The 56,078-nt window shown below is 66.1% G+C and carries 51 protein-coding genes (1 of these 51 running past the window's edge); 33 read left to right on the top strand and 18 right to left on the bottom strand.

Annotated elements, in window-relative coordinates; genetic code table 11:
* Positions 1-123, bottom strand: partial view of a TetR/AcrR family transcriptional regulator gene (locus AB4Y36_RS37200; protein WP_342950258.1) — the 5' end (the start) only. 606 nt of this gene lie to the left of the window's left edge; only the first 123 of its 729 coding nucleotides appear in the window; its start codon is at positions 121-123; the stop codon falls past the left edge of the window.
* Between the two features lie 97 nt (positions 124-220).
* Here AB4Y36_RS37200 and AB4Y36_RS37195 point away from each other — a divergent pair, with 97 nt between their 5' ends.
* Positions 221-1,786, top strand: coding sequence for an MDR family MFS transporter (locus AB4Y36_RS37195; protein WP_368685605.1), 1,566 nt, complete (start codon positions 221-223; stop codon positions 1,784-1,786).
* 259 nt (positions 1,787-2,045) lie between these two features.
* Positions 2,046-3,350 (top strand): MFS family transporter, encoded by a 1,305-nt coding sequence (locus AB4Y36_RS37190; protein WP_342950256.1) that lies wholly within the window; start codon positions 2,046-2,048, stop codon positions 3,348-3,350.
* An 18-nt stretch (positions 3,351-3,368) separates the two neighbouring features.
* Here the strand turns inward: AB4Y36_RS37190 and AB4Y36_RS37185 are convergent, their stop codons facing one another.
* The gene (locus AB4Y36_RS37185) at positions 3,369-4,787 is read right to left on the bottom strand and encodes a PLP-dependent aminotransferase family protein (protein ID WP_368685604.1); all 1,419 of its coding nucleotides are present in this window, start codon (positions 4,785-4,787) and stop codon (positions 3,369-3,371) included.
* Positions 4,788-4,910: 123 nt separating this feature from the next.
* Between AB4Y36_RS37185 and AB4Y36_RS37180 the strand changes: the two genes are divergently transcribed.
* The 4 genes from AB4Y36_RS37180 (at position 4,911) to kch (ending at position 8,654) form a co-directional block, all read left to right on the top strand.
* Positions 4,911-5,834, top strand: a complete 924-nt coding sequence (locus tag AB4Y36_RS37180; RefSeq protein ID WP_368685603.1) for a DMT family transporter — start codon at positions 4,911-4,913, stop codon at positions 5,832-5,834.
* 97 nt (positions 5,835-5,931) lie between these two features.
* Positions 5,932-6,468 (top strand): GNAT family N-acetyltransferase, encoded by a 537-nt coding sequence (locus AB4Y36_RS37175; RefSeq protein WP_069268736.1) that lies wholly within the window; start codon positions 5,932-5,934, stop codon positions 6,466-6,468.
* 123 nt (positions 6,469-6,591) lie between these two features.
* The gene (locus AB4Y36_RS37170; RefSeq protein ID WP_254319528.1) at positions 6,592-7,476 is read left to right on the top strand and encodes a mechanosensitive ion channel family protein; all 885 of its coding nucleotides are present in this window, start codon (positions 6,592-6,594) and stop codon (positions 7,474-7,476) included.
* Entirely contained in the window at positions 7,473-8,654 is a 1,182-nt protein-coding gene (gene kch / locus AB4Y36_RS37165) for a voltage-gated potassium channel protein (RefSeq protein WP_342950253.1), read from the top strand. Before AB4Y36_RS37170 ends, kch begins: the two co-directional genes overlap by 4 nt.
* 18 nt (positions 8,655-8,672) lie before the next feature.
* Here kch and AB4Y36_RS37160 read toward each other — a convergent pair whose 3' ends face one another.
* Positions 8,673-9,254, bottom strand: a complete 582-nt coding sequence (locus AB4Y36_RS37160; RefSeq protein WP_368685602.1) for a putative glycolipid-binding domain-containing protein — start codon at positions 9,252-9,254, stop codon at positions 8,673-8,675.
* Between the two features lie 196 nt (positions 9,255-9,450).
* On the opposite strand from AB4Y36_RS37160, the gene AB4Y36_RS37155 reads away from it, so the two are divergent.
* The 7 genes from AB4Y36_RS37155 (at position 9,451) to AB4Y36_RS37125 (ending at position 15,036) form a co-directional block, all read left to right on the top strand.
* Positions 9,451-10,398, top strand: coding sequence for an urea transporter (locus AB4Y36_RS37155; protein ID WP_368685601.1), 948 nt, complete (start codon positions 9,451-9,453; stop codon positions 10,396-10,398).
* Positions 10,399-10,408: 10 nt separating this feature from the next.
* A complete protein-coding gene (locus tag AB4Y36_RS37150; RefSeq protein ID WP_069268732.1) occupies positions 10,409-10,918 on the top strand; it encodes a class II aldolase/adducin family protein in 510 nt (169 codons plus the stop codon).
* A 44-nt stretch (positions 10,919-10,962) separates the two neighbouring features.
* Positions 10,963-11,151, top strand: coding sequence for a 4-oxalocrotonate tautomerase (locus AB4Y36_RS37145; RefSeq protein ID WP_028205614.1), 189 nt, complete (start codon positions 10,963-10,965; stop codon positions 11,149-11,151).
* Between the two features lie 407 nt (positions 11,152-11,558).
* A complete protein-coding gene (locus tag AB4Y36_RS37140) occupies positions 11,559-12,998 on the top strand; it encodes a cytochrome ubiquinol oxidase subunit I (RefSeq protein WP_368619145.1) in 1,440 nt (479 codons plus the stop codon).
* Between the two features lie 37 nt (positions 12,999-13,035).
* Positions 13,036-14,040 carry a cytochrome d ubiquinol oxidase subunit II gene (cydB, locus tag AB4Y36_RS37135; protein ID WP_368685600.1) on the top strand — a complete coding sequence of 335 codons (1,005 nt, stop codon included), beginning with the start codon at positions 13,036-13,038 and terminating at the stop codon, positions 14,038-14,040.
* Positions 14,015-14,170 carry a hypothetical protein gene (locus AB4Y36_RS37130; protein ID WP_321927253.1) on the top strand — a complete coding sequence of 52 codons (156 nt, stop codon included), beginning with the start codon at positions 14,015-14,017 and terminating at the stop codon, positions 14,168-14,170. The genes cydB and AB4Y36_RS37130 overlap by 26 nt, the downstream gene beginning before the upstream one ends.
* A gap of 86 nt (positions 14,171-14,256) precedes the next feature.
* The gene (locus AB4Y36_RS37125; RefSeq protein WP_141710897.1) at positions 14,257-15,036 is read left to right on the top strand and encodes a hypothetical protein; all 780 of its coding nucleotides are present in this window, start codon (positions 14,257-14,259) and stop codon (positions 15,034-15,036) included.
* Positions 15,037-15,043: 7 nt separating this feature from the next.
* Here AB4Y36_RS37125 and AB4Y36_RS37120 read toward each other — a convergent pair whose 3' ends face one another.
* Together AB4Y36_RS37120 and AB4Y36_RS37115 are read right to left on the bottom strand one after the other, a co-directional pair.
* On the bottom strand, positions 15,044-15,748 hold the full coding sequence (locus AB4Y36_RS37120; protein ID WP_368685599.1) for an isoprenylcysteine carboxylmethyltransferase family protein: 705 nt from the start codon (positions 15,746-15,748) through the stop codon (positions 15,044-15,046).
* Between the two features lie 46 nt (positions 15,749-15,794).
* Entirely contained in the window at positions 15,795-16,661 is an 867-nt protein-coding gene (locus tag AB4Y36_RS37115; protein WP_368606184.1) for an arylamine N-acetyltransferase, read from the bottom strand.
* 321 nt (positions 16,662-16,982) lie between these two features.
* On the opposite strand from AB4Y36_RS37115, the gene AB4Y36_RS37110 reads away from it, so the two are divergent.
* The 6 genes from AB4Y36_RS37110 (at position 16,983) to AB4Y36_RS37085 (ending at position 24,909) form a co-directional block, all read left to right on the top strand.
* The gene (locus AB4Y36_RS37110; RefSeq protein ID WP_342950245.1) at positions 16,983-18,497 is read left to right on the top strand and encodes a carbohydrate porin; all 1,515 of its coding nucleotides are present in this window, start codon (positions 16,983-16,985) and stop codon (positions 18,495-18,497) included.
* A 94-nt stretch (positions 18,498-18,591) separates the two neighbouring features.
* Positions 18,592-19,752: a hypothetical protein gene (locus AB4Y36_RS37105; RefSeq protein ID WP_368685598.1), complete on the top strand. Its 1,161-nt coding sequence runs from the start codon at positions 18,592-18,594 to the stop codon at positions 19,750-19,752.
* A 2-nt stretch (positions 19,753-19,754) separates the two neighbouring features.
* Positions 19,755-21,062, top strand: coding sequence for an iron uptake transporter deferrochelatase/peroxidase subunit (gene efeB / locus AB4Y36_RS37100; protein ID WP_368685597.1), 1,308 nt, complete (start codon positions 19,755-19,757; stop codon positions 21,060-21,062).
* Between the two features lie 105 nt (positions 21,063-21,167).
* A complete protein-coding gene (locus AB4Y36_RS37095; RefSeq protein ID WP_368685610.1) occupies positions 21,168-22,124 on the top strand; it encodes an iron ABC transporter substrate-binding protein in 957 nt (318 codons plus the stop codon).
* A 54-nt stretch (positions 22,125-22,178) separates the two neighbouring features.
* Positions 22,179-23,822: an iron ABC transporter permease gene (locus AB4Y36_RS37090; RefSeq protein ID WP_342950265.1), complete on the top strand. Its 1,644-nt coding sequence runs from the start codon at positions 22,179-22,181 to the stop codon at positions 23,820-23,822.
* Between the two features lie 37 nt (positions 23,823-23,859).
* Complete coding sequence (locus AB4Y36_RS37085) at positions 23,860-24,909, top strand: ABC transporter ATP-binding protein (protein WP_368685596.1); 1,050 nt, start codon at positions 23,860-23,862, stop codon at positions 24,907-24,909.
* Here AB4Y36_RS37085 and AB4Y36_RS37080 read toward each other — a convergent pair.
* Complete coding sequence (locus tag AB4Y36_RS37080) at positions 24,897-25,766, bottom strand: LysR family transcriptional regulator (RefSeq protein WP_069268722.1); 870 nt, start codon at positions 25,764-25,766, stop codon at positions 24,897-24,899. The two genes, AB4Y36_RS37085 and AB4Y36_RS37080, sit on opposite strands and share 13 nt — an antisense overlap.
* Positions 25,767-25,901: 135 nt before the next feature.
* Between AB4Y36_RS37080 and AB4Y36_RS37075 the strand changes: the two genes are divergently transcribed.
* Positions 25,902-26,828, top strand: a complete 927-nt coding sequence (locus AB4Y36_RS37075; protein ID WP_368685595.1) for a DMT family transporter — start codon at positions 25,902-25,904, stop codon at positions 26,826-26,828.
* A 21-nt stretch (positions 26,829-26,849) separates the two neighbouring features.
* On the opposite strand, the gene AB4Y36_RS37070 is transcribed toward AB4Y36_RS37075, so the two are convergent.
* Entirely contained in the window at positions 26,850-28,151 is a 1,302-nt protein-coding gene (locus AB4Y36_RS37070; RefSeq protein WP_368685594.1) for an MFS transporter, read from the bottom strand.
* Positions 28,152-28,368: 217 nt separating this feature from the next.
* Between AB4Y36_RS37070 and AB4Y36_RS37065 the strand changes: the two genes are divergently transcribed.
* The 8 genes from AB4Y36_RS37065 to mdcH are packed head-to-tail and all read left to right on the top strand — an operon-like array spanning position 28,369 to position 35,371.
* On the top strand, positions 28,369-29,160 hold the full coding sequence (locus tag AB4Y36_RS37065; protein ID WP_368685593.1) for a GntR family transcriptional regulator: 792 nt from the start codon (positions 28,369-28,371) through the stop codon (positions 29,158-29,160).
* Entirely contained in the window at positions 29,144-30,817 is a 1,674-nt protein-coding gene (mdcA, locus tag AB4Y36_RS37060) for a malonate decarboxylase subunit alpha (RefSeq protein ID WP_069268719.1), read from the top strand. Before AB4Y36_RS37065 ends, mdcA begins: the two co-directional genes overlap by 17 nt.
* A 5-nt stretch (positions 30,818-30,822) precedes the next feature.
* Positions 30,823-31,779 carry a triphosphoribosyl-dephospho-CoA synthase gene (locus tag AB4Y36_RS37055; RefSeq protein ID WP_342950238.1) on the top strand — a complete coding sequence of 319 codons (957 nt, stop codon included), beginning with the start codon at positions 30,823-30,825 and terminating at the stop codon, positions 31,777-31,779.
* Complete coding sequence (locus tag AB4Y36_RS37050) at positions 31,767-32,069, top strand: malonate decarboxylase subunit delta (RefSeq protein WP_042265098.1); 303 nt, start codon at positions 31,767-31,769, stop codon at positions 32,067-32,069. Before AB4Y36_RS37055 ends, AB4Y36_RS37050 begins: the two co-directional genes overlap by 13 nt.
* Positions 32,066-32,947, top strand: coding sequence for a biotin-independent malonate decarboxylase subunit beta (locus AB4Y36_RS37045; RefSeq protein ID WP_069268717.1), 882 nt, complete (start codon positions 32,066-32,068; stop codon positions 32,945-32,947). Before AB4Y36_RS37050 ends, AB4Y36_RS37045 begins: the two co-directional genes overlap by 4 nt.
* A complete protein-coding gene (mdcE, locus tag AB4Y36_RS37040) occupies positions 32,944-33,759 on the top strand; it encodes a biotin-independent malonate decarboxylase subunit gamma (RefSeq protein WP_368685592.1) in 816 nt (271 codons plus the stop codon). Before AB4Y36_RS37045 ends, mdcE begins: the two co-directional genes overlap by 4 nt.
* A complete protein-coding gene (locus tag AB4Y36_RS37035; protein ID WP_368685591.1) occupies positions 33,759-34,436 on the top strand; it encodes a malonate decarboxylase holo-ACP synthase in 678 nt (225 codons plus the stop codon). The genes mdcE and AB4Y36_RS37035 overlap by 1 nt, the downstream gene beginning before the upstream one ends.
* Positions 34,433-35,371 (top strand): malonate decarboxylase subunit epsilon, encoded by a 939-nt coding sequence (gene mdcH / locus AB4Y36_RS37030; protein WP_368685590.1) that lies wholly within the window; start codon positions 34,433-34,435, stop codon positions 35,369-35,371. The genes AB4Y36_RS37035 and mdcH overlap by 4 nt, the downstream gene beginning before the upstream one ends.
* A gap of 134 nt (positions 35,372-35,505) precedes the next feature.
* Here the strand turns inward: mdcH and AB4Y36_RS37025 are convergent, their stop codons facing one another.
* Complete coding sequence (locus tag AB4Y36_RS37025) at positions 35,506-36,102, bottom strand: alpha-ketoglutarate-dependent dioxygenase AlkB (RefSeq protein WP_368685589.1); 597 nt, start codon at positions 36,100-36,102, stop codon at positions 35,506-35,508.
* 115 nt (positions 36,103-36,217) lie between these two features.
* Positions 36,218-36,553, bottom strand: coding sequence for a hypothetical protein (locus AB4Y36_RS37020; RefSeq protein WP_368685588.1), 336 nt, complete (start codon positions 36,551-36,553; stop codon positions 36,218-36,220).
* Positions 36,554-36,998: 445 nt separating this feature from the next.
* Here AB4Y36_RS37020 and AB4Y36_RS37015 point away from each other — a divergent pair, with 445 nt between their 5' ends.
* On the top strand, positions 36,999-38,156 hold the full coding sequence (locus AB4Y36_RS37015; protein ID WP_368606197.1) for a metallophosphoesterase: 1,158 nt from the start codon (positions 36,999-37,001) through the stop codon (positions 38,154-38,156).
* A gap of 102 nt (positions 38,157-38,258) precedes the next feature.
* Positions 38,259-39,350, top strand: a complete 1,092-nt coding sequence (locus tag AB4Y36_RS37010; RefSeq protein WP_069268711.1) for an AI-2E family transporter — start codon at positions 38,259-38,261, stop codon at positions 39,348-39,350.
* A gap of 30 nt (positions 39,351-39,380) precedes the next feature.
* Here the strand turns inward: AB4Y36_RS37010 and AB4Y36_RS37005 are convergent, their stop codons facing one another.
* From AB4Y36_RS37005 to AB4Y36_RS36980, 6 genes are all read right to left on the bottom strand, one after another.
* Positions 39,381-40,820 carry a heavy metal sensor histidine kinase gene (locus AB4Y36_RS37005; protein WP_069268710.1) on the bottom strand — a complete coding sequence of 480 codons (1,440 nt, stop codon included), beginning with the start codon at positions 40,818-40,820 and terminating at the stop codon, positions 39,381-39,383.
* Positions 40,817-41,506: a heavy metal response regulator transcription factor gene (locus AB4Y36_RS37000; RefSeq protein WP_042265081.1), complete on the bottom strand. Its 690-nt coding sequence runs from the start codon at positions 41,504-41,506 to the stop codon at positions 40,817-40,819. Before AB4Y36_RS37000 ends, AB4Y36_RS37005 begins: the two co-directional genes overlap by 4 nt.
* A gap of 148 nt (positions 41,507-41,654) precedes the next feature.
* Positions 41,655-43,160 carry an efflux transporter outer membrane subunit gene (locus tag AB4Y36_RS36995; protein WP_368685609.1) on the bottom strand — a complete coding sequence of 502 codons (1,506 nt, stop codon included), beginning with the start codon at positions 43,158-43,160 and terminating at the stop codon, positions 41,655-41,657.
* A gap of 2 nt (positions 43,161-43,162) precedes the next feature.
* Positions 43,163-44,410: an efflux RND transporter periplasmic adaptor subunit gene (locus AB4Y36_RS36990; protein ID WP_083245631.1), complete on the bottom strand. Its 1,248-nt coding sequence runs from the start codon at positions 44,408-44,410 to the stop codon at positions 43,163-43,165.
* An 18-nt stretch (positions 44,411-44,428) separates the two neighbouring features.
* Complete coding sequence (locus tag AB4Y36_RS36985; protein ID WP_368685587.1) at positions 44,429-47,638, bottom strand: efflux RND transporter permease subunit; 3,210 nt, start codon at positions 47,636-47,638, stop codon at positions 44,429-44,431.
* A 253-nt stretch (positions 47,639-47,891) separates the two neighbouring features.
* Positions 47,892-48,935 (bottom strand): LysR family transcriptional regulator, encoded by a 1,044-nt coding sequence (locus AB4Y36_RS36980; RefSeq protein ID WP_342950228.1) that lies wholly within the window; start codon positions 48,933-48,935, stop codon positions 47,892-47,894.
* A gap of 229 nt (positions 48,936-49,164) precedes the next feature.
* Here AB4Y36_RS36980 and AB4Y36_RS36975 point away from each other — a divergent pair, with 229 nt between their 5' ends.
* Together AB4Y36_RS36975 and AB4Y36_RS36970 are read left to right on the top strand one after the other, a co-directional pair.
* Positions 49,165-49,872 carry an MgtC/SapB family protein gene (locus AB4Y36_RS36975; protein ID WP_069268708.1) on the top strand — a complete coding sequence of 236 codons (708 nt, stop codon included), beginning with the start codon at positions 49,165-49,167 and terminating at the stop codon, positions 49,870-49,872.
* Positions 49,873-50,058: 186 nt separating this feature from the next.
* Positions 50,059-50,310 carry a GlsB/YeaQ/YmgE family stress response membrane protein gene (locus AB4Y36_RS36970; RefSeq protein WP_042265070.1) on the top strand — a complete coding sequence of 84 codons (252 nt, stop codon included), beginning with the start codon at positions 50,059-50,061 and terminating at the stop codon, positions 50,308-50,310.
* 90 nt (positions 50,311-50,400) lie between these two features.
* On the opposite strand, the gene AB4Y36_RS36965 is transcribed toward AB4Y36_RS36970, so the two are convergent.
* The 3 genes from AB4Y36_RS36965 to AB4Y36_RS36955 form a co-directional block, all read right to left on the bottom strand.
* Positions 50,401-51,927 carry an acetyl-CoA hydrolase/transferase family protein gene (locus AB4Y36_RS36965; protein ID WP_368685586.1) on the bottom strand — a complete coding sequence of 509 codons (1,527 nt, stop codon included), beginning with the start codon at positions 51,925-51,927 and terminating at the stop codon, positions 50,401-50,403.
* 196 nt (positions 51,928-52,123) lie between these two features.
* Positions 52,124-52,345 (bottom strand): hypothetical protein, encoded by a 222-nt coding sequence (locus AB4Y36_RS36960; protein ID WP_028205643.1) that lies wholly within the window; start codon positions 52,343-52,345, stop codon positions 52,124-52,126.
* Between the two features lie 130 nt (positions 52,346-52,475).
* Entirely contained in the window at positions 52,476-54,695 is a 2,220-nt protein-coding gene (locus AB4Y36_RS36955) for an FUSC family protein (protein WP_368685585.1), read from the bottom strand.
* 167 nt (positions 54,696-54,862) lie between these two features.
* Here AB4Y36_RS36955 and AB4Y36_RS36950 point away from each other — a divergent pair, with 167 nt between their 5' ends.
* A complete protein-coding gene (locus AB4Y36_RS36950) occupies positions 54,863-55,876 on the top strand; it encodes a LysR family transcriptional regulator (protein WP_069268705.1) in 1,014 nt (337 codons plus the stop codon).
* Positions 55,877-56,078 lie beyond the last annotated feature (202 nt).

Here is a 56,078-nt window from a genome sequence, read left to right as displayed (position 1 = left end):
TTCGATCAGACGCGCGCGCTGTTCCGCCCCGCCCACGCCGCCACTCGGCCGGCCGGGACGGCGCGCGGCGGCCCGGCCTGGCGTGCCGCCTGCGCTGTCGAAGGAAGGTTCTGGCGCGTTCATAGGTGTCCTGCCCGGTAACAAAATGAATTTTGACCAACTGGAATAATTGTCCTAATATTAACCTCCGAATTAATTAATTTCAAGATAGACGGACACGATGAAACCCAGCACGAAACACCCTGTGCCCGCTACGGCGGGGGTCGGCACTCACGCGAATGCAGCGGTGCTGGCGTCGGGCCCGGCTGCCGATACCGGCGGCCATCCACCGATCCGGCTGCTGTTTCCGGCGCTCCTGCTCGTGATGCTGCTGGCCGCGCTCGACCAGACCATCGTCTCGACGGCGCTGCCCACCATCGTCGGCGAGCTGGGCGGGCTCGACCGGCTCTCGTGGGTCGTCACGGCCTACCTGCTCACCTCGACGATCGTCGTGCCGCTCTACGGCAAGTTCGGCGACCTGTTCGGGCGCAAGATCGTGCTGCAGGCCGCCATCGTGATCTTCCTGATCGGTTCGGCACTTTGCGGCGTGGCGCAGAACATGGAGCAGCTGATCGTGCTGCGCGCCTTGCAGGGCATTGGCGGCGGGGGCCTGATGGTCGTGACGATGGCCGCGATCGGCGACGTCATCCCGCCCGCGCAGCGCGGCAAGTATCAGGGCATGTTCGGCGGTGTATTCGGCATCGCGACGGTAATCGGGCCGCTGCTCGGCGGCTTTCTCGTCGAGCATCTGTCGTGGCGCTGGATTTTCTACATCAACCTGCCGCTCGGCGCGATCGCGCTCGTGGTGATCGGCGCGGTGTTCAAGCCGCGCGCCGCGCACGTGAAGCATGTGATCGACTACATGGGCGCGGGCTGGCTCGCCGCCGCCCTCACCTGCCTGATCCTCTTCACGAGCGAGGGCGGCTCGCTGCTGCCGTGGACGTCCCCTACGCTCTGGCTCACGCTGCTGCTCGGCATCGTCGCTGTCGCGGGCTTCATCCACGAGGAAAAGCACGCCGCCGAGCCCATCCTGCCGCTCGAACTCTTCCGCCAGCGCACCTTCGTGCTCGCGAGCCTGATCGGCTTCATCGTGGGCGTGTCGCTGTTCGGCTCGGTTACGTTCCTGCCGCTCTATCTGCAGGTGGTGAAGGGCTCGACGCCCTCGCAGGCCGGCATGCAGATGCTGCCGATGATGGGCGGCGTGCTCGTGATGTCGATCATCACGGGCCGCATCATCAGCAAGATCGGCAAGTACCGCATATTCCCGATCGTGGGCACGGCGCTCGTGGCCGTGGCGATGATGCTGCTCGCGCGCCTGCAGATCGACACGCCGATTCACCTCATGTATGTCTACATGGGCCTGCTCGGCTGCGGCCTCGGCATGGTGATGCAGGTGCTGATCCTCGCCGTGCAGAACGCGGTGGCATTTCGCCATATGGGCGTGGCCACATCGGGCGCGACGCTGTTCCGCTCGATCGGTGGTTCGGTCGGCGTGGCCGCGTTCGGCGCCGTGTTCTCCCACGGGCTGCACGCGCGGCTCGAAAAGGTGCTCACGGCCGACGTGGAACTGCCGCAGCCGCTCACACCCGACGTGATCCACCATCTGCCGCCCACGCTGCACGCGCAGTATCTCGATGCGTTCGCCGGGGCGTTGCACACGGTTTATCTCTCGGCTGCGGTCGTGGTGGTGTTCTCATTCGCGCTGTCGTGGCTGCTGCGTGACGTGCCGCTGCGCAAGCAGCATTGAGCGCGGTTCCCCCGCTTTTTCCCCTCCAGCCAGCGTCTCCCCGCTGGCTTTTTTTGCCCTGAGAACCGGCATTAGTCGGCCTGACGGAGCCCATTCAGGCCCCGTTCACACCGACATTACATTTTCCACACATTTAATTACAGTTAGCTAAAATCGCGGGCATCGCGCGCCGGGACCCGGCGGCGCGCGATGCAACTCTTGCGACGGCCGCATGACGGCCGTTCGCCATAAAACACACAAACCAGGAGAAGACCCGCCCATGGACGTCCAGACCGACCCAACCACGCTATCCGCGCAAGACACGAGGCGACGCGTATTCGCCATCGTCGGCGCCTCGTCGGGCAATCTCGTCGAGTGGTTCGACTTCTATATCTACTCGTTCTGCGCGCTGTATTTCGCGCCCGCGTTCTTCCCGAGCGGCAACACCACCACGCAGCTGCTCAACACCGCCGGCGTGTTCGCCGCGGGCTTCCTCATGCGCCCGATCGGCGGCTGGCTGTTCGGCCGCATCGCCGACCGCCACGGCCGCCGCAGCGCGATGATGATCTCGGTGCTCATGATGTGCGGCGGCTCGCTCGTGATCGCCATGCTGCCCACCTACGCGCAGATCGGCGCGTTCGCCCCGTTCCTGCTCCTCGTCGCACGGCTCTTCCAGGGGCTTTCGGTGGGCGGCGAGTACGGCACGAGCGCGACCTACATGAGCGAGGTCGCGCTCAAGGGCCGACGCGGCTTCTTCGCGTCGTTCCAGTACGTCACGCTGATCGGCGGCCAACTCTGCGCGCTCCTCGTGCTCGTGATCCTGCAGCAGACGCTTTCCACCGAAGAACTGAAGGCCTGGGGCTGGCGCGTTCCGTTCGTGGTCGGCGCATTCGCCGCGCTGATCTCGCTCTATCTGCGCAAATCGCTCGACGAAACCTCGACGAGCGAGTCGCGCCACAAACGCGACGCAGGCACGATTCGCGGCGTCTGGCAACACAAGGGCGCGTTCTTGACGGTGGTGGGCTTCACCGCAGGCGGCTCGCTGATCTTCTACACGTTCACGACCTACATGCAGAAGTACCTCGTGAACACGGCCGGCATGCACGCGAAAACCGCGAGCAACGTGATGACCTGCGCGCTCTTCGTCTACATGCTGATGCAGCCGGTGTTCGGTGCGCTGTCCGACAAGATCGGCCGCCGCACGTCGATGATCCTGTTCGGCGCTCTCGCAGTGATCGGCACAGTGCCGCTCATGCATGCGCTCAAAGACGTGGCGAGCCCCGTGGCCGCGTTCGCGCTGATCACGGTGGCGCTCGCGATCGTCAGCTTCTACACGTCGATCAGCGGCCTCATCAAGGCGGAGATGTTCCCGCCCGAAGTGCGCGCGATGGGCGTGGGCCTCTCGTACGCGGTAGCGAACGCGCTGTTCGGCGGCTCGGCCGAATACGTCGCGCTGTGGTTCAAGTCGGCAGGCAGCGAGTCCACGTTCTACTGGTACGTGACCGCGCTGTGCGCGATTTCGCTGATCGTCTCGTGGCGCATGCGCGATCCGTCGAAGGAAGGCTATCTGCGTCACGAACCGTGATGCTCGGGCGCAGCCGCTTCATGCCGGCTGCGCCACCCGCTCCATCGCACGCTGCAATGTTTCGTAGACCTTGGGACGATTGCACTGCGAAACATTGAAACGCAGAAAATCGCTCGCGCTGCGCGACACGCTGAACACGTTGCCCGGCGCGAGCACCACGCCGTCCACCAGCGCCTCGCGCGCGATCTGCGCCGCGTCGAGTCCGTCCGGCAACTGCGCCCATACGAATAGGCCCGCCTGCGGCCGCGTCCATGCGCTCAGGCCCAGCGCCGAAAGCCGCTGCAGCGTTTCGCCCATGGCGTCGGCGAGCTTCGCGCGCAAGCCGTCCAGGTGCCGCCGATACGTGCCGTCCACGAGCAGGCGGTGCACGAGTTCCGCCACCATCTCGCCATTGCCGAACGAGACCGCGAGCTTGAGATCCACGAGCGGCTCGATCCAGTCGGCGCGCGCCGCGATGAAACCGCAGCGCGCCGCGGCAGACATCGTCTTCGAAAAGCTGCCGATCGTCACGACGCGCGCGAGCCCGTCGAAGGCCGCGAGGCGAGGCGCGGGCTCGATTTCGAAGTCGGCGAAGATGTCGTCCTCGACGATCAGAAGGTCGTGCTCCTCCGCGAGCTTGAGCAGGCGATGCGCGACCGCGGGCGCGAGCGTCGCGCCGGTGGGGTTGTGGACCGCCGAGTTCGTCACGTAAAGGCGCGGGCGCGATTCAGCCAGCGTGCGCTCGAACGCGGCGAGATCCGGGCCCGTCGGCGTGTACGGCACCCCGACCACGCGCACGCGATGCGCGCGCAGCAGCGCCTGGAAATTGAAGTAGCACGGGTCGTCCACGAGCACGGCGTCGCCCGGCTCCAGCAGAAAGCGGCACAGCAGGTCGAGCGCCTGGGTGCCGCCGTCAGTCAGCACTATCTGCTCGGGCGCGGCCTCCACGCCGTGCTGGCCGAGCCGCCATGCCAGCTGCTGGCGCAGCGCCGGCAGGCCGAGCGGCGACGCGTAATCGGTGAGCGGCGCGCGCGGGTCGCGTGCAAGGGCGCGCAGCGCGCGCCGCACGGCGTCCTGCGGCAGCCACGAGGCGGGCAACCAGCCGCAGCCGGGACGCAGCGCGTCGGCCTCGGTCTGCAGCGACTGGCGCGTGAGCCAGAGCGGATCGATCTCGCGGTCGAGCTGCGGCCCGAGCGCGGCGAGCGCGAGCGGCGGCGCGTGCCCGGCCACGAAAAATCCGGCGCCGCGCCGCGCGACGAGCACGCCTTCGGCGACGAGGCGCTCGTAGGCCTCCACCACCGTCGAATTCGACACGCCAAGCTGCCCGCTCATCGCCCGGATGGACGGCACGCGCGCGCCCGCAGCCAGCGAGCGCGCGGCAATGCGCTCGCGCAGCGCCTGCATCACCTGCTCGACGCGCGTCATGGGCAGGGCTTGCGTCCTCGCTCTGTCTTTCATCTGTACTGCTCCGCGTTCAATACAGTTTGAACAAATTGTACTGATCTGTAGCTTACCTTCCCGCGGCGCGGCGCGCATCATCAGCGGACCGATCACCGATGCTCCTCTTGCCCAAGCCCATCCATGCGCAAAACGCTCGATTCCACCACCGATGGCTGGCTCTGCGGCCTCGCAGGCCTCCTCATCTTCAGCGGCTCGCTGCCCGCCACGCGGCTCGCCGTGCTCGGCTTTGCCCCCGTGTTCCTCACCAGCGTGCGTGCGACCATCGCGGGCATGATCAGCGTGCTGCTGCTTCTTGCGCTGCGCGCCGCACGGCCCGCGCGCGCCGAGGTCTGGCCGCTCGTCATCGTCGCGCTCGGCGTGGTGGTGGGCTTTCCGCTCCTCACCGCGCTCGCGCTCCAGCACGTGAGTTCGGCGCACGCCATCGTGTTCGTCGGCTTGCTGCCGCTCGCCACGGCCGTGTTCGGCGTGTTGCGTGCGGGCGAGCGTCCGCAGCCGGCCTTCTGGATCTTTTCCGCGGCGGGCAGCGCCGCCGTGGTGGCGTTCGCGCTGCGTCATGGCATCGACGCCTCGCCGCTCGGCGACGCGCTCATGCTCGGCGCGATCGTCGTATGCGGGCTCGGCTATGCGGAAGGCGCGCGGCTCTCGCGGCGCCTGGGCGGCTGGCAGGTGATCTGCTGGGCGCTCGTGATCTCGCTGCCCGTGATGGCGCCGCTCGCGTGGTGGCTGCGGCCCGCGTCGTTCGCCGCGGTGGGCGCGGCCTCGTGGTGGGGGCTCGCCTATGTGTCGCTCTTCAGCATGCTGATCGGCTTCGTGTTCTGGTATCGCGGGCTCGCGCTCGGCGGCATTGCAGGCGTCGGGCAGTTGCAGTTGCTGCAGCCGTTCTTCGGCTTCGTGCTCGCGGCGCTGCTGCTGCACGAAGCCGTGCCGCCCGCGATGATCGCCGTCACCGCCGTGGTGATCGCGTGCGTGGCCGGCGCACGGCGCTTCGGGCGCGCAGGCGGCGCTTCCGCTGTCGCGAATCGCGCGGGCACGCAGCGCGTCTAGACCGGGCTTTTTTGGCACGCTTCAAAAGCGCGCCTGCGCAAGGCATAGTGAGGAACGCAAACCTCCTTCTCCTTTGCCTTCGCGCTCGCTCCAACCGATGAACCCACACCCCGACGCGCACGTGCGCGACGCCACCGCCGACGACTTTCCCGCCATCGCCGCGATCTACGCACACCACGTGCTGCACGGCACGGCGTCGTTCGAGGAGACGCCGCCCACGCTCGACGAACTCCTGCGTCGCCACGCCGCCGTGCGCGAACATGGCCTGCCCTGGCTCGTCGCCGAGATCGACGGCCAGGTGGCGGGCTACTGCTACGCCACGCCCTACCGGCCGCGTCCGGCGTACCGCTTCACGGTCGAAGATTCGATCTATATCGACGAGGCGTTTCGCGGCCGCGGACTCGGCCACACGCTGCTCAACGCGCTGATCGAGCGCTGCGAGGCGGGCCCGTGGCGGCAGATGATCGCCGTGGTCGCCGACCCGCGCGGCGGCTCGCTCAAATTGCACGAGCGCCTGGGCTTCTCGCTGACCGGCACGCTGCGTGGTGTCGGCTTCAAGCACGGCGAGTGGCGCGACACCGCGCTCATGCAGCGCACGCTCGGGCCGGGCGCGGACACACCGCCCAAGGGCTGACGCCCGGCGCTCAAACGCATGGCGGCACGCCACACGCGCGCCGCCAGCGAAACGCCGCTCGTACAATACGTCCTTTCGCAACGGAGCCGGACCCACGGCTCCGCAGACAAGGACTGATTCGCCATGCAACCCCTCCTCGAACACCTGCACCCGTCCAACTGGGGCTTCCTGTGGGACGCGCTCTCCGCGCTCGCGCTGCGCTTGTGCGCGGCCTTCGCGATCCTCTGGTTCGGTTGGTGGCTCTCCCGGCGCGTGGGCAACTGGATCAAGCGGCGCGGCGGCGGCATCGATCCCACGCTGCGCCCCATCGTGCGCGACACCGCCGTGTGGGGCGTGCGCCTCGTTGCCGTGATCGGCGCGCTTTCGCAAATCGGCATCCAGACCGCCAGCATCGTCGCGGTGCTCGGCGCGGCCGGCCTCGCCATCGGTCTCGCGCTGCAAGGCACGCTGCAGAACATCGCGGCCGGCATCATGCTGTTGCTGCTGCGGCCGTTCAAGGTGGGCGACTATATCGATGGCAGCGCCGGCGCCAGCGTCGCGGGCACCGTCGAGGAAGTGAACCTCTTCACTACACGCCTCACGAAACCGGACGGCATCTGCGAATACGTACCGAACAGCGCGCTGTGGAGCAATTCGATCCGCAACTACAGCCGCAATCCCACGCGTCGGCTCGACCTCGAAGTGGAAGTGTCGGTGCGCGACGACGTGAACCGCGCCATCGACGCATTGCGCACGCTCGCCGCCGCCGACCCGCGCGTGCTGGCCTCGCCCGCGCCGCAAGTAATGGTGACGCGTTTCGACGACAGCACCGCCGTGCTCAACGTGCGCGTGTGGTCGAACATCGACACCTTCTGGGAGATGCGCTGGGAGCTGTCGCGCAAGGTCCGCCAGGTGCTCAATGACGCGCACTGCTCGCTGCCCCTGCGCACGCGCGAGCTGCACATCGTGCAGACGCAACCGGCGGAGCCCGAGCAACCGACACAGCCGACGCAACACGCGCAGCAATGAGCGCGTACGCGCGCCGCCCGCGCGGCTACGCCAGAGGGCTCGTGCCGCACGGCTACCTGGCCGTGCTGCTGGTGATCGACGGCCTGCTGCTGGTGCGCCCGGTCGCGCAGAAAGCGCTCGAACACGCGCGCGGCAACTGGTTCGACGACTGGATCACGCTCATCAACGCGTTCGGCGTGCTCGCGCTGCCCCAGGCGCTCGTCGCGACCGGCCTCACGATGATGTCGTTCGGCATCGCGCTGCGGGCGCGCGTGGCTTGGGTGCTTTCACTGGTGCTGCTCGCCGGCGCGGCCAGCATCTGTCTGTGGGGCGACTATCGCAGCCACGCGCTCGCCGGCTTCTCACTCGCGCTTGCCTGCGCGCTGATCTACTACTGGCGCCATTTCGATCGCGCGAGCGTCGCCGCGGGCTCGCTGTTCGCATTCCTGAGCATTGGCTCATTGATCGTCTATGCGGTGTTCGGCTCGCTGTATCTCGGCGACGATTTCGACCCGCCTATCCGCAACCTCGTCACGGCGTTCTACTTCTCGATCGTGTCGATGTCCACGGTCGGCTACGGCGATATCGTGCCGCGCTCGGACACCGCGCGGCTCTTTACGGCTTCGATCATCGTGCTCGGCATCACCGTGTTCGCGACGTCGATCAGCGCTGTGATCGGGCCCGTGATCGGCGGCCATTTGAAACGCATCGTGAAGGGAGGCATTTCCAACGTGACCCGCAAGAACCACTATTTGATCGTCGGTGCGTCGCCGCTCGCACATAGCGTGTACGCAGGGCTCCTCAAGCGCGGCTACGCGGCGACCGTGATCGTCGCGCCCAATATTCCGCACAACTATCCACCGGAGGCCGATCTCATCGTCGGCGATGCGAGCGACACCGCCACGCTGCACAACGCGGGCGCGGAAACCGCGCTCGCCGCGCTCGCGCTGCGCTCGGACGACGCCGAGAATGCCTTCGTGATTCTCGCCATCAAGGAGATCGCGCCGAAGGTGCGCACCGTGGCGCTCGTCAACGACAGCCGCAACCTGCAGCGGCTGCGCCTGTTGCAGCCGGATATGGTGTTTTCGCCGCAACTGCTCGCGGGCGAACTGCTCGCTCGCACGCTGAACAACGAAACCATCGACAACACGCTGGTCGAACAACTGCTGTTCGGCAAGAGTCCAGGCGGCGCGGTGTAAGCGTGGTGTCGCCGCGTGCTATCGGGCCGGCGGCGGCAGACGCCGGAACAGCGTCGGATAGTCGATCACGAGCCCATCTTCATCCACGCGCAGGTTCGCCGTGAAGTCGCGAAAGATGCCTTCGTAGCGATACTCGCGGTCGCGCTCGATGCACACATAGGCCTGCTCGACAGGCTTGGGCTCCAGTTCGGGCGCGGCGATGTACACCACACGGATCGGCTGGCGCTCGCCGCGCGCGAGGCCCAGACGCCGGATCGGCAGCGTGTTCGTGTACGGCGTCGCGGCGATGTCGATGTCGATGCAGCCGTCGAGCGCTTCCAGTGCGCGCCCCTCGCCGTCGGTCCAGTGGCCCTTGCCGTCGCTGTGGAGCACGAGCGAGCCGCCGCCCATCACGCGAAGCGCCGCCCAGCGCACGCGCCACTGCGCGTCGCACTCGATGGCGTAGCACAGGCCATAGGACTTGCCGTAGCGCTCGCCGATGACCACGCTTTCCGCGCGGATCGTGTCGCCTTTTTCGCCAAACTTCGGGCCGCAATGCGCATCGAACGCCAGATGCTCGATACCCTCGCCCGTCTCGGATGCCCAACGCACTTCACGCATCGTTCGCCTCCCGTGCAGACTGTCTCTGGATAATCACGACAACCGCCTTGCGCGTATCGTAACCCGTCAACAAATAGCGACTATCAACCCACGCGCATGCGCGAGGCGGTCCGCATCGCCTATGCTCGCACTCTGGCCGGCCGTGCGCCTCTCAGCGGGGCCGCACCGGCCCGTACCCGCCCGCCACGCCTTCGCCATGTCCGCCCGATTTTGCGCCGCTTCCGGCGCCACTGCCCGTACCGCCGATACCGCCGCCGTCGGTGCGCTTTTGCGCAGCCTCGGCCAGATCGTGCTGCAGGCGCATGCGGGAACGGGCGCGTGCCTGCTCGCAGCGCTCGCGCTCACCGACTGGCGGCTGGCTTTCGCCGCCCTGCTCGGCGCCGCGGCGGCCAACGTCTGCTCGGTCGTGGCGGGCCATGCGAACGCGGCGATCCGCGACGGCCTCGCCGGCTTCAACGGCGCGCTTGCCGCGCTCGCGGCGTTCACCTTCGTCGGCGATGCGGGCACGGCGGCCGCGCTTGCCCTCATCGCGGGCGGTGCGAGCGCGTGGATCGCCGGGCCATTGGACCGCCACCTCGCGCGCGCCCGGCTCGGGCTGTATTCCGTCCCCTGCCTCATCGCGACCTGGATCTGGCTGCCGCTGCACCCGGGCAGCGCTCCCGTCGCCAGCGCAATCGCCGCAGCCCCGCTGGCCCCGCGCGGCACACCGCTCGCCGCGGCCGCACACGCCGCCGCCGGCGTGTTGAGCGGCCTCGCGCAGACCACCTTTGCCTCGGGCGCAGCGGCGGGCCTGTGCGTGCTCGCTGGCCTCTCCTGGTCGTCGCGGCGCGCGGCCGCCTATGCGCTCGGCGGCGCGGCGCTCGCGAGCACGCTCGAACTCGCGTGCGGCGCGAGCCCGGACGCCTTCGGCGCGGGCCTCGCCGGCTTCAACGGCGCGCTTGCCGCGCTCGCGGTCTGCGCGCTCGGCACACGCGCCGCGATCTATGCGACCATGCTCGCCGCAGCCCTGCATCTGGCCGCCGTGCGCTGCGGACTGCCAGCGCTGACCGCGCCGTTCGTGCTGGCAAGCTGGAGTGTGCACGCGGCAGCGCGACGCCTGCGCCCTGCGCCATCGACGCCGCCTGAAGAACCCATCGTCCGCTGAAGGAATCGCCATGTCTTTCGCCCATCGTCCGACGAGCACCTGCGCCGAGACCGCGCCGCGCTCCACCGCCGAGCAGCAACTGCGCGTCGATCTCGCCGCCGCTTACCGCCTCATCGCACTCAACGGCTGGGACGACCTGATCTACACGCATGTTTCCGCCGCCATACCAGGCGAGGCGGGCCGCTTTCTCATCAATCCGTTCGGCCTCGCCTTCGACGAAGTGCGCGCCTCGAACACGGCAAGCCTCGGCGCGCAGCCGGCCATGCTGCTGCGCAATCACGGCACGCTCACCACCGGCCGCACAGTGGCCGAAGCCTACGTGCTGATGGCGACGCTCATCAAGGCCTGCGAAATCCAGCTGCAGGCGCAGGCCGGCGGCGTGCCGCTCGTCGTGCCGCCGCCCGGGGTGGCCGAACGCACGGCCGAGCAGTTGCGCGACGGCGGCGCGATCGAAGGCGTGCTCGAATGGCCCGCGCTGTTGCGCAAGCTCGATCGCATCGATTCGTCATACCGCGACTGATCGCGCCCATCCGTCGCGTCACTCACTTTCTCAAGGAGACCCGCATGCCGACATTCCACATCGAAATGTTCGAAGGACGCAGCGTCGAACAAAAACGCCAGCTCGCCGCCGCCCTGACCGAGACCACCTGCAAGGTGCTCGGCGTCGAGCCACAATCCGTCGACATCATCTTCCACGACGTGAAGCCGGAAAACTGGGCGACGGCCGGCAAGCTGTGGAGCGATCCGCGCTGACGCCACTTCTATCGCATTCCTGATCTTTTCCGCCTGGCGCCGTACGCGTCGCTCACGCCGCCAGGCGCGCCTGACCTCTCCCCCGCACGAATCCCGAAGCCGCACGCCGAGGCACGTTGCCGCACCCGATGCGGCAGCGCGGTGTATTGACGCATCGCGACGCTCTGCGCACATCCCCGCTGCGCAACGAGTGTTTAATCTAAATTGATCTGTATCAATGCGTTAGCGCAGGTTTTCGTCCCTTTGATATTGACGACTGCGACACGCTGGCGCACGTCGCAGCGCAGCAAAACCTTCGCCGTTCCCCTACGCTTACGTCCATCGCACGAGAAGCGCAGCGCCCCCACTGCCTCGCCGTGCGACGTTTCTTCCGCGCTTTTCCCGGTAAGCAAGCAACAGACACGTACATGCACACGTCACTTTCCGCCTTCGACCTGGCCCGGCTGCAGTTCGCCTTCACCGTTTCGTTTCACATCGTCTTTCCGGCGCTCTCCATCGGCCTCGCGAGCTTCATCGCCGTGCTCGAAGCCTGCTGGCTCAAAACGCGCCAGCCGTTCTACAAGGACCTCTGCCTGTTCTGGTCGAAGGTCTTCGCCGTGGCCTTCGGCATGGGCGTCGTCTCAGGCGTCGTCATGAGCTATGAGTTCGGCACCAACTGGTCCGGCTTCTCGTCGTTCGCGGGCCCCATCACCGGGCCGCTGCTGATGTACGAAGTCATGACCGCGTTCTTTCTCGAAGCGGGCTTCCTCGGCATCATGCTGTTCGGCTGGAACCGCGTGAGCCCGCGTGCCCACTTCGGCGCGACGCTGATGGTCGCCATCGGCACGCTCATCTCCACGTTCTGGATCCTCGCCTCGAATAGCTGGATGCAGACGCCGCAAGGCTTCAAGATCGTCGATGGCCATGTCGTACCGGTGGACTGGTTCAAGATCATCTTCAATCCGTCGTTCCCGTACCGCCTTGCGCACATGGCGATCGCCGCGTTCATCGTGGCCGCGCTCGTGGTGGCCGCCAGCGGCGCGTGGCATCTGCTCAAGGGACGCCGCGACCCCGCCATCAAGAAGATGTTCTCGATGGCGCTCGGTCTGCTGCTCGTGCTCGCGCCGGTGCAAGCCTTCGTGGGCGATGCGCACGGCCTGAATACGCGCGAATATCAGCCCGCCAAGATCGCCGCGATCGAAGGCATCTGGGACACCGAACCAGGCGGCACCGCGCTCAATCTGTTCGGCATTCCCGACATGCAGGCCGAGACGACACGCTACGCCGTTTCCATTCCGCACCTGGGCAGCCTGATCCTCACGCATAGCTGGGACGGCGAGATCAAGGGACTCAAGTCCTTCCCCGCCGACGAGCGGCCCAATTCGCCGCTGCTGTTCTGGAGCTTCCGCGTCATGGTCGGTTTAGGCATCCTGATGATCCTGCTCGGCGTGATCGGCTGGGTGCTGCGCCGCCGCGGCACGCTCTACGAATCGCGCTGGTTCCAGCGCTTCGTGCTCGCCATGGGACCGACGGGCTTCATCACGCTGCTCGCGGGCTGGGTTACGACCGAAGCCGGCCGTCAGCCCTGGGTGGTCTACGGCGTAATGCGCACGGCGCAGGCAGTGTCGCCGCTCACCGCCCAGCAGGTGGGCATTTCGCTGATGGCGTTCGTGGCGGTGTACTTCCTCGTATTCGGCACGGGAATTTACTATCTGCTCAAACTTCTGCGCAAAGGTCCCGCGCTGCCCGACCCGAAGCCGCATGCGCCCCGCGAGCCACGTGAACCGCGCGTGGCCCACCCTGCGCTCAGCGCGAGTCAGACCGCGCGCCGCCCCATGTGCGCCGCCGATCAGCTGATCGACGCCTGAGGCTCCCCGCATTCATCGTTACGAGGCTAGCAAGCAAATGGATGTCACCGTCATCTGGGCCGCGATCATCGCGCTCGGCGTTCTTCTCTACGTGGTGCTGGACGGCTTCGATCTCGGCATCGGCATCGTGTTTCCGCTCTTTCCCGACGAGGATGAGCGCGATCTCATGATGAACACGGTCGCCCCCGTGTGGGACGGCAACGAGACCTGGCTCGTGCTCGGCGGCGCGGGGCTCTTCGCCGTGTTCCCCGTGGTGTACTCGACCGTGCTCTCCGCGCTCTACCTGCCGCTCGTGTTCATGCTCGCGTGCCTGATCTTCCGCGGCGTGTCGTTCGAGATCCGCGCCAAGGCCAATCGCACGAAGCACTTGTGGGACCTCGCGTTCATCGGCGGCTCGACGGGCGCGGCGTTTTTCCAGGGCATCGCGCTCGGCGCATTCCTGCAAGGCATTCCAATGGACGGCGGCCAGTTCGCCGGCGACGCTTTCGGCTGGCTCACGCCCTTCAGCCTGCTCTCCGGTTTCGGGCTCGTCGCGACCTATGCACTGCTCGGCTGCTGCTGGCTCGTCGCGAAGACCGAGGGCGACCTGCAGCGCCGCCTGCGCAAGCTCGTCTGGCCGCTCACGGTCATGCTGCTCGGCTTCATCGCGCTCGTGAGCCTGTGGACGCCGCTGCAGGACCCGGCCATCGCTGAACGCTGGTTCCGTTCGGGCCTCTTCTGGCGTCTCGCGCCGGTGCCGCTGCTCGTGCTCGCCTGCGCCGCGTGGATGCGTTGGGCCGTGCATGCGCGCCATCACAAGACGCCCTTCATCGCAGCTATCGGTCTCGTGCTGCTCGGCTATGCGGGCCTGCTCGTGAGCCTGTGGCCGTATGCGATTCCGCAGGGCCTCACGCTGTGGGAAGCGGCCGCGCCGCGCGAGAGCCAGATGTTCACGCTTGCGGGCGCAGCGTTCATTCTGCCGGTCATCCTCGCGTACACGATGCTCGGCTACTGGGTCTTTAGAGGCAAGGTGCGTCATGGCGACACCCATCACTACCACTAACACGGTGCGCCGCGCGCTGCCCGGCTGGCTCTGGTTCGTACTCCTCTGGTGTGCGGGCGTGGGCGCGGCCGTCTCGCTCGGGTTCGCGTTCAAGGTCTTCATGAACCTCACGCTGTTCGCCGTGAAGTGAGTTGCACGCGCGGATTCGCACGAGCGCCCTCGATTTCGCGGCGCCGCGTTAGACTGTAGGCTCTCTGTTACCCGTGCGAAAACCTCATGCAACAGATGACCTTCATGGAATGCGTCAAGCGCGCATGGGCGAGCGCCTGGCAGGCCGCCGTGCAAATGCCGGTTCTCCTTGCGGGAACGTTTGTGATCTACGCGGCGCTCGGCTGGTTCGGGCTTGCCGGGCGGCCCGTACCGGCGGAAGGCGCAACGCCTTCCGCCGGACTCATTGCGCTCGGCAATCTCGCCTCGCTCCTGAATTCGCTTCTCTACCTCTGGTTCACGCTCAAGATCTCGCGCTTCGTGCTGCTAGGCGAGCGCAGCGCGCCGCTCATGCCGGCCGGGGCCAGGCCGTTCCTGCGTATTTTCGCGGTCGGCCTCATTCTGGCGGTCGCGCTCGGTGCCTTCGCGCTCTTGCTGTGGGTCGTGCTGCGGCCTCAATACCAGGGCGGCGCCGCGTTCCTCTTTCTGGTGGTCATTGCGATCTGGATGTTCGTGGCGGTGCGCCTCTCGCTGCTCTTTCCGGCGCTCGCCGTCGGCAGCAAGATCGCCTTCAGCGCCGCCTGGCGCGACAGCCGCGGGCATTTTTGGAGCCTCTTTGGCGTCACCTTCGTCGCCGCGCTGCCCATTGCGGTGTGCGGCCTGATCGTGCTGATCGGTATGGGCCTCGCGGGCGTCACGCCTGAAATCGTGCGGCAGCCGGGGTGGCTCACCGCGCTCGCCATTGGCCAAAGCATCGGCAATATCGTGTTTGCGCTGCTCACCACCACGGCACTTGCCTGGCTTTATCGGCGTTACGCGCAAGCCTTGACTTCGCCCTCGACGAGCTAATCTCTCACTACCAGATGCCCGGCACGAAGCGATAACGCACACGCGCCAGATACTCGCGGTAGCCGGGCAGATTTTCCGCCAGCGTTTGCTCTTCGCGCACCGCGCGATAGCCGATCCCCACGACCATCACGGGCACGCACGCAAGCCCCCACCACGAACCGAGCATGAGCGGCGTGCCGACGAGAAAGAGCAACGCGAAGCCATACATCGGGTGGCGCACATAGGCATACGGTCCGGTATCGCTGACTGTGTGCCCGCGTTCGCTCTGGATCTTCACCACGGGCGCCGCAAAGCGGTTCGCCGCGAACACGGCGCGCGTCGCGTAGATATCGACGAAGATGAAGATGGCGCCGAGCACGCTGAGCCATAGCGGCACGCGCGACCAGCCCATGCGCACGGCGTCGATTCCCATCAGGCAGAGCCACGCGCAAAAGCCCACCGAAACGCACAGCATGAACACGCGGTCCCACGGCTGTTGCGTGCGCTGCGCGAACGGCGCGAGCCGCTCGACCAGGAGACCCGGATCTTCGCGCCCGAGCCACAGGCCGATCCACACGCCGCACAACGCCCACTCGATGAGCCAGAGCCACGCCGCCGTCCACGCCAGCGTGCCCGCCGAAACGAACAACAGCACGCCCATCAATCCGAACCAGGCTACGACTTGCACGAACAGCTTCGCCATTAGCGCTTTCGTCATTTTCAGCTCAGTCATGATGCCCTCCTTGCGCGCGGGGACGCTGACTCGCGTTCGCTCGCGCCTACTGCGTGGCGCTGTGCGACGTCATGCGCGCATATAGCGCGTCGGCATCGATACGCTGCCCCGCGTCGCCGCCCGCGAGATCGATGCCGAAGCGTTCGCGCAGACAGTGCGCGAGTTCCGCTCCATTGGCGAGGTTACGCTCCTCGCTCACCTGGCCTTGCGCATCGCGCTCGGTAAAACGCTCGTTGAACAGGATCGCGCGGCCGCCTTCGCGCGCGATGCACGCGATCAGACTGAACGTGAAGAACGACTCGGGCGACGCCGACGTGTACCAGTTCGCCACTTCGTAATCGACCCACTCGGCAGGCGTCAATTCGAAGCGATAGAGATCGAACCACTTCTCGCCATCGTGCAATTGCAGCTTGCGCTCGTTCGCCGACAACGTCACGAGCCGCGCCGGTTCGTGCGGCGTCGGCTGTTCCGCATCGGTCGAGAACGAGAGCGGCGCGCGCAGCGTCGCGGCACCGAAGCCGCCGTCGACGAGCCAGGTATCGCCCTGCGCCTCCACGCGCAGCAGCATATGCGTGCGCGGCGTGCGCGCGCCGGGCTCACGACCGTACAGCACACGTGCGGCGAGCGGGGTGACCGTAAAACCCAGTTGCATGAGCACGTGCGCGAGCAAGGTGTTGTGCTCGAAGCAGTAGCCGCCGCGCCGCTTCGTCACGAGCTTCGCGACGATGTCCGGGAGCTTGATCGATACGTGCCGTCCCGCCAGCGGATCGAGATTCTCGAAAGGAATGGCAAGCGGGTGCAGACGCTGCAGTTCGCGCAGCACGGCGAGTGTCGCGGTGCGTGGACCGTCGTAGCCGATGCGGGCGAAGTACGCGTCGAGATCGAGTTCGTAGCCTGGGGAAATGTCGGTCATGGAGCCAGCTTGTCTTGAAGTTTGTGCGGCAAAACATGCGTACACACACGCGATGATAAGCGACTTCATTCGCCTGACTGATTCATCGAACGCTAACGATCTGTAATCTGCAAATACACAAATGAAAGCACTTCGCAAGAATGCCTGTGATCCTGCGTAAAACAGGCGTAAGACAGTTGCGAATCATTCTCGTTTTTGTTGACGCTCGCATTTACTGTTAGTACGATGGCGCCGTCTGGAGATGTCGGGTATTCAGCGGCTTGCGAATAACAAATGCCAACGCGATCGATCAAGCAAACATTTCAATAAGTAAGGAATACGATGGAATTGACCCGAACCGTCCGCGTGCCTGCGCTCGCCTGCTCGCGCAGCGCAGCGCCGGGCCGCCCGGCGCGTCGGCGCGCACCGGCGTGGCGCGCCATTGCCGTGCTTGCCGCGAGCGTGACTTTCGCGAGCGGAGCCGCACGCGCCCAGAGCAACGCGAACCCCGACGCCGCGCCAGAAGCGCCGGAAGCCGACCTCGCCATTCAAGCGCAGCCGTCGAACTTCTGGACGGGCTTCTGGACGCGCCAGAACATGCTCGGCGACATGGGCGGCCTGCGGCCGTGGCTCGGCAAATACGGGGTGACGTTCCAGCTCACGGAGACGAGCGAGTACCTCGCGAACCTGCGCGGCGGCCTCAAGACCGGCGGCGCGTACGACGGCCTCACAACGGCAACGGTTCAGGTCGACACGAGCAAGGCGCTCGGCATTCCGGGCGGCCTCTTCAACGTGAGTGCCCTGCAGATCCACGGCACCAACCTGAGCACGTCGAACCTCGGCACGCTGAACACGGCGAGCGGCATCGAAGCGACGCCGACCACGCGCCTGTGGGAGCTGTGGTACCAGCAATCGTTCTTCAACAAGCGCCTCGACGTGAAGATCGGTCAGCAGAGTCTCGACCAGGAATTCATCGTGAGCCAGTACGGGGCGCTCTTCATCAACACGATGTTCGGCTGGCCGGCGCTGCCTTCGTACGACATGCCCTCGGGCGGTCCCGCCTATCCGCTCGCCGGTCTCGGCGTGCGCGTGCGCGGGCAGATCACACCTTCGTTGACGGCACTCGCAGGCGTGTTCTCAGGCGACCCGCTCGGCAACGATCCGAACAACCTTAGTGGTACGAACTTCAATCTGCGCAACGGCACGTTGTGGATCGGCGAGCTGCAGTACGCCATCAACCAGCCGTCCGAAGGCGAGCTGGTCAGTGCGGACAATCACGGCCTGCCCGGCACCTACAAGGTTGGCTTCTGGTACAACACCAACTCGTTTGCCGACCAGCGTTTCGACAACACGGGCCTTTCGCTCGCGAATCCGGCTTCGACCGGCATCCCGGCGCAGCACCAGGGCAACTACAGCTTCTATGCGGTGGCCGACCAGATGATCTGGCGTCCCGATCCGGACGAGCCGCGCAGCATCGGCGTATTCGCGCGCGTGATGGGCGCGCCCGGCGACCGCAATCTCGTGAGCCTCGCGGCCAACGTCGGCATCGTCATGAAGGCGCCGTTCAAGGGCCGCGATAACGACAGCGTGGGCCTTGCCGCCACCTACATCAAGGTCGGCAACAACGTGCACAACCTCGACCTCGACCAGCAGATGTTCACCGGCGGTCCGTACGGCGTGCGCACGCAGGAAACCGCGCTCGAAGCCACCTATCAGTATCAGGTCACGCCGTGGTGGATTCTCCAGGCTGACGCGCAATACACGTTCAACGCAGGCGCCGGCCAGAATCCGCAGGATCCGACCGCGCCGCTGCGCAATACGTTCGTGATCGGCGTGCGGACCAACATCACGTTCTAAGCCCACGCAAGCGCAACCGACCCATGTTCAACCCCAAGTCCTCGCGTTTTCCTGCCGGCGTGCGCGCCGGCCGCGCGAGGCACGGAGATTCAGTATGAAACACGCTACGCGCACGCTCCTGCAATGCACGGCCCACGCGGTCCGCTCCGCGCTCGCGCTTGCCGCCGCGGCGGCGCTCGCCGGCGCGCCGCTCGCCGCTCACGCCGACCCGCAGGGCCTGCTCGAGACCGTCAAGCATCACACCACGCTCATCAACACCGTGCCCGACAATGGCGACCAGAACCCGTATGCGATCTTCGTCGCGCCGGTTTCCTCCGGCGCGGTGAAAGAAGGCGACGTGCTGGTCGACAACTTCAACAACGCGGCCAACCTGCAGGGCACCGGCAGCACGATCATCGACTATCGCCCCGACACGAAGCAGATGTCGCTGTTCGCGACGATTCCGCGCGATCTCAAGGAGTGCCCGGGCGGCGTCGGCCTTTCGACCGCGATGACGATGCTCAAGTCGGGCTGGGTCATCGTGGGTAGCACGCCGAGCAACGACGGCACGACCGGCACCAAGGGCGCGGGCTGCATGATCGTGCTCGACAGCAGCGGCAAGATTGCCAAGGTCATCAGCAGTCCCAACATCAATGACCCGTGGGGCAACATGGCCGTGGTCGACAACGGCGACCACGCCACGCTGTTCGTGAGCAACGCGGGCTTCGGCGTGGGCGGCGCGGACGGCAATCCGCCCGTGTTCAAGCAGGCCACGGTGCTGCGCCTCGACCTCGACATCCCGAGCGGCCAGGCGCCGGTCCTGAAGAGCGAAACCGTGGTCGCGAGCGGCTTCGGCGCGCAGGCGGACAAGGGCGTTTTCCTCGTTGGCCCGACCGGCCTCGCGCTTTCGGCGGACAACAAGCTGCTCTACGTGTCCGACGCGATCGGCAACCGTATCAACGTGATCGAAGACCCGCTCACGCGCGACACGAGCGCGGGCGTCGGCCGCCAGCTCACCGCCGACGGCCTGCTGCACCGTCCGCTCGCCATGATCACCACGCCGCAGGGCCACCTGCTCGTGACGAATGCCTTGAACGGCCAGGTCGTCGAGATCGACCCGGCCGCGGCAAAGCAGATGTACGCGCGCTGGATCGATACGGACAAGGCGCAAACGCCTCCGGGCAACGGCGACCTGTTCGGCATCGCGCTGACCCCGGCAGGCGACGGCTTCTACTACGTGGAAGACGACGTAAACACTCTCGTGCTGGCTAAATAATCATGTCCTCCGACGATACCCCTAACCAACCATCGCGCCCCGCGCGTCGCGGCTTCCTGAAAGCCGGCGCCGCGCTCGGCGCGAGCCTCGGCGCAGGCGCGGCCACGAGCGGCCTCGCCCAGGCCGCCGAGGCAAAGCATCACGCGATGCCCGCCGACCCGATGCTCGCCGTCGAGCCGTTCTACGGCGAGCACCAGGGCGGCATCGTGACGCCGCAGCAGGCGCACACGTATGTCGCGGCCTTCGACCTCACGACGACCTCGCGCGACGACGTCATCAACCTGCTGCGCAAGTGGACCGAGTCTGCGGCGCGCATGAGCCAGGCGCAGCCCGCTGCCGCGCTCGACTACACCGGCGACGACCACCCCGCGGCCGACTCCGGCGACGTGCTGGGCCTCGGCCCGGCGGGCCTCACGGTCACCTTCGGCTTCGGCCCCGGTCTCTTCACGTCGCAGGACAAGGATCGCTACGGTCTCGCGCACAAGCGCCCCGCCGCGCTCGTCGACCTGCCCCGCTTCAACGGCGACCAGCTGATCGCGCAAAAAACCGGCGGCGATCTCTTCGTGCAGGCGTGCGCCAACGATGCGCAAGTCGCTTTCCACGCGGTGCGCCAGCTCGCGCGCCAAGGCTATGGAATCCTGACGATGCGCTGGGGCCAGGCGGGCTTTCTCTCGGGCCCGCGCGCGCAAACACCGCGCAACCTCATGGGCTTCAAGGACGGCACGAACAACCCGCCGACCACGGACCCGAAGGCGATGAACCAGTTCGTCTGGGCCACCGCCGCCGACGCGCCCTGGATGCAGGGCGGCACCTATACCGTGGTGCGCCGCATCCGCATCACGCTGGAGCACTGGGACCAGATGGAACTGGGCTTCCAGGAGCAGGTGTTCGGCCGCCACAAATACAGCGGCGCGCCTCTCGGCCAGATGAAGGAGTTCGACAACGTCGATCTCGAGGCGCAAGACAAGGACGGCAATCCGCAGATTCCCGAGAACTCGCACGTGCGTCTCTCGAATCGCGCGTCGAACAACGGCGCGCAAATCCTGCGCCGCTCGTACTCGTACAACGACAGCACGGACTTCTACATCGAGCGCTGGCCGCCGTGGCGCCAGGAAACCGAATATGACGCGGGCCTCATCTTCATTGCCCACCAGGGCGACCCGCGTACGGGCTTCATTCCGATCAACGAAAAGCTCGCGAAGTTCGACATGATGAACCAGTTCACGACGCACGTGGGCAGCGCGATCTTCGCGTGCCCGCCCGGCGCGAAGGCGGGCTCGTTCATCGGCGCGGAGCTGTTCAGCGCCTGAGATCGCTTTAGTTCAATCGATAACAACGGACAACGAAGCAATATGAAATTATCCATGATGCGCGCGCCGCTGTGCGCCGCCACCCTCTCGCTCGCGCTTGCCGGCATGCTGCCGCTCGCCGCGCACGCGGCCTCGATCACGCTCTACAACGCACAGCACGAGCAGGTCGTGAACCAGCTTGCGAAAGACTTCCAGCAGCAGACCGGCATCGACGTGAAGATCCGCAGCGGCGAAGGCCCGGCGCTCGCGGCCCAGCTCGTCGCCGAAGGCGAAAAGACGCCCGCTGACGTCTACTTCACGGAGAACTCGCCTGAACTGATGCTGCTGGAAGAAAAGGGTCTGCTCGCCCCCGTGCAGAAAGCGACGCTGGCGGTCGTGCCCGAACGCTTCAACTCACCGCAAGGGCAATGGGTGGGCGTGACCGCGCGCGAGAACGTGCTTGCGTACAACACGGCCAAGGTGCAGCCCGCGCAATTGCCGAAGTCGATTTTCGATCTCGCCAAACCCGAATGGAAGGGCAAGGTCGGCATCGCGCCGAGCGACGCCGACTTCCTGCCGCTCGTCGACGCCGTGCTCGCCATGAAGGGCGAGGCCGCCACGCTCGAATGGCTCAAGGGTCTCAAGACCAACTCGCAGATCTTCGACGACGACGAAGGCGTGGTCGCTGCCGTGAATCGCGGCGCGGTCGCCACCGGCATCATCAACAACTACTACTGGGACCGCCTGCACGCCGAGATCGGCGACAAGAAGACGCAAAGCGCCGTCGCGCACTTCGCCGATGGCGACGTGGGCGCGCTCGTCAATGTTTCGGGTGCCGCCGTGATGAAGTCCGCGCGCAATGTGGACGGTGCGCAAAAGTTCCTCGCCTACCTCGTGAGCGAGCGCGCGCAGAAGCTGATGGCGCAGGACCACATCAGCTACGAGTACCCGCTGCGTCCCGGCGTGGAGAGCGACCCCATCAACAAGCCGTTCGACCAGCTGAAGCCGCCCGCGCTGACCATCCAGCAGCTCGGCGACGACAGCCAGGCGGGCAAGCTGCTGCGTCAGGCTGGCCTGCTGTAATCGGCATCGAGTACAAGCAATATCGTGAGCGAAGCAGTGACGACGGCGCAAGCCGTGCCAAAGTCTCATCAAGTCGATGTCGCGGGGGTCCCGCCCCTGCGCGCGCGGCGGCGTGCGCCGCGAGCGCTCTTCGCCGCCGCCGCGCTCGGCCCGCTGCTGGTGCTGCTGCCGCTCGCGCTGACGTTCTGGCGCGCGCTGTCCTTTGGTCTGGCCGACGCCGCCGAACTGATCTTCCGGCCGCTGGTTGGCGAGTTGCTCGTCAACACGCTCTCGATTACCGTTTCGGCCACGCTCGCCTGTGCTGTGCTCGGCACCGCGGTGGCGTGGCTCGTCGAGCGTACCGACGTGCCGGGGCGGCGCGCCTGGGCGCTCCTCGCCGCCGCGCCGCTCGCCATGCCCGCGTTCGTCACCAGCTACGCGTGGGTCTCGCTGAGCCTCGATTTGCAGGACTTCCTCGGCGCGTTCATCGTCATCACGACGGCCTACTTCCCGCTCGTCTATTTGCCCGTGGCCGCCGCGCTGCGCGGCCTCGATCCCGCACTCGAAGAATCGGCGCGCGCGCTCGGCTGCAACCGCTGGGCTGTTTTCGTGCGCGTCGTGCTGCCGCAACTGCGTCCCGCGCTGTTCGGCTCGATGCTGCTCGTCGCGCTTGGCGTGCTCTCCGAATTCGGCGCATTCACGCTGCTGCGCTTTCGCACGTTCACCACCGAAATCTACGCGGAATACCGCACGAGCTTCGATGGCGGCGGCGCCTCGCTGCTGGCCTGCGTGCTGATCCTGCTCTGCCTCGTGTGCCTCGTGCTCGAGTTCCGCGTGCGCGGACGCGCGCGCTACGAGCGCGTGGATCGCGGCGCGCGCCGCGTGAGCGTGCGCCATGCGCTCGGCCGCTGGCGCTGGCCTATGGCGGCGGGTTTCGTCGCGCTCAATGTGGCGACGCTAGGCGTGCCGCTCGCGATGATCGGCTACTGGCTCACGCAGCCCGGCGCCGCCGCGATCACGCCCGCCGATGTCTCGCCTGAGTTGCTGGTTTCGACCACGTTCGCCTCGCTGCGCCTCGGACTCACGGCCGCGTTTTTCACCACGCTGCTCGCGCTGCCGCTCGCGTATTTGCTCGCGCGCCATCCCGGCCGCGCCGCCACGTTTCTCGAACGCACGGCCTTCATCGCGCAGGGCGTGCCCGGTCTCGTCATTGCGCTTGCCATCGTTTCCCTCGCGGTGCGCGCGCTCGAACCGCTCTACCAGGGCACCACGCTGCTGATTACGGCGTACGCGATCCTCTGTCTGCCGCTGGCTCTCGTTAGTGTGCGCGCGGCGCTCCTGCAAGCACAGCAGCGCCTCGAAGATACGGCGCGCGCGCTCGGCCTGGGATGGTTCGCAACGTTGCGCCGCGTCGTGCTGCCGCTCGCGGGTCCCGGCCTCGGCGCGGCGGCCTCGATGGTATTCATCTCGGTGGTCACCGAACTGAACGCCACGCTGCTGCTCGCGCCCATCGGCACGCACACGCTCGCCACGCAGGTCTGGACCGACACCTCGACGCTCGCCTTCGCGGCCGCCGCGCCCTATGCCGCGCTCCTCACCGCACTTTCGCTCGCCGCTTCGGGTCTGCTGTTCGCGTTTGCGGGCCGCTCCGCGCTCGCGGGCCATGCAACGGTCAATATGCCGGTCGATACGATCAACGCGCCGCCCGACGACGCCTGAGCCTCAGTTAGCCCGAAAGTTAGCCCCAAGTTAGCCCATGAGCACACTTCGCATTTCCGGCCTGAAAAAGGCCTTCGACGGCCATCCGGTCCTGCACGGCATCGATCTTTCCGTGCGCTCGGGTTCGCTCGTCGCGCTGCTCGGGCCGTCGGGCAGCGGCAAGACCACGCTGCTGCGCGTGCTGTGCGGCTTCGAACGCGCCGACGCCGGCACGATCGAGATCGACGGCCGCCGCGTCGCCGCAGACCGGCTGCATCTGCCGACCGAGCAACGTCATATCGGCTACGTGCCGCAAGAGGGTGCGCTCTTTCCGCACCTCACGGTTGCCGAGAACATCGTGTTCGGCCTGCCGCGTGCGCAGCGGCGCGCGCAGCATCGCGTGGCCGAATTGCTCGAACTCGTCGGTCTTCCGGAATCCTATGCTTTGCGCGCGCCGCAACAGCTCTCGGGTGGCCAGCAGCAGCGCGTGGCGCTCGCTCGCGCGCTCGCGCCCTCGCCCGGCCTCGTGATGCTTGACGAACCATTCTCGTCGCTCGATGCCGCGCTGCGCGTCGAAACGCGCGAAGCCGTGGCGCGCGCGCTCGCCGCTGCCGGCGCGACCGCCGTGCTCGTCACGCACGACCAGGCCGAGGCGCTCTCGCTCGGCCACGAGGTCGCCGTGCTGTGGCGCGGCAAGCTGCTGCAGAGCGGGCCGCCGCAAACGCTGTATCGCCGCCCGGCCACGCGCGAACTCGCGGCCTTCATCGGCGAGGCGGTGCTACTACGGGGAACGGTGGCCAACGGGCGGGCGCATTGCGTGCTCGGCGCGCTGCCGATCCAGCCAGACCAGCATGCGGCAGAAGGCGCCGTGGATGTGATGCTGCGCCCCGAGCAGATCGACGTGCTCCCCGAAACCGACCAGCGCGACGGCGCGCTCGAAGCGGTGGTGCAGGCCATCACCTTCCAGGGCCAGGACGCCGCGCTCACGCTGCAATTGATCGATGCGCACGCAACGGTCCGAGCGCGCGTGCCCGGCTATCGCACGCCGCGCGAAGGCGAGCGCGTGCGGCTCGCGGTGGGCGGAGAAGTGAGCGTCTATCCGCGCTGACGCGGCACCGAAAGGTCCTGCACCATCTGCTGCGCGAGGTAGTCGCAAGTCGGCCGGTTCGATTTGACACTGCGCGCCACCACGATTTCCAGTGGCTCGATCTTCGGCAGACCCTGCGCCTCGCCGAGGATCGCGAAGCGCGCCGGCACGCTGCAGCGCGTGAGCGCGACGATCGCAATGCCCGCCTCCACCGTCGCCGTCAAACCCATCAAGCTCGCACTGCTATATGCAGCGCGGTAGCGGATGTGCGCGCCGTCGAGCGCCGCCACGGTATGCGCGCGCGCCACGCTGCCATGCTCGTAGAGCCCCACCGGCAACGGCGACATGGCAAGCGGCGCGGGGTCGGTGGCGGACCCCACCCAGACCATCTCCTCGGCGCGCACGAACTCGCCGCGCATCTTGCGGTCACGCGTGACGAACGCGATGTCGATCTTGTTGTCCGCCAGCATCGGCCCGAGCGCGACGCTCTGCGCACAGACGATCTCGATCTCCACATGCGGATAGAGCGTCGAGAAGCGCCGCAACACCGGTGACAGCAGCGACGCCATATAGTCGTCAGGCGCGCCGAGCACCACGCGCCCCGTCACCTCGGGCCGCACCAGCGCCGCCCACGCCTCCTCCTGCAGATCGAGCGCGCGCCGCGCATATTCGAGCAGCGTGTTGCCCGGGCGCGTGAGCGCGAGATTGCGCGTATCGCGCGTAAATAGCGTGGTGCCGAGCATCTGCTCGAGCCGCTTGACCTGCATGCTCACCGCCGCCTGCGATCGATGCACGGCCACGGCACCCTTCGTGAAGCTGCCCGCGTCCGCGACGGCGGCGAAGGTGCGCAGCAAATCGATGTCGAATTCGGGGTTCATACGCTGGGTGGCCGGGTAGCGGCCTATTCATAAGCTGCGTTGATGGAATTCTTCAATTTAATTCGTTTGCCCGCGCCCCGCAACCGGCGAATACTTAACCTGTCTCCAACCCCTTTCGATCCCCCCGCTCCGGCCATGCAATCCGAACATCACGGCAACCGTCAGCAAGGCGTCTTCATGCTCGCGGGCGGCGGCCTCCTGATGGGCACGATCGGCGTGTTCGTCGAGGAGGCGCGTCTCGGCGCCCTCACGCTCGTGTTCTTCCGCTGCTTTTTCGGCATGCTCGCGCTCGCCGGGTACTGCGCGTACAAGGGCTGGCTCTCGCCGCGGCAGTTCACGCGCCGCACGCTCACGCTCGCGGTGATTTCAGGCGTGCTGATGGTCACGCAGTGGGTGGCTTTCTTCGACGCGATCCATCGCACGAGCATTGCCGTTTCGACGGTCGTGTTCCATGTGCAGCCGTTCTGGGTCGTGCTGATGGGCGCGGCGATCTTTCATGAGCGGCTCGGCGCCGACCGGCTGGGCTGGATCGGCATCGCGTTCGTGGGGCTCGTGCTCGCTTCCGGCGTGCTCGCCGAAGCCCATGTGGCCGATCGCACGAGCTACATGATCGGCATTGGCGAGTCGCTGGGCGGTTCAGTGCTCTATGCGAGCGTCACACTGATCGCCAAGAGCCTGCGCAACTTTCGCCCGCATCTGCTCACGCTGACGCAATGCGTGGTGGGCTCCGTGTGCCTGCCGCTCATCGCGCCATTTTTTGCGCCGCTCGAACTCGTGCATATCTCGGCCACGCAATGGGGCTGGCTCGTGGGCATGGGGGTGCTGCACACGGGGCTATCGTACGTGCTGATCTACGGCGCGCTGCCGATGTTGACCACGCCCGTGATCGCCGTGCTGCTGTTCGTATATCCGCTCACTGCGATCGCCGTCGATGCGATCGTCTACGGTCGCGCACTGAGTGTGCCGCAGCTTGCGGGCATGGCGCTGATCGTGGCGGCGAGCCTCGGGGTCAATCTCGGCTGGCGCCTGTTGCCGCCGAGGCTCGTGAAGGCGCGGCGCTAACCAACGCGCCGCATATCGGGCTCATGAAGGCAGCGTTTGACCCTTCGTTTCCGGCGCGAACGGAATGATCAGAAGCCCGAGAACGAAGGCCAGCGCCGTGAGCGCCACCGGCACGCCGAGCGTATGCATACGCAGCACGGCCGCGCCCAGCAGGAAGTTCACGCCCGCGCCCAAGAAGCGGCCAAACGACGTGCAGAACGCGAACGCCGTAGCACGCACACGCGTTTCGAACTGTTCAGGCAGCCACAGGCTGAACAGCGCGAAGTTGCCGCCGAAGAAGCCCAGAACGAAGAGCAGCGCGATGAACGGCACGAGCCCGTTCTGCAGGTAGAACGCCCAGCCGAAGCTCGCCGCGATCGTCACGGCCATGCCAGCGAAATAGACGGCAAGCGTCCACCTGCGGCCGATGCGCTCGGCCATGGGCGGCAGTGCGAGACAACCCAGAATCGTGCCGATCGACAGGATACCGGTGGCGATAGAAGCCGTACGGATCGCCTCGGCCTTGTTCGCACCCGCCTTCGTCGCCAGCTGGATCACGGCGGACGGTTCATAAACCGCGCCTGCCCACAACCCGATGATCGCGATGGTCAGCAGCGCGCACGCCACCACGGTGCGCAGGCGGTAGACATCGCCGAAGATTTCACGCAGCGGGTGGCCGCGGTGCACATGGCTCGCCTCCGACTTCTGCCACTTGGCCGGCTCCTCCACACGCGTGAGCACGAGAATGGCCACCACCACCGGCACCGCACCCGTGAGGAACATGGCGCGCCAGCCGAAGTGCACGCCGACCGTGTAATTGAGCGCGGCCGCAATGAAGAAGCCCGCGTAGTACCCCGTCTGCAGATAGCCCGCGCCCATCTTGCGACGGTCTTCGGGCCACGATTCGGCCACGTAAGTGCCCGCGAGCGCCCACTCCCCGCCGATGCCCACGCCCGCGAGAAAGCGATAGATGCCGAGCGACCAGACGCTCTGCGCGGTAGCCGAAAGTCCCGTGAAGATCGCAAACATGAAGATGGTGCCGGCCAGCACGCGCGTGCGCCCGAAGCGGTCCGCAAGCGGCCCCCAGATGAAGGACAGCCCCCAACCCACGAGGAAGAGCGCGAACAGGATCGAGCCGGCAAGCCCGATGTTCGCCGCACTCGCCTCATAGCCCGAGCGCGGCAGCAGCTCCGTGAGCGCGGGCGTGAGCACGAGTGCGTAGATGAACGAGTCCATCCCGTCGAGCGTCCAGCCTGCCCAGGCGCCCCAGAAACCGGCGATCTGCGACCGGTTGAGCGGTGTCTTGGTGCGAGTTCGCCGTGCGGACTCGGTGATCGAATTCATGATGCTCCTCTCTCCATTGATGCCTCGCCAGCCCACGCAGCAAGATGCGCACGCACGCCGCGAAACGCGGAAATGCAGGCCGCGGCAGTGCCGGCCCTCTTCAGGAACTCCCTGTAAGCCCCCGTTCTTCTTACCCGTCTATAGTGAATCTGGTGTTTCTGCGTTGCGGGTTTTCGAGGCTTTCGCCTTGGTCGTTTTATATATAATATTTGATCTCATGAGCGACGCAACGAATGGTTTTCCCCTGGAAGGCGCGGCAGCGCCTCGCACCAGCACTCCGCGCATGATCGCCGACGCCCTGCGCAGCGCGATCGTCGAGGGCAAGCTCGCGCCCAATGCGCCGCTGCGCCAGGACGCGATCGCGCGGCATTTCTCGGTCAGCGCGATCCCCGTGCGCGAGGCGCTGCGCCAGCTCGCGAGCGAAGGCTGGGCGAAGATCGAGGTAAACAAGGGCGCGAGCGTGGCCTCGCTCTCCGCCGACGAAGCGCGCGAGATCTACGAGATCCGCTCCGCGCTCGAAAGCCTCGCGCTCGGCCTCGCCATTCCGAATCACACGAGCGCCACGCTGCGCGAAGTGACCGCGCTGGCCGCCGCCGCGAAACGCGAACGCGATCCGTCGCTCTATGTCGCGCGCAACGAGGCTTTTCACATGAACCTCTACGCGCCCGCCGGCCGCCCGCAGCTCATGGAGATGCTCACGGCCCTGCATCGCCGCGGCGAACGCTATCTGCGCCTGAAATTCGGCTTTCCCGAATACAAGGGCGAATCCGATAGTGAGCACGCCGAAATTCTCGCCGCCGTGAAGCGCGGCGACGTGCCCACCGCGCAAAAGCTCGTGGCCGAGCACCTGCTCGGCACGGGCGAACTCATCTACCGTTTCCTGACCGAGCGCGCCGCGCTGCCTGCAGTGGCAACTTCAGTGCCACCTTTGGTGCAAACTGCCGCCGCAAAACCACGCGCCGCCTCTTCCCGCTCACGGAGCCGAACTGCCGATGAAGCCTCAAGCTGATACGCCAACCTCGCCTGACCTCGCGCCGCGTTCGTGGACCACGCGCCGCGACGACAAGGCCCGCCGCCTCGCCGCCGTGTCGGGCTGGCTCGAAGACGGCGTCCTGCCCGCCTCGCGCATGACCGATGCGCTCGAACTGCTGATCCGCCCGGGCGACCGCGTCGCGCTCGAAGGCGACAACCAGAAGCAGGCCGACTTCCTCTCGCGCTCGCTGGCCAAGGCCGATCCGGCCAAGGTCAACAACGTTCACCTGCTCATTTCGAGCATCAGCCGCCCCGAGCATCTGACGCTGTTCGAGCGCGGCATCGCGCACCGCGTGGACTTCGCGTTCGCGGGGCCGCAGAGCCTGCGCGTCGCGCAACTGCTCGAAGACGGCCAGCTCGAAGTGGGCGCGATCCATACCTATGTCGAGCTGTACGCACGCATGTTCGTCGACCTGATTCCCCAGGTCGCGCTGCTGTGCGCCGAGAAAGCCGACCGCCACGGCAATCTCTACACCGGCCCGAACACCGAAGACACGCCGACCATCGCCGAGGCCGCCGCGTTCAGCCAGGGCATCGTGATCGTTCAGGTTAACGAAATTGTCGATGAACTGCCGCGCGTGGACATTCCCGGCTCGTGGGTCGACGTGGTCGTGCAGGCCGACCGCCCGTTCGCGGTCGAGCCGCTCTTTACGCGCGATCCGCGCCACATCGGCGACTTGCAGGTGCTCACCGCGATGATGGTCATCAAGGGCATTTACGCGCCCTATGGCATCGCCGCGCTCAATCACGGTATCGGCTTCGACACCGCCGCGATCGAATTGCTGCTCCCCACGTACGGCGAATCGCTGGGCCTCAGGGGCAAGATCTGCCGCAACTGGACGCTCAATCCGCACCCCACGCTGATTCCCGCGATCGAATCGGGCTGGGTGGAAAGCGTGCATTGCTTCGGCAGCGAAGTGGGCATGGAAGCCTATATCGCCGCGCGGCCCGATGTGTTCTTCACGGGCAGCGACGGCAGCCTGCGCTCGAACCGCGTGCTGTGCCAGCTCGCGGGGCAATACGCAGTGGATCTCTTCATCGGCTCGACGCTGCAGATCGACGCGGACGCGAATTCGTCCACCGTCACGCGCGGCCGGCTCGCGGGCTTTGGCGGCGCGCCGAACATGGGCCACGATCCGCGTGGTCGGCGCCATGCGAGCGAAGCATGGCTCAAGCTGCTCAAGGACAACGGCCCGGTTTCGCGCGGCCACAAGCTCGTTGTGCAACTGGCGGAAACGTGGAAGAAAGGCGGCGAGCCGACCTTCGTCGACGAACTCGACGCCATCGCCGTGGGCCAGAAGAGCGGCATGCCTGTCGCGCCCGTGATGATCTATGGCGACGACGTGAGCCATGTCGTGACCGAAGAAGGCATTGCGCACCTGCATCGCGCAGAGGGCATCGACGAGCGCCGCGCCGCGCTCGCGGCCGTGGCGGGCGTGACGCCGATCGGCCTGCGCGCCCAGCAGCAGAAAACCGACGAACTGCGCCGCCGCGGCATCGTGCAGTTCCCCGAGGATCTCGGCATTTTGCGCGGCGAAGCCAAGCGCTCGCTGCTCGCGGCACGCAGCATCGACGATCTGGTGACGTGGTCGGGCGGGCTCTATACGCCGCCGGCCCGATTCCGTAGCTGGTAAGCGCGATGCGTACGCTTCCTCTTACGGTGCTTGCCGAGGGCTCGGCGGGTCTCGCGCGGCGGCTCCCGTGCGCCAGCGACTCGCGGCCGTCCTCCTGCGACGCGCAGCTCGCCCGCTTCGCCCGCGACGCGCTGATCGAAGAGGCGCGCCTCACGCCCAAGCCCGCGCTCGTGGACGCACGCGGTAGCGGCGCGCACAGCGATCTCGATCTCGCGACGATGCTGCGCTCGGCGCATGCGCTCGAGCCCACGTTCGAAGCGCTCGCGCGCGCTTCGCGCCGGGCCGCGCCCGGCACGGCGCTGCGCACCGATCTCGCACGCATCGGCCGTGCCGGCGAAGCCGCGATGATGCGCGCGACGCAAGGCAGCAACGCGCATCGCGGCGCGATCTGGATTGTCGGTCTGCTGGTGGCGGGCGCGGCGATCGTGCATACGCCGCAAAGCAGCGACAGCGAATTTGCCCACGCGGCGCACATCTGCGAAACGGCTGCGCAGATCGCGCGCTTCGACGACCTGCTCGCGCAGCCCGTGCAAAGCAACGGCGAGCGCGTGCGTCAGCGCTACAACGTAGGCGGTGCGCGCAGCGAAGCGCAAGAGGGTTTTCCGCATGTCGTGCGCGTGGGCCTGCCCGCACTGCACGCCGCGCGCGCGCGAGGCCACGACGAAGCCCACGCGCGCGTGGACGCCTTGCTCGCGATCATGGCCTCGCTCGACGACACCTGCGTGCTGCATCGCGCGGGGCTCGCCGGGCGCGAGGCCGCTCGAGCGGGTGCGCAGCGCGTACGGGACGCGGGCGGCCTTGCCACGCAAGCCGGCCGCGCCGCGTTCGATGCGCTCGAACGCGCGTTGCTCGCACTCAACGCATCGCCGGGTGGCGCGGCCGATCTGCTTGCCGCGACGCTTTTCATCGACAGACTGGTTCAGCACCGCATGGGCGGAAGGACGGTTTCATGGAACAACTGACATTCGACTATCCGGCGCAACGCGCCGTGACGACGCGCGCCCACGTGGGCGTGGTGGGCTCGGGCGATCTCGAAGTGCTGCTGCAGCCCGCGAGCGACATGCAGGCACGCGTGGTCGTGCATACGAGCGTGGACGGCTATAGCCACATCTGGAAGAGCGTGCTCGACCGCTTCTTCACGCGCTACGACGGCGCGGCGCTCATCGAGATCAACGACTTCGGCGCCACGCCCGGCGTGGTGGCGCTCCGTCTCGCGGAAGCCGTGGAAGCCGCGCAGGAGGCGCAGTCATGAGCAGCACGAATCAACTGACGCCCGGCGCGCTGCTGCGCGAGAGCTTCATCGAATTGAGCGCGCGCGAACGCGCGGCCGCCGTGCTGGACGCGGGCACGTTCCGAGAACTTCTTGGGCCCTTCGACCGTATCGAATCGCCGTGGCTGCCGTTGCAGGGCATCGTCTGCCAGGCCGACGACGGCGCAGTGATCGCGCGCGGCACCATCGACGGGCAGCCCGCTGTCGTAGCCGCGATCGAATCGGCGTTCCAGGGCGGCAGCATCGGCGAAGTGTCGGGCAGCAAGATCGCCGCCGCACTCGAACTGGCGCTCGCCGACTGCGAGCGCGGCAAGATCGTGCGGCCCGTCATCCTGTTCGAAACCGGTGGCGTGCGTTTGCAGGAGGCCAATCTCGGCCTCGCTGTGATTGCGGAGATCCAGTCGGCCATCGTAGCGTTGCGCGCGCATGTGCCCGTGGTCGGCGTGATCGCGGGCATGGTGGGTTGTTTTGGCGGCATGTCGCTCGCGGCGGCCCTGTGTTCGACGCTCGTGATGACGAAGCAAGGCCGCCTCGGCATGAATGGCCCTGAGGTGATCGAGCAGGAAGCCGGCATCGAGGAACTCGATTCGAGCGATCGCCGTCAGGTGTGGCAATTGATCGGCGGCGAGCAGCGCGCGCAAACAGGTTTCGCCGATGCGCTCGTCGAAGACGCCGTGGACGACGTGCGCGCCGCCGTGCGCGCGGCGTTTGCACAAGGCGCGCCGCACACGCCGCGCTCGGCGGATGTAGACGCCACGCTCGCGAAACTCGCGCAGATCGATCCCGCCAGCGTCACCCCAGAAACGATGCGTGCGGTGTTCACCGCTTCGCCCCTGAACCTGCGCGGAGAAAACGCATGAACGACACGACGACGAGCCGCGGCGTACGCTGGCTGCGCGCCCTCGCGGGCGTAGACACACAAGGCGCGTGCGTGCAATACGCCGACGCGCCGCTCGACGACGAGACCGCGCGCTTCATCACCGTCGCACCCGATCCCGCGAACCGCTTTCCGCGTGCGCGCGACAACGTGGTGGGCCTCGAACAGGGCTGGCGTCTCGCGAAGGCGGTGCGCGAAGCGATTGCCGAGGACGCCGCGAGCGGCAAGCGCCGCCCCATCATTGCGATCGTCGATGTGAAGAGCCAGGCCTACGGCTATCGCGAGGAGATGCTCGGCATTCACCTCGCCTGCGCCTCGGCCGTGGACGCCTACGCGAGCGCGCGGCTCGCGGGGCATCCCGTAGTGGCGCTGATCGCCGGGCCCGCCATGTCGGGCGCGTTCCTCGCGCACGGCTATCAGGCCAACCGCATCGTCGCGCTCGACGCGCCCGGCACGATGGTCCACGCCATGGGCAAGGAAGCGGCGGCGCGGGTCACGCGGCGCAGCGTCGAGGACCTCGACGAGTTGGGCGAAAAGATCGTGCCGATGTCGTATTCGATGGCTTCGTTCGCGAAGCTCGGTCTGCTCGACGAGTTGATCGAAGGCGTCGATGCCGACGCGCCGAGCGATGCGCAGATTGCACGCGTGCGCGATGTGCTCGCACAGAGGGTGCGGGAAGCACGCGGCGACAAGAGCGGCCTCGCGCATCGTCTGCAAGGCGCGTCGGCGCAGCGTACGCGTGCGGCATCGATCGAGGTGCGCAAGCGTCTGGCGCAACAGTGGGACGCTAGCTGATGCGCGTGTGCGCCGCCCCGCTGTTCGCTGCCGATGCGCCGCGCGTGGACGACACGCGCTGGCGCGCGCACGACCTGCTGCGCATCGCGCGCCATACCCCATCAGGCGACGAGCCGGATTGGGTACGCGGCGCGCTTGCGCGCGCGCCCTGGGTGGTCGTGCGACGCACGTGCGCGGCGGCGGGTTTCGTGGCTGTGGGCGTGCGCGGCAGCGTACGTTCCGAGCGCTTCGGCACCTGGCTCAATACTGAGGATATCGAATCATCTACCAGTCCGGAGGATCTGCTCGGCGTTGAGCCGCTTCGCGCACGCCGCGCACTGCCTGCGTTCATCGCGCTTGCTACCCTGCGCACGGGCGCCTCGCCATTGCGCAGTTACGTTTGGGGCCCAACGGGCAGCGCCGGCTTCGAACTCGCCACGGGCGTACCCACCCTCACCGCATCGAGCGATCTCGACATCCTGATTCGCCTGCCGCAACGCGTCTCACGCGCGGCGATCGAGTCGCTTGCGCAGACGCTCGCGCAGGCCGCCAGCCGCGCAGGCACACGCATCGACGCGCAACTCGAAACGCCCGCAGGCGGTGTCGCGCTCGCCGAACTCGCTGCCCACAAGCCGCGCGTGCTCGCGCGCGCTTCCAGCGGTGCGCAACTTGTCGCCGACCCGTGGCAAGCAGCATGACGCTCGCCCTGCTCTTTCCGGGCCAGGGCGCGCAAAACGCCGGCTTCCTCCACAGGCTGCCGCAACACGACGCCGTGCGGGCGACGCTCGACGAGGCGTCGGCGACACTCGGCTTCGACGTCCTCACCCTCGATAGCGACAACGCCTTGCGCTCCACGATTGCCGTTCAGATCGGCCTCGTGGTCGCGGGCGTGGCCGTGGCGCGTGCGCTCGCGCACGAAGGACTCGCGCCGCAATTCAGCGCAGGGCTTTCCGTGGGCGCCTATGCGGCCGCGGTAAGCTGCGAGGCCCTGGCGTTTGGCGACGCACTGCGGATGGTGCGCAAACGCGCCGAGTTGATGGAAAACGCGTGGCCCTCGGGCTACGGCCTCACGGCCGTCGCGGGGCTGAGCGAGACGCAGGTCGAAACGCTCGCCGATGCGCATGCGCGCGAAGGCGGCGAGCGAGTGTACGTGGCGAACGTCAACGCGCCGCGCCAGATCGTCGTGGCCGGCGCCGACGGCGCGCTCGAAGCCTTCGCGGCCCGCGCGCTCGCCGCTGGCGCGCGCAAGGCGCAACGGCTCGCGGTGGCCGTTCCTTCGCATTGCGAACTATTGGCCGATGCCGCCGATGCGCTCACCGAGTGGGCGCGCGACATACCGTTTCGTACGCCGCGCAGCGTCTACGTCGACAATCGCGGCGGCAGGCCCCTCTACACCGCCGACACCGTCCGCGCCGATCTCGCCACCAATATGCGCTACACGGTGCGCTGGTACGACGCGCTCACGGTCATGATCGAGTCGGGCGCGAGCGTGCTGGTCGAAGCGCCGCCCGGCCAGGTGCTCACGGACATCGCGCGCGAGCACTATCCCGAGGTGAGCGCGCTCGCGGGCTCGAGTTTGCCGCTGGAGCGTCTCGCCGCAATCGTGCGGCGCCGGCTCGGCCAGGACGGCTGATCGCTGCGCAAATGCCGAGTTGGCGTTTATGCGCATAAATTCTTATTTTATTTTTAGTGCACAGCCACTCGCGCGAGCGTAGTCCGCGCACTGAACATCGGCGATTTAATACCCTTCCACAGCGATCTAGACGCCTATTTTCGCAAACGTGGCGTTATCACGCGAAACGTGAGGTTCACGCGTTCGCCGCTCACGGCGGGCTCCTTCGGCACGCGATGCCGCCATTGCGCCTGGGTCTTGCCCTGCATCACGAGCAGGCTGCCACTCGTCATCTGAAAAGAACGCACCACGCCCGTCGCGTTGTGGCGCAAGTCGAAGCGCCGCGTCGCACCGAGGCTCAGCGAGGCAATCACCGGCTCGGGGCCGAGTTCGGGTTCGTGGTCCGCGTGCCAGCCCATGCTGTCCGTTCCCGTGCGGTAACGGTTGAGCAGCACGCTGTTGAAGCGAACGCCGCAAAGCGCAGAGATGGCGTCGCGCAGCTCGGCTACCTGGCTCGTCCACGGCTGCGGGATGTTTCGGATGCCTGAATAGACGTACACCGCGCCTTCGTCGCCCTGCCAGGCCGTGAGGCGCGGCTGGTCCACCCAGCCGCCGGGCGTGCGAATACGTTCCTGGCGCCAGTTGGCCTCGGCGATGATGCGCGCGAGCGCCTCGGCGGCCGCCTCTGGCGCGAGCCATGACGGATGCCATGCCACGTCAGGGGCAGGCGTATCGTCGAAAAGATCGAACATCGGGAGTGCTTCTATCGAGCGGGAAAGCACACAGTTTCGCATGGCGCGAATCCGGCCGCCGCCCGCCCTCGCCTCCCGCAGGATTGCGAATCAACAGAAACGACAAACAGGCGATTCAGGTGAGCAGTGCGATGTAGAACACCGCCGCGCCGATGAGCGCGCCGACGAAGCAGAAGCCTTCGGCGGGTTCGTCGGTGGTGCGGGATCGCAGCCAGGCGCCCAGCACGCCGAACATACCCGCAATACCGAGCGCGACGAACACCATCACGACATCGAACAACGCGCTTCGGCCAATTTCGAGAATGTCGATGTTCTTGACCGCGACATACAGCGCGATGGCCATGATCGACAGAACGACCATCGGCAGCATGACATGGCTGCCCTCGTGCCCGACGTGACGACCATGCAAACCCTCATGCAGCCCATGTGCGACCGGCCGGATTCCTTTCATGATCCGTCTCCCCCAGAGCGCCCGAAACCACGCGGGCCTCATTTCGAGCATAGTCCATCGCAAGGGCCGATTCAATGGACGTTTAATAGAGTGCGCTCGGCCCCAACGGGAACATAGTGCGACGGGTGAGATCGCGCTGGCAATCCAGGGAAATGCCGCACTGCCACAGTCGGAGGCGAGAAAGCATCAAGGCCCACGCATACACGCATGCATGTATGTCGATGCACGAGAGGTAAAGCCGTCGATGATGCATCGCAGCGCGCTAACCCCAATCCGCCGCCATCTATCGGCACGAAGTCTGCTGCGCCGGTAAAATGCAACGCAGCCTACCTCTACTGCCCGGTCGGCCGGGTTTCGACCGGGCCTCGATGGTTGGGCTTTGCTGCAGCGCGCCGAGCCCGGCACGCCAGCCTACGCCGGTCCGCTCCCATCCGTTCGCGCCGCCATGCCCCGACTCTCCTTTCTGGTCCGCTTCATCGCCATCGGCGTGCTGCTGCATGTTTATGTCGGCTTTCGCCTGATTCCCGACCTGAGCGTGCCAGCCGCCGGCAAGTGGCTCGCCGTGCTGTGGCTCGTGCTCTCGGTGCTGTTCATCCCGCCCGGCATGCTCGCGCGGCGCTTCAAGCGCCAGCCGCTCGGCGACCGCCTCGCCTGGATCGGCATGCTCGCCATGGGCTTCTTCTCGTCGCTGCTCATGCTGACGATCGCGCGCGACATCGTGCTCGCCTCGGCCATGACCGTGGAGGCACTGTGGCCCAAAGCCATCGATCTCGCCGGCTGGCGCACCGTGAGCGCCGCCGCGGTGATCGTGCTTGCGTTCCTCTCCTCCGGGTTCGGCTTCTTCAACGCGCGGCGGCGCGCGCGCGTGCGCAACGTCGAGGTGCCGATTCGCGGCCTGCCCGCCGCGCTCGACGGCTTCACGATCGTGCAACTGAGCGACATCCACGTCGGCCCGACGATCAAGCACGGCTACGTCGACGCCATCGTGCGCGCCGTGAACCAGCTCGACGCCGACGTGGTCGCTATCACGGGCGACGTGGTGGACGGCAGCGTGGCGCATCTCGCCGCGCACACCGCGCCGCTCGGCAAGCTCAACGCGCATCACGGCGTGTATCTCGTGACCGGCAACCACGAGTACTACTCGGGCGCGGACGCCTGGATTGCCGAGTTCCGCCGCATCGGCCTCACGGTGCTGATGAACCAGCATGTGGTGATCGAGCATGGCGGCGCGCGGCTCGTGCTGGCCGGCGTGACCGACTACACGGGCGGCCAGTTCGATCCCGCGCACCGCAGCGATCCGGCCGAAGCGCTGCGCGGCGCGCCCGCCGACGTCAACACGCGCGTGCTGCTCGCGCACCAGCCGCGCACGGCCCACGCCGCCGTCGATGCGGGCTTCACGCTGCAACTCTCCGGCCACACGCACGGCGGCCAGATTTTCCCGTGGAATTTTCTCGTGCGACTGCAGCAGCCGTTCACTGCGGGCCTCGAAAAGCTCGGCAGCCTGTGGGTCTACACGAGTCGCGGCACGGGCTACTGGGGGCCGCCCAAGCGCCTTGGCGCGCCTTCGGAAATCACGCGCGTGCGGCTCGTGGGCGCACAGTGAACCCCTGGGCGCGCTGCGCCCGACGGCCCGCGCGGCCTTGCCGGTATCATCGGACGATGCCGCCGTTCGTCCGCCTGCCGCTTTAACTGGAATCCATCGCACATGGAAGGCAACAAGCAGCTTCACCAGACATCGTTCTATTTGCTGTTGTTCACGGTGTCCATCGCGCTTTGCTTCATCCTCGCGCCGTTCTTCAGCACGGTGCTCTGGGGCGCCATACTTGCATTGATCTTCCAGCCCGTGCAGCGCCGGCTCGTTGCCCGGCTCGGGCGGCGGCGCAATATCGCCGCGCTCATTACGCTCACCATCTGCCTCGTCATCGTGATCTTTCCGCTCACGCTGGTGACGGCCACGCTGGTGCAGCAGGTCGCCTTGGCCTATCAGGGGGTGCGAAGCGGCAGCCTCGACTTCGGCGCCTACTTCACGCAGATCGTCCATGCCATGCCCGAGTCGATTCAGAACCTGCTAGCGCGCTACGACCTCATGGATCTGCCCGGGCTGCAGCAGCGCCTTTCGGCGGGCGCCGCAGAGATCAGCCAGTTCGTCGCCACGCGTGCTTTCTCCTTCGGGCAGAACACGCTGCAATTTCTGGTGAGTTTCGGCGTGATGCTCTATCTGTTCTTTTTCCTCGTGCGCGACGGCCGCGAAATTTCGCGGCTCGTACGCGACGCCATTCCGCTCGACGAGCAGCACAAGCTGCATCTCATGCGCAAATTCACGACGGTGATCCGCGCAACGGTGAAGGGCAACGTGGCCGTGGCGGTCGTGCAGGGCGGCCTGGGCGGTATCGCGCTCTGGGTGCTCGGCATTCAGGGGGCGCTGCTGTGGGGCTTCGTGATGATGCTGCTCTCGCTGTTGCCCGCCGTGGGCGCGGCGCTCGTGTGGGGGCCCATTGCGATCTACTTCCTCTCCACGGGCGCGGTGGCGAAGGGCGTCGGGCTGATCGTCTTCGGCTCCGTCGTGATCGGCACCGTCGACAACGTGCTGCGCCCCGTGCTCGTGGGCAAGGACACGCGCCTGCCCGACTGGGTCGTGCTGATCTCGACGCTCGGCGGCATTTCGCTCATCGGCATCAACGGCTTCGTGATCGGGCCGCTCGTCGCCGCGCTTTTCATCAGCTGCTGGGACCTGCTGCGCAAGGACCAGCACAACATCGAAAACGAAAGCACGCCCGTGGAAGACGAGCCCGTCTAAGCGCGGCTTTCGGGCAGCATTAGGGCTGCGCTATGGCGAAACGTGCAGCGGCACGCCGGCGCGGCCCTGGCGTGCAATACCGGCAACAGGCGCTTCGGGCGCTTCGGCGCCGTCCACGGCCACCGAAAAACCGAACGTGTTGATGCCGTCCGCGCTGCGCACGAACACCGTGCCGCCGTGCATTTCCGCCACGGCCTTGACGATCGACAGCCCGAGCCCGTGATTTTCGTGGCTGTTCGAGCGCGCCTCCTGAATGCGGTAGAAGCGGTCGAAAATATGCTCGCGCGTGACCGGATCGAGCGGCTCGCCGGGGTTCGACACGGCGATCTCGACGTGACCGTTCTGCGGCGCGACCGTGGCGCGCAGCGTCGTGCCAGGCTGCGAATGCTGGATCGCGTTGACGAACAGATTGCTCACGGCGCGGCCGATCAGCGATGTATTCACCCAAGCCCGCGCATCGCCCTGCACTTCCACGCGCAGCTGTGCCTCTTCCAGCGGCATCTCCAGAAAATCGAGCATGCGTTCGATCTCCGAGCGCAACGACACTTCCGTGAGGTCGGTCGCGCGTTCGCCGCGATCGCTGCGCGAGAGGAACAGCATGTCGTTCACGATCACGCGCAATCGTTCGAATTCCTCAAGATTCGATTGCAGCGTCTGTTGCAGCTGTTCGACCGAACGGTCGCGCGTGAGTGCCACCTGGGTCTGGCCAATCAGGATGCTCACCGGCGTGCGCAACTCGTGCGCCACATCGGCGTTGAATGATTCGAGCCGCTCGTAGGCCTTGTCGAGACGCTCCAGCGCGCCATTGAACGATGTGGCGAGTTCGTGCAACTCCTCGGGCAGTTCGTCCGAGTGCAGACGCTGGCGCCGGTTCGACGGGCTCAACTGCGAGGCCTCGCGCGAGAGGCGCGTGAGCGGGGCGAGTCCGAAGCGCGTCACCGCGCGGCTCAGCAGCGCGACTGCAATGGTGGACAGCGCGATCAGCACGCCGAGCGCAATACCGAAGCGCCGCAGCATGCCTTCGGTGCGCACGCAGTCGCTGCCGACCACGAGTTTCACCTGAGGCCGGTCGCCGCTCGCGGGTACGATAAAGGTCGTCGTGATGATGTCGTAGCTGCAGCCGGGTGGGCGCACGAGCAGATGATTCGGGCCGACGTCGCCGGTGACCTTGCCGACGATGGGCGTACCGAAACGAAAGCGCGGATCGGGGCCTTCGACGTAGTAATGCATGCGGCTATCAGCAGGCGAGAGGTCGCGCAGCTTTTCCTGCACGAAGGCCCACTTCTGCACGTCCGGTGCGTGCGAAACGATCAGGCTCGCAATGCGCGCACGCGTGTCGAGCGTTTCGCGCAATTCGTTGAAGAGTTGACGCTGCATCAGGAAGAAGAGGCCCGCGCCCGTGAGCGTGAACACGATGAGCGACACCGCTGCGAACATCGCCGAAAGCCGCAGCGAGATCGAGCGTTTCATGACGTCTGGCCTCCTTCCTCGCGCACTTCGAGCACGTAGCCCATGCCGCGTATGGTGTGCAGCAGCTTTGCCGCGTGCGGGCCGTCGAGCTTGGCGCGCAGCCGCTTGATCGCCGTTTCCACCACGTTCGCATTGCTTTCGAAATTCACGTCCCAGACCAGCTCGGTGATGAGCGTCTTGGAGAGAATCTCGCCGCGCCGCCGCGCGAGCACCGAAAGCAACTGGAATTCCTTCGCCGTGAGATCGAGGCGCACACCGTCACGCGTCGCGCGGCGGCTGATGAGATCCACCTGCAGATCGCCCACCGAAATCAGCGTGGATTCCTGCGTGCGTGCGCGCCGCGTAAGCGCGCGCAGCCGCTCGACGAGCTCGAGGAAGGAGAACGGCTTGGTGAGATAGTCGTCGGCGCCGTCGCGCAGACCGTGCACACGGTCGTCCACGCGGTCGCGCGCCGTCAGCATGATGACCGGCGTGTCCTTCTTCGTGCGCACGGCGCGCAGTACGCCGAAGCCGTCGAGCTTCGGCAGCATGACGTCGAGCACGATCACGTCGAAGTCGTACTCCGTGGCCATCCACGCGCCTTCCTCGCCGTCCATGGCGACATCCACGACCCAGCCCTGCTCCGTGAGTCCGCTACGCAAGTAGTCGACGACCTTGCGCTCGTCTTCGATTACCAATACTTTCATGCCCGCCCTCCTCTTCGCGCGCTGCCCTGGCGGTGCCGGCCGACGCGGCCCGCGACCGCCGTTGCGCGCTTTTATATACCCTGGTGCCGGGCCCGCTCAAGCCCTCTTGTAGCTCTCGTATGCCCCGTTTTCAGCCCTTGCGTGCGACTCAGCTTCTGCCCTCGGCCTTCGGCACTTCGCGGCACGTGCCCGCGCTGCAGGCCAGCTCGCGGTCGTCGGCGCTCCAGCCACCGCCCAGCGCCTTCGCGAGAAAGACCACCGTGGCGACCTGCTGGCCGTGAATCTGCACTTCCTGGCGCTCGCTGGCAAGCAACTGCTGCTCCGCGTTGAGCACGTCGATGAACGCGACGAGGCCGCCCTGATAGCGGTCGTTGGCGAGTTCGAAGGACTTGCGTGCGTCGTCCACGGCCGACTGACCGTCGGTCGAGGCACGTTCCAGCACCGAAAGGCCCGTTACCGCATTTTGCACCTCCTGGAACGCGGTGAGCACGGTCTGACGATAAGACGCCTGCGCCGACTCGTAGCCCGCTTGGGCGAAATCCACGCCCGCCGCGCGCTTGCCGCCGTCGAACAGCACCTCGCTGGCCGTCGCGCCCACCGACCACATCAGGCTCGGCACGGAGAAAAGGCCGCCAAAACGCGTCGATTCCCAGCCGTAAGTGGGCGAAAGGGTGATGTCCGGAAAGTACGCGGAACGTGCCACGCCGATCTGCGCATTGGCCGCGGCCATCGCCCGCTCGGCCGAGGCCACGTCGGGCCGCCGCTGCAACAGCTCGCTCGGCAGCCCGGTGGGAAGCGCCGGCACCGGCAGCGGCGTCACCTTCTGCGCGATCGTGAATTCGGGCGCGGGCTTGCCGACCAGCACGGCAATGGCGTTCTGCTCCTGCTGTCGCTGGTTTTCGAGCAGATGCACCTGAGTTTGCGTCGCCGCAAGCTGGGCCTTTTGCTGCAGCAGTTCGAGACCCGAAACCGCGCCGAGATCGTGCTGCGCGGTCACGAAGTCGAGCGCCTTTTGCTGCAGTTGCGCCGAGCGGTTCACCACGTCGATCTCGTTGTCGAGTTCGCGCATGGCGAAATAGTCGGTAGCGAGCTCGGCGGTGAGCACGAGACGCGCGTTGACGAGATCGTCGCCGGCCTGCTGCGTCGACGCCTGCGCCGACTCCACCATGCGCCGGATGCGTCCGAACAGATCCAGCTCGTAACTCACGGTCGCGCCGACGGTGACCTGGTTCTGCACGGTCGACGTGTTGGGCGTCGCGTAGTTCGTGAGCGGCCGGTTCGCCGAAATGCGCTCGCGCGCGAGGCCCGCGTCGAGCCCGACCTGCGGGCTTTGCTGCGAGGACACCGAAGCGAGCGTCGCGCGTGCCTGCGCGTAGTGCGCGGCGGCCACGCGCAGCGTCTGGTTCTCGGCGAGCGCCGCGGTTTCCAGAGTGTCGAGTTCGGCGTTGTCGAATGCCTTCCACCACTGCGGATCGAGCGGCGCATGCGAAGGCTGCGCCGCGTGCCAGTATGAATCGGCGGAATCGACGCGCCAGGCCGAGGGGCTTTGCGTTTGCGGCGCGTGATAGTCGGGGCCCACGGTGCAAGCCGCGAGACCGAGCGCGCCCAGCGCCGTGACGCAAGCGAGCGGCCGTTGCCGCGTGTTATTCCGCATCGTCACGTCGCGCTCCGCCTGGCGGCCTCGTGCGCCGCTTCGGTCTTGTTCGGCGCGACCACGACGACGCTGTCGCCATCCGCGATCGAGTCACTCGGGTTGAGCACGACGCGATCGGTCGGCGCGAGCCCGTGGCTGATTTCGAGCGTCTGCCCGAGGTCCTGCGCGATTTCCACCGGCTTGAGCTTGATCTTGCCATCCGCATCGACGACTGCAAGACGCGGACCTTCCGAGCGGAACAGCAGCGTGTTGCCCGGCACCGTGAGCAGGCCCTTCGCGTCGGTCTGCAAGGCGGCCTGCACGTACGCGCCGGGCAGCAGCTTGCCGTCATGGTTGGGCAGCGAGATTTCGGCCTGCAGCGTGCGCGTGGCCACGTTGATGGCCTGCGCCGTGCGCGTGACGGTGCCGGCGAACGTCAGGCCCGGCAGCTCCTGTTCGGTCACGCTCACGTGCTGGCCGACCGCCACCTGCTGCGCATAGGTCTGCGGCACGTCGAGGTAGAGGCGCAGCGGGTCGGACTGCGCAATCGAAAAGAGCGCATGACCCGCCCCGCCGTTGCCCGCGTTCACGAGGTCGCCGATATCGACGTTGCGCTGCGTGATGATGCCCGTGATCGGTGCGACGATGCGCTGGAACGACTTCATCTCCGTGAGGCGGCGCACGTTCGCATCGGCGGCGGCGAGATTCGCCTGGTCGGTGTTGAAGGCGCCCTGGCGGTCGTCGAGTTCCTGCTGCGAGACCGCATCGCGCTGGCGCAATTGCTGCGCCCGATCGAACGATGTCTTTGCGAGAGCGAGCGTCGAGGCGGCCTGATCGCGCTGCGCCTGCGCCTGCGCGAGTTCCTGATCGATCTCGGGCGTATCGATCTCCGCGAGCAACTGCCCTTGTTGCACGTGCGCGCCGATATCGGCGTACCAGCGCCGCACGTAGCCGTTCGCACGCGAGTAGATCGGCGCTTCGACAAAGCCGCGCAGCGTGCCCGGCAGCACGATGCGGCCGTCCGCGCCCGCCGCTACCGGTTGGACGACGCTCACGTACTGCTTCGCGTTCTGCTTCGTGACATCTGCGAGATGGTGGCCGTTCATGAGGTTCGACACGATCGTGCGCGTGGCGCCCGCGGCCAGCAGCAGCGCGACCACGATCAGCGCAAAGCGTGCGCGCTTGCCCGCCTGGCCGCGCGCCGGTAGGTCCATGCCCTGCTCGCTGCCCACGGTGATGTCGAGAGATGAATGGTGGTGAGGTTCGTTCATGTCTTCGGCCAATTTGACTTAACGGGTATCGCCTCGCGTAGCCCGGCGCTGCGCCTCGCGCTCGCGTTTCGTGGCGGCGCGGTGGGCGAGCCGGGTATGCACGGTCGCAAACATCAGGGGTACGAACAATAGTGTGGAGACCGTAGCGAACAGCAGGCCGCCGATCACCGCGCGTCCGAGCGGCGCATTCTGCTCCGCGCCTTCGCCGAGGCCGAGCGCCATCGGGACCATGCCGATCATCATGGCGAACGCCGTCATCAGCACCGGGCGTATGCGGGTGGCGCCGGCTTCGAGCGCGGCGGCGAGCGGCGACGCGCCGGCGGCAAGACGCTGCCGCGCGAACGAGACCACGAGAATGCTGTTTGCGGTCGCGACGCCCACGGTCATGATCGCGCCGGTGAGCGCGGGCACGCTCAGGTGCGTGCCGGTGATGAACAGCATCCACGCAATGCCCGCGAGCGCGGCGGGCAGCGCGCTGATGATGATGAGCGGATCGGCCCACGACTGGAAGTTCACGACGATCAGCAAATACACGAGCACCACCGCCATCGCAATGCCGACGCCCAGACCCACGTACGACGAACGCATCGTGCCGATCTGCCCACGCATGGTGATGGTCGTGCCGCGCGGCGCGTGCGCCTGCACATGCCGGATGATGTCGTTGATGTTCACGCCCACGGAGCCCAGGTCGCTGCCCTCCACGCTCACGAGCAGGTCGATCACAGGACGGATGTTGTAGTGCGTGACGATGGCCGGCCCGCTATGCGGATTGAGCTGCACGAGGTTGCTCACGAGCTGCAGCGGCGCATTGGGATTCGTCGCGCGTGCGGAAACGGGCGTGCCCATCACCTCGTTCATCGAGGTCTCGCGATACTGCGGCGTTTGCACCGTGAGCGGATATTCCACGCCGTTTTGCGGGCTCACCCAGAACGCAGGAGAGGTCTGGGTGCTGCCCGAAAGCGCGATCAGCACGTCCTGCGCAACGTTTTGCGGACTCAGGTTCAACTGCTGCATACGCGTGCGGTCCATGGCGAGCGTGAGCGCGGGCTCGTCGTTACGCTGCTCGATGTGCGCATCGACAGCGCCCGGCAGTTGCCGCACCTGCTTGAGCAGCGTGCTCGCAAGCGCCATGTCCTGATTCAGGTTCGCGCCCACGACCTGCACGTCGATCGCCGCGGGCTGACCGAAGTTCAGAATCTGCGTGATGATGTCGGCGGGCTGGAAGAAGAACTCGACGCCCGGGAAGCGTTGCGGCAGCAAGGTCCGCAGCTTGTCGATATAAATGCGCGAGGGATCGTGATCGGGCTTCAGCGCGATCTGGATTTCACCGTCGAGCGTGCCAATCGTCCCCGCATTGCTATACGAGAGGTTGATGCCGCTATAGGGCAGGCCCAGATTGTCGACGATCGTTTCGAGTTGATCGGCCGGCACGACTTCGCGAACCACCTGCTCCACCTGGTCGGCCAGGCGCGCGGTTTCCTCGATGCGAAAACCCGTTGGCGCGCGCATGTGCAAACGAATATTGCCCGCATCGACTGAAGGAAAGAAGTCGCGGCCAAGGAAAAACACGAGGACGAGCGAAAGCAGGCAAAACGCGAGGAAGGTGCCGCCAAAGAACTTGCGGCGCGCGAGCAGCAGGCTCAGCAGCGCGATGTAATTGGCGCGCAAGCGCTCGAACGCATGATTGAAGCGCCAGTGTATGTGCGCGAAGAGCGAGCCTTGGGCGCGCTGTGCATGCGCGGTGGGATCGTGGCCCTCGAAGAGCAGCATGGCGAGCGTCGGCACCAGCGTGCGCGAGAGGATGTACGACGCGATCATCGCGAACACCACGGCTTGCGCGAGCGGCACGAACAGAAAGCGCGCTACACCGGTGAGGAAGAACATCGGCACGAACACGATACAGATGCACAGCGTCGAAACGAGTGCGGGCACCGCGATTTCGCCCGCGCCTTCGAGAATGCCGTCGTGCAGTTGCGCGCCCAGATGCAGGTGTCGCTCGATGTTTTCGATCGTAACCGTGGCGTCGTCGACCAATATGCCGACAGCGAGCGCAAGGCCGCCGAGCGTCATGATGTTGATGGTCTCGCCAAGCGCATAGAGGGCGATGATCGAAGAGAGAATCGACAGCGGAATCGACACCGCGATGATGAGCGTGCTGCGCCAGTTGCCGAGAAAGAGCAGGATCATCGCCGCGGTGAGCGCGGCCGCGATGAGCGCTTCGCGCACCACGCCCTGCACGGCGGCGGAAACGAAGACGGACTGGTCGAAGAGCGGCTTGACGACGAGGTCGGCGGGCAGCGTGTCGCGTGCCTTCGGCAGCAGGTCCTTGAGGGCGCCCACCACCTGCAGCGTCGAGGCGTCGCCGCTCTTGAGGATCGACATCAGCACGCCGCGCTGGCCGTCCTGGCGCACGACATTGGTCTGCGGCGTGAAGCCGTCGCGCACATGCGCCACGTCGCCGAGATAGGTGGTCGCGCCGTTTACCGTCTGCACGGGAATGCGGTTGAGTCCGGCAAGCGTGTCGGGCGATGCATTGGTGTCCACACGATATTCGGTTTGCCCGAGCTTGGCCGTGCCCGTCGGCAAAATCAGGTTCTGCGCGTTGACGGCATTGACGATATCGGCGGGCGTGAGGCCCTTCGAAATGAGTGCGCGCGTATCGAGGTCCACGGAAATCACGCGCGTCTTGCCGCCATACGGGTAAGGCACCTGCGCGCCGGGAATCGTAATGAGCTGCGGGCGCAGGAAGTTCATCGCGACGTCGGCGAGCGCCTGCTCGCTCATCGACTTGCTGGACAGGCCGAGCTGGATCACCGGAATGCTCGAGGCCGAATAGCTGATGACGAGCGGGGGCGTCGCACCGGGCGGCATCTGCTTCACCTGCGCCTGTTCCGATGCAACGGCCTGCGCGATCGCGGTTTGCAGGCTCGCACCAGGCTGCAGGAACAGCTTGATGATCGCGATGCCGGGCAGCGACTGCGACTCGATGTGCTCGATATTGCTCACCGTGGTCGTCAAGCTGCGCTCGTTGACCGAGGTGATGCGATCGGCCATGTCTTTCGCGGAGAAGCCGTTGTACGACCAGATGATGCTGATGACCGGGATGTTGATGTTCGGCAGCACGTCGGTGGCCATCGACATGAGCACGAACGGCGTGGCCAGCACGATCAGGATGGCCATCACGATGAACGTGTACGGTCGCTTCAGCGCGAGATTGACAATCCACATGTCAGTGTTTCGGACAACTCAGGCGAGGGGTTGAGACGGCGACGCATTCATCCAGCGGGTGCCGCATCATAGGCAATGGCGGTGGCAGGTCGCTGTCGCCAATATGGCGAAATTGACAGGCAATGCGCGAGACGCGCGAAAGCGCACGGGAACGCAGATAGATCGGCGCTGTAGCGTCGCGAAGCGCCGGAAATCCGCAGCCGCGAAACGCGCCGTAACACACTCGCGCTTCGCGAAGACTTCTTTAACTGCTTCAGTTCACAAGACGCAGGCGCTCCAGGTCGTGCGTGTTGTGACCGCGGCCCCGACCGCTGCGCGCACGCGCGCCTCGCGGGCCCGCGTGTGCATCCATTTCGCGAAGCGGCTCGTCGCAGGTGGCGAGCGCAGCCTCCTGCTCGGCAAGGACGAGCGGCACCTTCTCGCGCAGAAACTCGACGAAGGTGCGGATCTTCGCATCCAGATAGCGACGCGAAGCGTACAGCGCGTAGATGTTGAGCTTTTGCAGGGTGTGCGTGGGCAGCACGCGCACCAGCGTGCCGTCGGCGAGACCGGGCAGCGCAACCGGCACCGGCAGCGGGCCGATGCCCATGCCTTCGCGTATGGCGAGCGCAAGCGCTTCGGGATTGTTCACCTGGAACGGCGTCACGCCCGTATGCCGGAAGGTCTCGCCAAGCGGTCCCTCGGAAACCCATTGGCCGGCGGGCAGGCTCGCATCGGTCAGGTGCAGACAGGTATGCGCTTCGAGGTCATCGAACGATTGCGGCTCGCCGCGCGTGCGCAAGTACGCAGGCGAAGCGCAGAGAATGGCAGCGGTGCTGCCCAGATGCTGGGAGATCAGCGCGGAGTCCTCGAGTTCGGCGGCCACCACGACCGCGACATCGAAGCCCTCCTCGATGATGTCCGGCATCTGCTGCGCGATGGTGAGATCGACCGAGACCTCCGGCAAATGCTGCTGATAGCGCGCGATGAGCGGCATCACATAGTGCTGCCCGAAACTCGTGCCGCCGTACACGCGCAGCTTGCCCGCGGGGTTCGCGTGCGCAGCGGCGGCTTCCGCTTCGGCCTGCTCGATGTCGGCAAGAATGCGCTTGCAGCTCTGGAAGTAACGCTCGCCCGCTTCGGTCAGCGACATGCGCCGCGTGGTCCGGTTGAGAAGCCGTGTGCGTAACCGTGACTCCAAGTCGGTGACCGCGCGCGAGACCTGCGCCGTCGTCATCGTTTCGCTCGCCGCAGCGCGCGTGAAGCTGCCGGACTCCACCACTCGCACGAAGACCCGCATATTGCGCAGCGTATCCATCAGAAACTCCCGTTCATTCGACCTGCCTTCCCATCTCCATACGAATGAGGGTAGTTTCGCCGACGAGCCGTGGCCTGATCCTGACTCGAACATGACAGCGCGGACAGCTTGGCGCAAAGCCCCGTCCCGCGTATGATCCACGGGCCCCCGGGGCGTGCTGCGATGCATCCCGACGCCTCGCGCGAGAGCCGCCTGGCGTGCGGCCGCCCTGCGCTTTGATGACAAAACGATGACTCTCGAATTCGCCCTGCGCCTTCTCGCGGCGTTCGCCTGCGGCGTCGCCATCGGCCTCGAACGCCAGATTCGCCAACGCACGGCCGGTCTGCGCACGATCACGCTCGTCGCCAGCGGCGCATGTTTGTTCGTCACGCTCGGCGTGCTGACCGGCAATGGCTCGACCGGCGTGACGCAGATCGCGGCCTATGTCGTCTCCGGCGTGGGCTTTCTGGGCGGCGGCGTCATCATGCGCGAGAAGGGCTCGATTCAGGGCATCAATACCGCGGCGACGCTATGGTGCTCAGCGGCCGTGGGCGTGCTGTGCGGAGCGGGCCATTACGGCCCGGCGGTGGCCGGCACCGCTGTCGTGCTGCTCACGAATACCGTGCTGCGCGAGGTGAGCCGCATCATCAACGCGTCGCCTGTTTCGAATGCGGATCTCGTGCGCGCTTATGTGCTTACAGTGGTTTGCCGCGAAGAGGATGAAATCCATATCCGCACGTTGCTTTCGAACTCTCTGTACTCCACGCCGCTTTCGTTCCAGAGCCTCACGAGCGAGGACCTGGCCGGCGATCCGCCGCGCCTGCGCGTGACGGCGACGATGCGCCTGCACCCGAAGTACCAGTCGAAGCTGGAGCTCCTGGCGAACCGCCTGAGCATGGAGAAAGGCGTCTCGAGCATAAGCTGGACCGCCGCGGAACCCGAAATCGCGCCCGAATGAGCCTTGCGCATTGCATCGGCCGGCATTTCTTACGAATGCATTTCTAATTCGTTGCTTTTTTTGAAACTATCGGCGGCGGTTTTCAAGAACTGTCAATTCTGGCCGCGTTTCATGGACGCGTATTCGCCCTTGGACTAAGCTCCATTCACCGTGATTCGTTCACGCCAACAAGGGGAGTCTACTCATATGCAACACGGCATCATTGCCTGGCTCATCATCGGCGCAATCGCAGGCTGGCTCGCTGGCGTTCTCGTCAAAGGCGGCGGCTTCGGATTGTTCGTCGATATCATTGTCGGCATTGTCGGCGCGTTCATCGGCGGTTGGCTTGCCGGGGTGCTCGGCATTCATATCGGCGCCGGCATCATCAGTTCGATCATTACCGCCATTGTCGGCGCGGTCATTCTGCTCTTCATCATCCGCCTCGTGCGACGAGCGTAGCGAATTTGCGCTATCAATGAAAAGCGGGAGCACCGTTGCCGGTGCTCCCGCTTTGTCTTGTGTGCTTCTAAATAGCGAGCGCCGTGGACCTTAGGCGTTCGCGACGAGTCCGCCCGTCGCTTCAGGCAGCATCGAACCCGTTTGATTGAAACGCAGATGCATTTCATACGCGCGTGCGAGATCGTGCGGCGTCTGGCCGCCGAACTGGAGTGCGTCGCGATAGTAGTCGCGCAGCAGGTCGCGATAAAGCGGATGCGCACAACGCTCGATCACGAGGTTCGCACGTTCGCGCGGCGCAAGTCCGCGCAGATCCGCCAGGCCTTGCTCGGTGACGATCACGTCCACGTCGTGCTCGTTGTGATCGACGTGCGGCACCATCGGCACGATGCTGGAAATGCGGCCGTCCTTCGCAATCGCCTTGGTCGCGAAGATCGCGCACGACGCATTGCGCGCGAAGTCGCCCGAGCCGCCAATGCCGTTCATCATGTGCGTGCCGCCCACGTGCGTGGAATTGACGTTGCCGTAGATGTCGCATTCGAGCGCGGTGTTCAGCGCAATCAAGCCGAGGCGCCGAATCACTTCGGGATGGTTGCTCACTTCCTGCGGACGCAGCACGAGCTTGTCGCGATAGCGGTCGAGTTCGGCGAGCACCTGAGCCTGGCGTTGCGCGGAGAGCGTCATCGATGCGCCCGAGGCGAATACCATCTTGCCGGAATCGATCAGATCGAACGTCGAGTCCTGCAATACTTCGGAGTACATCGTAAGCGCTTCGAACGGCGAATCCACGAAGCCCGAAAGCACCGCGTTCGCAATCGTGCCGATGCCGGCCTGCAGCGGCGGCAGTTCCGCGCTCATGCGGCCGTGCTTCACTTCGTGCTGCAGGAATTCGATGAGGTGGCCGGCAATACGCGCGGTTTCTTCGTCGGCGGGCAGCACGGTCGAGGGGCTGTCCGCTTCGTTCGTGATGACGATGGCGGCGATCTTCTCCGGCGGAATCTCGATGGCGGTCGTACCCACACGGTCCTGCGGACGCACGATCGGCAACGGATCGCGATGCGGGCGACGGCCAGGAATCCACACGTCGTGGAGGCCTTCGAGCGCGAGCGGCTGTGCGAGATTGATCTCGACGATCACCTTCTCCGCGAGAATCGCGAAGCTCGCCGAATTGCCGACCGACGTGGTCGGCACGATCGCGCCGGTTTCCGTGATCGCGGCGGCTTCGATGATCGCGAGATCGAGTTTGCCGAGCAGGTTCGCGCGCAGCATCTCCACGGTTTCCGAAAGATGCTGGTCGACGAACATCACTTCGCCACGGTTGATCGCCTTGCGCAGCGTCGAATCCACCTGGAACGGCAGACGGCGCTCGAGCACACCCGCTTCGGTCAGCATGCGATCGACGTCGTGGCCGAGCGAGGCGCCCGTCATCAGCGTAATACGCAGCGGCTCTTTCTCTTCGCGCGCACGGCGCGCCAGTTCGAGCGGCACGGCCTTCGTGTCGCCAGCGCGCGTAAAGCCGCTAGCGCCAACGCGCATGCCGTTGCGCACGAGTTGGGCCGCCTCGGCGGCCGAAGTGATTTTCCCGCGCAAGGCGGCACAACGAATACGGTCTTCGTACATCAAAGTCTCCACAAACTCTCTGATCGCCTGGTGCCTATTTTCAGGTCTTGCATCGGCGGTCGTGCACTGTGAGTTTCACAAAACACTGTTGCAGTGTTTTGAGCAGCCACAATGCGCAAAGCCGCGGCGCCCTTTTGAAGGCGTCGCGGCACAAGATTTCAGCGTGCGCCTGCACATGGCTGGCGTGCTCTCGATTTCAGCTACCGAAATAAATATTGCAGAAGCTGACCGGGCCGACGCATTCATCCTTCTTTGCCGGCTTTACGATTTCGCGGTGGGCGGGCGCTTGCGCTACCTGCGGGGCAGCGGACTGCGCAACCTGCTGAGGGACGCTCGCTGCCGGTGCTTCGTTCTGTGCATAAGCAGCGGCGGCGGCAAACAGCGAACAGGCAACAACAGCGATCTTCAGGGACTTCATTTTACTCTCCAGTGCTAACGGTTACTGCGAAGCAGTGATGTGACTATATGACTCAGGGTCGAATAGATTAAGGAGTCGGGGTGGAAGGCATATTTCCAGACTGCAGCAAGATCGCGCGGGGCCCGCATGTTCATTGTGTTTTCAACGATCTGCGCGGCGCAAGCGTACGGCGTGCACGGCGCGCCAGCGGCCCGAGCGGCGCGTCGCGGTCGAGCAGCGCGCTGCGGATGAAGTGCAGATGACTCAGCAGCCGTTGCGCCTCGTGCCGCCTTTCCCGCTCGTGATGCACGGTGGCGAGCGCCTCCTGGGCGATCCAGGTCGCCGCGCGCACGGCGCTGAGCGCGTGGTCGAGCGCAATCCCGTCCGGGTTCTGGAAAAGGTGCGCGATGTCCTCCTGAACGCGCGCGAGAGCCGCAGGCCAGCGCGCGTCATGACGGTCGAGCCAGGCTGCCGCGTGCGCCTCGTTGCGCAGATCGACCACGGCGTGCCCGACTTCGAGCGTGACGAGCATCCAGCGCAACGCGCGCCGGTGCGCCTGGCGGCGCCCGTTCAGCAAGAGCCTCAACTGGTGCATCAGATCGTGCGTACCGGACTGGAAGCGCTGGCCGAGGCCATCGAGTTCCCCATGGCTGGCCAGCACGACCTGGCCGCGCAACGACACGCACATGCGCTCGACGAGCCAGTTCATGTGCGGTGGAAACACCACCGCGAACGCGAGCGAGGCGACCAGCATCGCGGCGACGACGGCGATGCCGTTGTTGACCAGCAGATCCGGCGTGTACACGATCACGTTGTCCGGACCAGCCAGCAGACAGAAGAACACCGAGAAGCCGACGCCATAGCCCGCTATGCGCGAGCGGGTGGCGAGAAAGGCGCCGATGGCTAGCACCGGAACGAGTGTCGCGCAGAGCAACGGAAAGCCGTCGACATTGGGATAGACATAGCAGGTGAAGAGATAGCCCGTCACGGCGGCAAAGGCCGCGCCAACCGCCATCTGCACGGCCATGCGCGACGCGTTCGGCGCCGACGACGTGAGCGCGCACGTGAGCGCGGCTGCGATCATCGCAAGGCCGCCGCTCGGCCAGTCGGTCTCGACCCAGAACCAGCCCAGCGACGCCACCACCACGGCCGTACGCACGAAGGTGAACGCCACCACGTACCAGCTCGTGCGAGGCACGTAGCGCGCGGCGCGCGGCGCCTGCGCAGGACTCGCTTCCATGAGCGCTGCCCAGGTGCGGCTGTAGCGCACGATCTCGGTCGTGAAGCGATAGATGAGTTCGGCCGAGGTGTCGAAGTCGGGCAGCGCTTCGGGCAGCGCATGTTCGAGCGGCCGCCGCGTCTCGCGCACATGACGCGGCAGCGTGCGCTGGAAGGCCTCGAGCCCATCGGCGAGCCTCCGCGCATGGGCGCGATCGCTTTCGTCGCGGCCAGGCCGTTGTGCGAGCAGCGCCGCGAGTTCGTCAAAATACGGCGCGAGCGGTGCGATCGCCGCGTCGCTCCAATGCAGTCTTTTGAGCAACTGGCGCAACGCATGCAGCCGCGCGCAGGCATCCATGAATTCGGAATTCAGACGCGAAAGCAGGCCGCTGCGCGAGCGCATCGTCGGATCTTCGAAAGACGAGAAAGCACGCGTGGCCTCGAAGCCGACGACATCGTCGACGAGACTCGCAAATCGCCCTTCGAATGCGCCCCTTTCGAGCCGCCCAGCCAACACCGCCGCAGCGAACGCAGTAAAATTGAGATAGCGTGAGCGCAGGGTTCGACCGAGCAACGAGCCCGACTGCCGGGGCACGATCACCGCGCTAACCATGCCCGAGCAGAGAATGCCAATGGCCACTTCGGCGCCTCGGCCGAGTGCGGCGAGAAAGAGACCGTTGGGCTGCATCACGAGCGGAATGCCGATCAACGCTGCCGTGTAGCCGGCAAGCACGAAACCGTACCAGCGAAAATGGCGATTCCTCATGGCGGCAGCCGTACATGCGGCCACCCACCCCGTCATCCCGAGGATGTAGAGTTCGGGCTGCTGGACGAACACGGCGCCCAGTACTACCGCCGCGACCATTCCCACCGCAGTGCCGACGATGCGATAAAAGCTCTTGGCGAACACCATGCCCGAGAGCGGCTGCATCAGGACGAACACCGTCGTCATCGCGATGCGCGGCTGCGGCAGGTCCAGCAGCATGGAGATGCCCATGGCAAGCAAGCAAGCCGCGACCGTTTTCAGCAGATGGAGCCAGATCGCGCCGTCGCTGGCCTGCCAGTCGCGCAACGCCCTTCTGACCGCGCGCCGTATGATCTCCGCGCGCCGACGCGAGTCGAACGCTCGATGTATCGCAGGCTGGCGGCTCATGACAAACGCTCGGGCTGTTTCAAAGACAGGGGCCGATTGTAGGAGCGTCATTGCGCCGCATTAATGGGACGCGCGGGGAACCTCCGTTCCAGATCACTCAACAATGGCGCGCCCATACAGGCGGACAATATCGTTTCTGTACCGAACAAGAAGGTCAAGAAGGTCTGATGGATACGTTACAAAACATGCGGGTGTTCGTGCGCGTCGTGGAAGCGGGCAGCTTCACGGCCGCGGCTCAGTCGCTGGATTCGACCACCGGCGCAATGTCGCGCGCGGTATCGGAACTCGAAGCGCATTTGCGCACCCGTCTGCTCAACCGCTCGACACGCCGGCTCGCGCTCACGCCCGCCGGCGAGCGGTATCTCAAGCGCTGCTCGCAGATTCTCGCGGACGTCGATAGCGCGGAAGAAGAAGCGAGCTGCGCGCACGAACGCCCGGTCGGGGCGCTGCGCATGCACAGCTTCGCGAGTATTGGTCAGCAGTACGTGCTGCCGGCGATCTCGCGCTATCGTGCGCTGCATCCCGAAGTCACCGTCGAACTGACGCTCTCGCAACGCATGCCGGATCTCTTCGAGGGCAGCAGCGACGTCTCGGTGGTCACGGCGTCATCGCTGCCGAATTCCGATCTCGTTTCGCATCAGCTGGGCTCGACGTACAGCATTCTGTGCGCCTCGCCTGGGTATGTGCATACGCACGGTGCGCCACGCACTCCCGCCGACCTCTCGCATCACGACTGTCTGATTCTCAAATCGCCAGCGTTCCCGGCGCATGAGTGGACGCTCGAGGGGCCTGAGGGCAGCGTCGAGATGCAAGTGGACGGGCCGGTGCAGGTGAACATCGCGGAATCGCTCGCCGTGGCGATACGCGAGGGGATGGGGATCGGGATGTTGCCGGTCTACGCCGCAATAGAAGGATTGCGTAACGGGACGCTCGTGCGCGTGCTGCCACAGCACAAGCTGCAAAAGACGAACGTGTACGCGCTCTATCCGTCGCGCAAGTTCGTCGATGCGAAGACGAAGACGTGGGTGGAATTCTTGCGCGCGCATCTCCCGCAAGTCATCGAGCGCGACCTGGCGCTGCTTGAAGAACTGACTCAAGAGCAGCTGACGGACGTCGCAGAAGAGGTGGCCTTGGCGAAGGACGCTGGGGTCGCAGCAGCTGTGCAGAAAGCGGCGCAGTAAGCCTGCGCTTGTGAAAGCGGGTTAACGCAAAAAGCCGTCCATTGGACGGCTTTTTTGTTTTCTGCATCTGAAGATGCCCAAACGCCAGAACCCCGGTTCTCTTTCGGAGACACCGGGGTTCTGGACGTTACAGCATAAGGAGCCTGACGATTACCTACTTTCACACGGGCAATCCGCACTATCATCGGCGTGGAGCTGTTTC

Origin of the sequence: Paraburkholderia sp. BR10936 (genome assembly GCF_040965735.1) — a bacterium.
Classification (GTDB): Bacteria; Pseudomonadota; Gammaproteobacteria; order Burkholderiales; family Burkholderiaceae; genus Paraburkholderia; species Paraburkholderia nodosa_A.
Note: the sequence above shows the minus strand (reverse complement) of the source record. Positions and strands in the feature narration are given on the sequence as shown.

What these genes read in the sequence shown, in the direction of transcription:
- AB4Y36_RS37195 (WP_368685605.1), top strand. Translation starts at nt 221, where the DNA reads ATGAAACCCAGCACGAAACACCCTGTGCCCGCTACGGCGGGGGTCGGC.
- AB4Y36_RS37190 (WP_342950256.1), top strand. Translation starts at nt 2,046, where the DNA reads ATGGACGTCCAGACCGACCCAACCACGCTATCCGCGCAAGACACGAGG.
- AB4Y36_RS37185 (WP_368685604.1), bottom strand. Translation starts at nt 4,787, where the DNA reads ATGAAAGACAGAGCGAGGACGCAAGCCCTGCCCATGACGCGCGTCGAG.
- AB4Y36_RS37180 (WP_368685603.1), top strand. Translation starts at nt 4,911, where the DNA reads ATGCGCAAAACGCTCGATTCCACCACCGATGGCTGGCTCTGCGGCCTC.
- AB4Y36_RS37175 (WP_069268736.1), top strand. Translation starts at nt 5,932, where the DNA reads ATGAACCCACACCCCGACGCGCACGTGCGCGACGCCACCGCCGACGAC.
- AB4Y36_RS37170 (WP_254319528.1), top strand. Translation starts at nt 6,592, where the DNA reads ATGCAACCCCTCCTCGAACACCTGCACCCGTCCAACTGGGGCTTCCTG.
- kch (WP_342950253.1), top strand. Translation starts at nt 7,473, where the DNA reads ATGAGCGCGTACGCGCGCCGCCCGCGCGGCTACGCCAGAGGGCTCGTG.
- AB4Y36_RS37160 (WP_368685602.1), bottom strand. Translation starts at nt 9,254, where the DNA reads ATGCGTGAAGTGCGTTGGGCATCCGAGACGGGCGAGGGTATCGAGCAT.
- AB4Y36_RS37155 (WP_368685601.1), top strand. Translation starts at nt 9,451, where the DNA reads ATGTCCGCCCGATTTTGCGCCGCTTCCGGCGCCACTGCCCGTACCGCC.
- AB4Y36_RS37150 (WP_069268732.1), top strand. Translation starts at nt 10,409, where the DNA reads ATGTCTTTCGCCCATCGTCCGACGAGCACCTGCGCCGAGACCGCGCCG.
- AB4Y36_RS37145 (WP_028205614.1), top strand. Translation starts at nt 10,963, where the DNA reads ATGCCGACATTCCACATCGAAATGTTCGAAGGACGCAGCGTCGAACAA.
- AB4Y36_RS37140 (WP_368619145.1), top strand. Translation starts at nt 11,559, where the DNA reads ATGCACACGTCACTTTCCGCCTTCGACCTGGCCCGGCTGCAGTTCGCC.
- cydB (WP_368685600.1), top strand. Translation starts at nt 13,036, where the DNA reads ATGGATGTCACCGTCATCTGGGCCGCGATCATCGCGCTCGGCGTTCTT.
- AB4Y36_RS37130 (WP_321927253.1), top strand. Translation starts at nt 14,015, where the DNA reads ATGGCGACACCCATCACTACCACTAACACGGTGCGCCGCGCGCTGCCC.
- AB4Y36_RS37125 (WP_141710897.1), top strand. Translation starts at nt 14,257, where the DNA reads ATGCAACAGATGACCTTCATGGAATGCGTCAAGCGCGCATGGGCGAGC.
- AB4Y36_RS37120 (WP_368685599.1), bottom strand. Translation starts at nt 15,748, where the DNA reads ATGACTGAGCTGAAAATGACGAAAGCGCTAATGGCGAAGCTGTTCGTG.
- AB4Y36_RS37115 (WP_368606184.1), bottom strand. Translation starts at nt 16,661, where the DNA reads ATGACCGACATTTCCCCAGGCTACGAACTCGATCTCGACGCGTACTTC.
- AB4Y36_RS37110 (WP_342950245.1), top strand. Translation starts at nt 16,983, where the DNA reads ATGGAATTGACCCGAACCGTCCGCGTGCCTGCGCTCGCCTGCTCGCGC.
- AB4Y36_RS37105 (WP_368685598.1), top strand. Translation starts at nt 18,592, where the DNA reads ATGAAACACGCTACGCGCACGCTCCTGCAATGCACGGCCCACGCGGTC.
- efeB (WP_368685597.1), top strand. Translation starts at nt 19,755, where the DNA reads ATGTCCTCCGACGATACCCCTAACCAACCATCGCGCCCCGCGCGTCGC.
- AB4Y36_RS37095 (WP_368685610.1), top strand. Translation starts at nt 21,168, where the DNA reads ATGCTGCCGCTCGCCGCGCACGCGGCCTCGATCACGCTCTACAACGCA.
- AB4Y36_RS37085 (WP_368685596.1), top strand. Translation starts at nt 23,860, where the DNA reads ATGAGCACACTTCGCATTTCCGGCCTGAAAAAGGCCTTCGACGGCCAT.
- AB4Y36_RS37080 (WP_069268722.1), bottom strand. Translation starts at nt 25,766, where the DNA reads ATGAACCCCGAATTCGACATCGATTTGCTGCGCACCTTCGCCGCCGTC.
- AB4Y36_RS37075 (WP_368685595.1), top strand. Translation starts at nt 25,902, where the DNA reads ATGCAATCCGAACATCACGGCAACCGTCAGCAAGGCGTCTTCATGCTC.
- AB4Y36_RS37070 (WP_368685594.1), bottom strand. Translation starts at nt 28,151, where the DNA reads ATGAATTCGATCACCGAGTCCGCACGGCGAACTCGCACCAAGACACCG.
- AB4Y36_RS37065 (WP_368685593.1), top strand. Translation starts at nt 28,369, where the DNA reads ATGAGCGACGCAACGAATGGTTTTCCCCTGGAAGGCGCGGCAGCGCCT.
- mdcA (WP_069268719.1), top strand. Translation starts at nt 29,144, where the DNA reads ATGAAGCCTCAAGCTGATACGCCAACCTCGCCTGACCTCGCGCCGCGT.
- AB4Y36_RS37055 (WP_342950238.1), top strand. Translation starts at nt 30,823, where the DNA reads ATGCGTACGCTTCCTCTTACGGTGCTTGCCGAGGGCTCGGCGGGTCTC.
- AB4Y36_RS37050 (WP_042265098.1), top strand. Translation starts at nt 31,767, where the DNA reads ATGGAACAACTGACATTCGACTATCCGGCGCAACGCGCCGTGACGACG.
- AB4Y36_RS37045 (WP_069268717.1), top strand. Translation starts at nt 32,066, where the DNA reads ATGAGCAGCACGAATCAACTGACGCCCGGCGCGCTGCTGCGCGAGAGC.
- mdcE (WP_368685592.1), top strand. Translation starts at nt 32,944, where the DNA reads ATGAACGACACGACGACGAGCCGCGGCGTACGCTGGCTGCGCGCCCTC.
- AB4Y36_RS37035 (WP_368685591.1), top strand. Translation starts at nt 33,759, where the DNA reads ATGCGCGTGTGCGCCGCCCCGCTGTTCGCTGCCGATGCGCCGCGCGTG.
- mdcH (WP_368685590.1), top strand. Translation starts at nt 34,433, where the DNA reads ATGACGCTCGCCCTGCTCTTTCCGGGCCAGGGCGCGCAAAACGCCGGC.
- AB4Y36_RS37025 (WP_368685589.1), bottom strand. Translation starts at nt 36,102, where the DNA reads ATGTTCGATCTTTTCGACGATACGCCTGCCCCTGACGTGGCATGGCAT.
- AB4Y36_RS37020 (WP_368685588.1), bottom strand. Translation starts at nt 36,553, where the DNA reads ATGAAAGGAATCCGGCCGGTCGCACATGGGCTGCATGAGGGTTTGCAT.
- AB4Y36_RS37015 (WP_368606197.1), top strand. Translation starts at nt 36,999, where the DNA reads ATGCCCCGACTCTCCTTTCTGGTCCGCTTCATCGCCATCGGCGTGCTG.
- AB4Y36_RS37010 (WP_069268711.1), top strand. Translation starts at nt 38,259, where the DNA reads ATGGAAGGCAACAAGCAGCTTCACCAGACATCGTTCTATTTGCTGTTG.
- AB4Y36_RS37005 (WP_069268710.1), bottom strand. Translation starts at nt 40,820, where the DNA reads ATGAAACGCTCGATCTCGCTGCGGCTTTCGGCGATGTTCGCAGCGGTG.
- AB4Y36_RS37000 (WP_042265081.1), bottom strand. Translation starts at nt 41,506, where the DNA reads ATGAAAGTATTGGTAATCGAAGACGAGCGCAAGGTCGTCGACTACTTG.
- AB4Y36_RS36995 (WP_368685609.1), bottom strand. Translation starts at nt 43,160, where the DNA reads ATGCGGAATAACACGCGGCAACGGCCGCTCGCTTGCGTCACGGCGCTG.
- AB4Y36_RS36990 (WP_083245631.1), bottom strand. Translation starts at nt 44,410, where the DNA reads ATGAACGAACCTCACCACCATTCATCTCTCGACATCACCGTGGGCAGC.
- AB4Y36_RS36985 (WP_368685587.1), bottom strand. Translation starts at nt 47,638, where the DNA reads ATGTGGATTGTCAATCTCGCGCTGAAGCGACCGTACACGTTCATCGTG.
- AB4Y36_RS36980 (WP_342950228.1), bottom strand. Translation starts at nt 48,935, where the DNA reads ATGGATACGCTGCGCAATATGCGGGTCTTCGTGCGAGTGGTGGAGTCC.
- AB4Y36_RS36975 (WP_069268708.1), top strand. Translation starts at nt 49,165, where the DNA reads ATGACTCTCGAATTCGCCCTGCGCCTTCTCGCGGCGTTCGCCTGCGGC.
- AB4Y36_RS36970 (WP_042265070.1), top strand. Translation starts at nt 50,059, where the DNA reads ATGCAACACGGCATCATTGCCTGGCTCATCATCGGCGCAATCGCAGGC.
- AB4Y36_RS36965 (WP_368685586.1), bottom strand. Translation starts at nt 51,927, where the DNA reads ATGTACGAAGACCGTATTCGTTGTGCCGCCTTGCGCGGGAAAATCACT.
- AB4Y36_RS36960 (WP_028205643.1), bottom strand. Translation starts at nt 52,345, where the DNA reads ATGAAGTCCCTGAAGATCGCTGTTGTTGCCTGTTCGCTGTTTGCCGCC.
- AB4Y36_RS36955 (WP_368685585.1), bottom strand. Translation starts at nt 54,695, where the DNA reads ATGAGCCGCCAGCCTGCGATACATCGAGCGTTCGACTCGCGTCGGCGC.
- AB4Y36_RS36950 (WP_069268705.1), top strand. Translation starts at nt 54,863, where the DNA reads ATGGATACGTTACAAAACATGCGGGTGTTCGTGCGCGTCGTGGAAGCG.